This is a genomic window from Cohnella phaseoli (assembly GCF_003386235.1).
Taxonomy (GTDB): Bacteria; Bacillota; Bacilli; order Paenibacillales; family Paenibacillaceae; genus Cohnella; species Cohnella phaseoli.
In genome coordinates, this window is sequence record NZ_QRDZ01000015.1 from 57,672 (window position 1) to 113,080 (window position 55,409).

General features: G+C 54.6%; 61 protein-coding genes and 1 riboswitch (1 of these 62 only partly in view). Of the genes, 48 read left to right on the plus strand and 13 right to left on the minus strand.

The window, feature by feature from the left end; translation table 11 throughout:
* Window positions 1-237: 237 nt before the first annotated feature.
* Window positions 238-1,236, plus strand: a complete 999-nt coding sequence (trpS, locus tag DFP98_RS18950; protein WP_116062172.1) for a tryptophan--tRNA ligase — start codon at window positions 238-240, stop codon at window positions 1,234-1,236.
* Here trpS and DFP98_RS39160 read toward each other — a convergent pair.
* Entirely contained in the window at window positions 1,233-1,406 is a 174-nt protein-coding gene (locus DFP98_RS39160) for a DUF5325 family protein (protein ID WP_181917790.1), read from the minus strand. The genes trpS and DFP98_RS39160 overlap by 4 nt on opposite strands.
* Before the next feature lie 90 nt (window positions 1,407-1,496).
* Here DFP98_RS39160 and DFP98_RS18955 point away from each other — a divergent pair, with 90 nt between their 5' ends.
* Window positions 1,497-1,700 carry an alpha/beta-type small acid-soluble spore protein gene (locus DFP98_RS18955; RefSeq protein ID WP_116062173.1) on the plus strand — a complete coding sequence of 68 codons (204 nt, stop codon included), beginning with the start codon at window positions 1,497-1,499 and terminating at the stop codon, window positions 1,698-1,700.
* A gap of 133 nt (window positions 1,701-1,833) precedes the next feature.
* Here DFP98_RS18955 and DFP98_RS18960 read toward each other — a convergent pair whose 3' ends face one another.
* On the minus strand, window positions 1,834-2,817 hold the full coding sequence (locus tag DFP98_RS18960; protein ID WP_116062174.1) for a metal-dependent hydrolase: 984 nt from the start codon (window positions 2,815-2,817) through the stop codon (window positions 1,834-1,836).
* Window positions 2,818-2,885: 68 nt separating this feature from the next.
* On the opposite strand from DFP98_RS18960, the gene DFP98_RS18965 reads away from it, so the two are divergent.
* Window positions 2,886-3,179 (plus strand): hypothetical protein, encoded by a 294-nt coding sequence (locus DFP98_RS18965; RefSeq protein ID WP_116062175.1) that lies wholly within the window; start codon window positions 2,886-2,888, stop codon window positions 3,177-3,179.
* Here DFP98_RS18965 and gerQ read toward each other — a convergent pair.
* Complete coding sequence (gene gerQ / locus DFP98_RS18970) at window positions 3,149-3,622, minus strand: spore coat protein GerQ (protein ID WP_391574740.1); 474 nt, start codon at window positions 3,620-3,622, stop codon at window positions 3,149-3,151. The two genes, DFP98_RS18965 and gerQ, sit on opposite strands and share 31 nt — an antisense overlap.
* A 311-nt stretch (window positions 3,623-3,933) precedes the next feature.
* Between gerQ and cyoE the strand changes: the two genes are divergently transcribed.
* On the plus strand, window positions 3,934-4,791 hold the full coding sequence (cyoE, locus tag DFP98_RS18975) for a heme o synthase (protein ID WP_116062176.1): 858 nt from the start codon (window positions 3,934-3,936) through the stop codon (window positions 4,789-4,791).
* 4 nt (window positions 4,792-4,795) lie between these two features.
* Window positions 4,796-5,515, plus strand: coding sequence for an SCO family protein (locus tag DFP98_RS18980; protein WP_116062177.1), 720 nt, complete (start codon window positions 4,796-4,798; stop codon window positions 5,513-5,515).
* Between the two features lie 573 nt (window positions 5,516-6,088).
* Here the strand turns inward: DFP98_RS18980 and DFP98_RS18985 are convergent.
* Together DFP98_RS18985 and DFP98_RS18990 are read right to left on the minus strand one after the other, a co-directional pair.
* Window positions 6,089-6,442, minus strand: coding sequence for a DNA primase (locus tag DFP98_RS18985; RefSeq protein WP_116062178.1), 354 nt, complete (start codon window positions 6,440-6,442; stop codon window positions 6,089-6,091).
* A 146-nt stretch (window positions 6,443-6,588) separates the two neighbouring features.
* Window positions 6,589-7,782: an MFS transporter gene (locus DFP98_RS18990; RefSeq protein WP_116062179.1), complete on the minus strand. Its 1,194-nt coding sequence runs from the start codon at window positions 7,780-7,782 to the stop codon at window positions 6,589-6,591.
* A gap of 181 nt (window positions 7,783-7,963) precedes the next feature.
* Here DFP98_RS18990 and DFP98_RS18995 point away from each other — a divergent pair, with 181 nt between their 5' ends.
* From DFP98_RS18995 to DFP98_RS19065, 15 genes are all read left to right on the plus strand, one after another.
* Window positions 7,964-8,398: a hypothetical protein gene (locus DFP98_RS18995; RefSeq protein ID WP_116062180.1), complete on the plus strand. Its 435-nt coding sequence runs from the start codon at window positions 7,964-7,966 to the stop codon at window positions 8,396-8,398.
* 5 nt (window positions 8,399-8,403) lie between these two features.
* Window positions 8,404-9,552: a transglutaminase domain-containing protein gene (locus DFP98_RS19000; RefSeq protein ID WP_116062181.1), complete on the plus strand. Its 1,149-nt coding sequence runs from the start codon at window positions 8,404-8,406 to the stop codon at window positions 9,550-9,552.
* Complete coding sequence (locus tag DFP98_RS19005; protein ID WP_116062182.1) at window positions 9,549-11,648, plus strand: peptidoglycan D,D-transpeptidase FtsI family protein; 2,100 nt, start codon at window positions 9,549-9,551, stop codon at window positions 11,646-11,648. Before DFP98_RS19000 ends, DFP98_RS19005 begins: the two co-directional genes overlap by 4 nt.
* A 399-nt stretch (window positions 11,649-12,047) precedes the next feature.
* Entirely contained in the window at window positions 12,048-12,998 is a 951-nt protein-coding gene (locus tag DFP98_RS19010; RefSeq protein ID WP_116062183.1) for a metal ABC transporter solute-binding protein, Zn/Mn family, read from the plus strand.
* A gap of 16 nt (window positions 12,999-13,014) precedes the next feature.
* A complete protein-coding gene (locus tag DFP98_RS19015) occupies window positions 13,015-13,803 on the plus strand; it encodes a metal ABC transporter ATP-binding protein (protein ID WP_116062184.1) in 789 nt (262 codons plus the stop codon).
* A 6-nt stretch (window positions 13,804-13,809) separates the two neighbouring features.
* Window positions 13,810-14,757, plus strand: coding sequence for a metal ABC transporter permease (locus DFP98_RS19020; RefSeq protein ID WP_116062185.1), 948 nt, complete (start codon window positions 13,810-13,812; stop codon window positions 14,755-14,757).
* Window positions 14,754-15,638 (plus strand): metal ABC transporter permease, encoded by an 885-nt coding sequence (locus tag DFP98_RS19025; protein ID WP_116062186.1) that lies wholly within the window; start codon window positions 14,754-14,756, stop codon window positions 15,636-15,638. The genes DFP98_RS19020 and DFP98_RS19025 overlap by 4 nt, the downstream gene beginning before the upstream one ends.
* 137 nt (window positions 15,639-15,775) lie before the next feature.
* Window positions 15,776-16,531, plus strand: a complete 756-nt coding sequence (locus DFP98_RS19030) for a Cof-type HAD-IIB family hydrolase (protein WP_342772499.1) — start codon at window positions 15,776-15,778, stop codon at window positions 16,529-16,531.
* A 4-nt stretch (window positions 16,532-16,535) separates the two neighbouring features.
* Complete coding sequence (locus DFP98_RS19035; RefSeq protein WP_116062187.1) at window positions 16,536-17,021, plus strand: DUF456 domain-containing protein; 486 nt, start codon at window positions 16,536-16,538, stop codon at window positions 17,019-17,021.
* A 27-nt stretch (window positions 17,022-17,048) separates the two neighbouring features.
* Complete coding sequence (locus tag DFP98_RS19040; RefSeq protein WP_181917791.1) at window positions 17,049-18,671, plus strand: putative polysaccharide biosynthesis protein; 1,623 nt, start codon at window positions 17,049-17,051, stop codon at window positions 18,669-18,671.
* A gap of 71 nt (window positions 18,672-18,742) precedes the next feature.
* Window positions 18,743-20,293 (plus strand): stalk domain-containing protein, encoded by a 1,551-nt coding sequence (locus tag DFP98_RS19045; protein ID WP_116062189.1) that lies wholly within the window; start codon window positions 18,743-18,745, stop codon window positions 20,291-20,293.
* Between the two features lie 34 nt (window positions 20,294-20,327).
* A complete protein-coding gene (locus DFP98_RS19050; RefSeq protein ID WP_116062190.1) occupies window positions 20,328-20,672 on the plus strand; it encodes a thioredoxin family protein in 345 nt (114 codons plus the stop codon).
* Window positions 20,673-21,016: 344 nt separating this feature from the next.
* Window positions 21,017-21,967, plus strand: coding sequence for a COX15/CtaA family protein (locus DFP98_RS19055; RefSeq protein WP_116062191.1), 951 nt, complete (start codon window positions 21,017-21,019; stop codon window positions 21,965-21,967).
* A 267-nt stretch (window positions 21,968-22,234) separates the two neighbouring features.
* Window positions 22,235-22,945, plus strand: coding sequence for a Cthe_2314 family HEPN domain-containing protein (locus DFP98_RS19060; RefSeq protein WP_181917792.1), 711 nt, complete (start codon window positions 22,235-22,237; stop codon window positions 22,943-22,945).
* Window positions 22,946-22,978: 33 nt separating this feature from the next.
* Complete coding sequence (locus tag DFP98_RS19065; protein ID WP_116062299.1) at window positions 22,979-23,749, plus strand: SDR family oxidoreductase; 771 nt, start codon at window positions 22,979-22,981, stop codon at window positions 23,747-23,749.
* A gap of 58 nt (window positions 23,750-23,807) precedes the next feature.
* Here the strand turns inward: DFP98_RS19065 and DFP98_RS19070 are convergent, their stop codons facing one another.
* Entirely contained in the window at window positions 23,808-24,050 is a 243-nt protein-coding gene (locus tag DFP98_RS19070; RefSeq protein WP_116062192.1) for a NifU family protein, read from the minus strand.
* A 99-nt stretch (window positions 24,051-24,149) separates the two neighbouring features.
* Between DFP98_RS19070 and DFP98_RS19075 the strand changes: the two genes are divergently transcribed.
* Window positions 24,150-24,416 (plus strand): YuzB family protein, encoded by a 267-nt coding sequence (locus DFP98_RS19075; protein WP_116062193.1) that lies wholly within the window; start codon window positions 24,150-24,152, stop codon window positions 24,414-24,416.
* An 18-nt stretch (window positions 24,417-24,434) separates the two neighbouring features.
* Here the strand turns inward: DFP98_RS19075 and DFP98_RS19080 are convergent, their stop codons facing one another.
* Both DFP98_RS19080 and mqnE read right to left on the minus strand, forming a co-directional pair.
* A complete protein-coding gene (locus tag DFP98_RS19080; protein ID WP_116062194.1) occupies window positions 24,435-25,493 on the minus strand; it encodes an NAD(P)/FAD-dependent oxidoreductase in 1,059 nt (352 codons plus the stop codon).
* A 77-nt stretch (window positions 25,494-25,570) separates the two neighbouring features.
* Window positions 25,571-26,674 (minus strand): aminofutalosine synthase MqnE, encoded by a 1,104-nt coding sequence (gene mqnE / locus DFP98_RS19085; protein ID WP_116062195.1) that lies wholly within the window; start codon window positions 26,672-26,674, stop codon window positions 25,571-25,573.
* Window positions 26,675-26,865: 191 nt separating this feature from the next.
* Between mqnE and DFP98_RS19090 the strand changes: the two genes are divergently transcribed.
* The 5 genes from DFP98_RS19090 to sda all read left to right on the plus strand — a co-directional run bounded on the left by DFP98_RS19090 (window position 26,866) and on the right by sda (window position 29,570).
* Window positions 26,866-27,378 (plus strand): hypothetical protein, encoded by a 513-nt coding sequence (locus tag DFP98_RS19090; RefSeq protein WP_116062196.1) that lies wholly within the window; start codon window positions 26,866-26,868, stop codon window positions 27,376-27,378.
* A gap of 57 nt (window positions 27,379-27,435) precedes the next feature.
* On the plus strand, window positions 27,436-27,795 hold the full coding sequence (gene erpA / locus DFP98_RS19095; protein ID WP_116062197.1) for an iron-sulfur cluster insertion protein ErpA: 360 nt from the start codon (window positions 27,436-27,438) through the stop codon (window positions 27,793-27,795).
* A gap of 279 nt (window positions 27,796-28,074) precedes the next feature.
* Window positions 28,075-28,323: an aspartyl-phosphate phosphatase Spo0E family protein gene (locus DFP98_RS19100; RefSeq protein WP_181917793.1), complete on the plus strand. Its 249-nt coding sequence runs from the start codon at window positions 28,075-28,077 to the stop codon at window positions 28,321-28,323.
* Between the two features lie 170 nt (window positions 28,324-28,493).
* Window positions 28,494-29,165, plus strand: coding sequence for a YheC/YheD family protein (locus tag DFP98_RS19105; RefSeq protein WP_116062199.1), 672 nt, complete (start codon window positions 28,494-28,496; stop codon window positions 29,163-29,165).
* A gap of 261 nt (window positions 29,166-29,426) precedes the next feature.
* Entirely contained in the window at window positions 29,427-29,570 is a 144-nt protein-coding gene (sda, locus tag DFP98_RS19110; RefSeq protein ID WP_116062200.1) for a sporulation histidine kinase inhibitor Sda, read from the plus strand.
* Here the strand turns inward: sda and DFP98_RS19115 are convergent.
* Window positions 29,567-29,806 carry a hypothetical protein gene (locus DFP98_RS19115; protein WP_116062201.1) on the minus strand — a complete coding sequence of 80 codons (240 nt, stop codon included), beginning with the start codon at window positions 29,804-29,806 and terminating at the stop codon, window positions 29,567-29,569. The genes sda and DFP98_RS19115 overlap by 4 nt on opposite strands.
* Window positions 29,807-29,924: 118 nt before the next feature.
* Window positions 29,925-30,920 (minus strand): NAD(P)/FAD-dependent oxidoreductase, encoded by a 996-nt coding sequence (locus DFP98_RS19120; protein ID WP_116062202.1) that lies wholly within the window; start codon window positions 30,918-30,920, stop codon window positions 29,925-29,927.
* A 247-nt stretch (window positions 30,921-31,167) separates the two neighbouring features.
* Between DFP98_RS19120 and DFP98_RS19125 the strand changes: the two genes are divergently transcribed.
* The 4 genes from DFP98_RS19125 to DFP98_RS19140 all read left to right on the plus strand — a co-directional run bounded on the left by DFP98_RS19125 (window position 31,168) and on the right by DFP98_RS19140 (window position 34,852).
* The gene (locus DFP98_RS19125) at window positions 31,168-32,364 is read left to right on the plus strand and encodes an NAD(P)/FAD-dependent oxidoreductase (RefSeq protein ID WP_116062203.1); all 1,197 of its coding nucleotides are present in this window, start codon (window positions 31,168-31,170) and stop codon (window positions 32,362-32,364) included.
* Window positions 32,364-32,639 (plus strand): hypothetical protein, encoded by a 276-nt coding sequence (locus DFP98_RS19130; RefSeq protein WP_116062204.1) that lies wholly within the window; start codon window positions 32,364-32,366, stop codon window positions 32,637-32,639. The genes DFP98_RS19125 and DFP98_RS19130 overlap by 1 nt, the downstream gene beginning before the upstream one ends.
* Before the next feature lie 192 nt (window positions 32,640-32,831).
* Window positions 32,832-34,250, plus strand: a complete 1,419-nt coding sequence (gene aspA, locus DFP98_RS19135; RefSeq protein ID WP_116062205.1) for an aspartate ammonia-lyase — start codon at window positions 32,832-32,834, stop codon at window positions 34,248-34,250.
* Between the two features lie 161 nt (window positions 34,251-34,411).
* A complete protein-coding gene (locus tag DFP98_RS19140) occupies window positions 34,412-34,852 on the plus strand; it encodes a hypothetical protein (protein ID WP_116062206.1) in 441 nt (146 codons plus the stop codon).
* 45 nt (window positions 34,853-34,897) lie between these two features.
* Here DFP98_RS19140 and hemQ read toward each other — a convergent pair whose 3' ends face one another.
* Complete coding sequence (hemQ, locus tag DFP98_RS19145; RefSeq protein ID WP_116062207.1) at window positions 34,898-35,656, minus strand: hydrogen peroxide-dependent heme synthase; 759 nt, start codon at window positions 35,654-35,656, stop codon at window positions 34,898-34,900.
* Between the two features lie 199 nt (window positions 35,657-35,855).
* On the opposite strand from hemQ, the gene DFP98_RS19150 reads away from it, so the two are divergent.
* From DFP98_RS19150 to DFP98_RS19195, 9 genes are all read left to right on the plus strand, one after another.
* Window positions 35,856-36,167, plus strand: a complete 312-nt coding sequence (locus tag DFP98_RS19150) for a YuiB family protein (protein WP_116062208.1) — start codon at window positions 35,856-35,858, stop codon at window positions 36,165-36,167.
* A gap of 43 nt (window positions 36,168-36,210) precedes the next feature.
* Complete coding sequence (locus DFP98_RS19155) at window positions 36,211-36,630, plus strand: GtrA family protein (protein ID WP_116062209.1); 420 nt, start codon at window positions 36,211-36,213, stop codon at window positions 36,628-36,630.
* Window positions 36,631-36,686: 56 nt separating this feature from the next.
* The gene (locus tag DFP98_RS19160) at window positions 36,687-38,168 is read left to right on the plus strand and encodes a DnaD domain protein (RefSeq protein ID WP_116062210.1); all 1,482 of its coding nucleotides are present in this window, start codon (window positions 36,687-36,689) and stop codon (window positions 38,166-38,168) included.
* Between the two features lie 34 nt (window positions 38,169-38,202).
* On the plus strand, window positions 38,203-39,159 hold the full coding sequence (locus DFP98_RS19165) for an ATP-binding protein (RefSeq protein WP_116062211.1): 957 nt from the start codon (window positions 38,203-38,205) through the stop codon (window positions 39,157-39,159).
* Between the two features lie 409 nt (window positions 39,160-39,568).
* Window positions 39,569-40,684, plus strand: coding sequence for a sulfate ABC transporter substrate-binding protein (locus DFP98_RS19170; RefSeq protein WP_116062212.1), 1,116 nt, complete (start codon window positions 39,569-39,571; stop codon window positions 40,682-40,684).
* A gap of 31 nt (window positions 40,685-40,715) precedes the next feature.
* On the plus strand, window positions 40,716-41,561 hold the full coding sequence (cysT, locus tag DFP98_RS19175) for a sulfate ABC transporter permease subunit CysT (RefSeq protein ID WP_116062213.1): 846 nt from the start codon (window positions 40,716-40,718) through the stop codon (window positions 41,559-41,561).
* Window positions 41,562-41,565: 4 nt separating this feature from the next.
* Entirely contained in the window at window positions 41,566-42,429 is an 864-nt protein-coding gene (gene cysW, locus DFP98_RS19180) for a sulfate ABC transporter permease subunit CysW (protein WP_116062214.1), read from the plus strand.
* A 72-nt stretch (window positions 42,430-42,501) separates the two neighbouring features.
* Window positions 42,502-42,702, plus strand: a complete 201-nt coding sequence (locus DFP98_RS19185) for a YezD family protein (RefSeq protein ID WP_116062215.1) — start codon at window positions 42,502-42,504, stop codon at window positions 42,700-42,702.
* A 469-nt stretch (window positions 42,703-43,171) separates the two neighbouring features.
* On the plus strand, window positions 43,172-43,768 hold the full coding sequence (locus DFP98_RS19195; protein WP_116062217.1) for a GNAT family N-acetyltransferase: 597 nt from the start codon (window positions 43,172-43,174) through the stop codon (window positions 43,766-43,768).
* A gap of 70 nt (window positions 43,769-43,838) precedes the next feature.
* On the opposite strand, the gene DFP98_RS19200 is transcribed toward DFP98_RS19195, so the two are convergent.
* A complete protein-coding gene (locus DFP98_RS19200; protein ID WP_116062218.1) occupies window positions 43,839-43,991 on the minus strand; it encodes a YqzM family protein in 153 nt (50 codons plus the stop codon).
* A gap of 229 nt (window positions 43,992-44,220) precedes the next feature.
* Between DFP98_RS19200 and uvrC the strand changes: the two genes are divergently transcribed.
* The 6 genes from uvrC (at window position 44,221) to DFP98_RS19230 (ending at window position 50,532) form a co-directional block, all read left to right on the plus strand.
* A complete protein-coding gene (gene uvrC / locus DFP98_RS19205; protein ID WP_246016601.1) occupies window positions 44,221-46,212 on the plus strand; it encodes an excinuclease ABC subunit UvrC in 1,992 nt (663 codons plus the stop codon).
* 469 nt (window positions 46,213-46,681) lie between these two features.
* The gene (locus DFP98_RS19210) at window positions 46,682-47,416 is read left to right on the plus strand and encodes a YkoP family protein (protein ID WP_220377133.1); all 735 of its coding nucleotides are present in this window, start codon (window positions 46,682-46,684) and stop codon (window positions 47,414-47,416) included.
* 36 nt (window positions 47,417-47,452) lie between these two features.
* Window positions 47,453-48,139, plus strand: a complete 687-nt coding sequence (locus DFP98_RS19215; RefSeq protein ID WP_116062221.1) for a phosphatase PAP2 family protein — start codon at window positions 47,453-47,455, stop codon at window positions 48,137-48,139.
* Complete coding sequence (locus tag DFP98_RS19220) at window positions 48,136-48,750, plus strand: class I SAM-dependent methyltransferase (protein ID WP_425455543.1); 615 nt, start codon at window positions 48,136-48,138, stop codon at window positions 48,748-48,750. The genes DFP98_RS19215 and DFP98_RS19220 overlap by 4 nt, the downstream gene beginning before the upstream one ends.
* 38 nt (window positions 48,751-48,788) lie before the next feature.
* Window positions 48,789-49,481: a response regulator transcription factor gene (locus DFP98_RS19225; protein WP_116062222.1), complete on the plus strand. Its 693-nt coding sequence runs from the start codon at window positions 48,789-48,791 to the stop codon at window positions 49,479-49,481.
* Window positions 49,471-50,532: a sensor histidine kinase gene (locus tag DFP98_RS19230; protein WP_116062223.1), complete on the plus strand. Its 1,062-nt coding sequence runs from the start codon at window positions 49,471-49,473 to the stop codon at window positions 50,530-50,532. Before DFP98_RS19225 ends, DFP98_RS19230 begins: the two co-directional genes overlap by 11 nt.
* Here DFP98_RS19230 and DFP98_RS19235 read toward each other — a convergent pair.
* Window positions 50,492-52,192 carry a CPBP family intramembrane glutamic endopeptidase gene (locus DFP98_RS19235; RefSeq protein ID WP_116062224.1) on the minus strand — a complete coding sequence of 567 codons (1,701 nt, stop codon included), beginning with the start codon at window positions 52,190-52,192 and terminating at the stop codon, window positions 50,492-50,494. The two genes, DFP98_RS19230 and DFP98_RS19235, sit on opposite strands and share 41 nt — an antisense overlap.
* Window positions 52,193-52,442: 250 nt before the next feature.
* A riboswitch (cyclic di-AMP (ydaO/yuaA leader) is annotated at window positions 52,443-52,622 on the plus strand.
* Between the two features lie 67 nt (window positions 52,623-52,689).
* On the opposite strand from DFP98_RS19235, the gene DFP98_RS19240 reads away from it, so the two are divergent.
* The 3 genes in view from DFP98_RS19240 to DFP98_RS19250 are tightly spaced (at most 58 nt apart) and all read left to right on the plus strand, a layout consistent with a single transcriptional unit that may run on beyond the window.
* The gene (locus DFP98_RS19240) at window positions 52,690-54,039 is read left to right on the plus strand and encodes a TrkH family potassium uptake protein (RefSeq protein ID WP_116062225.1); all 1,350 of its coding nucleotides are present in this window, start codon (window positions 52,690-52,692) and stop codon (window positions 54,037-54,039) included.
* Between the two features lie 13 nt (window positions 54,040-54,052).
* Complete coding sequence (locus tag DFP98_RS19245; protein WP_116062226.1) at window positions 54,053-54,721, plus strand: potassium channel family protein; 669 nt, start codon at window positions 54,053-54,055, stop codon at window positions 54,719-54,721.
* Window positions 54,722-54,779: 58 nt separating this feature from the next.
* A protein-coding gene (locus DFP98_RS19250; RefSeq protein ID WP_116062227.1) for a polysaccharide deacetylase family protein crosses the window boundary here: on the plus strand, window positions 54,780-55,409 show its 5' portion. It continues 147 nt past the right edge of the window; 630 of the gene's 777 nt are visible here — the first part of the coding sequence; its start codon is at window positions 54,780-54,782; the stop codon falls past the right edge of the window.

Genomic DNA, 55,409 nt, shown 5'->3' on the forward strand with positions numbered 1-55,409 from the left:
TGCGGAATGGATCTTGGAGCTGGAAGAGGAACGATGGAGATAAACCGCGCACGAGCACATCATGCGGCGCAGACCTCCGTCCGATGCTTTCCCGACTGTTCCCCGTTACAGGAACGCTAAGGTATCGCGCTAAGCCGGAAGGCGTCGCGATACGAATAAGGGTGGTACCACGGCTTTCCTCGTCCCTTGCGGAGGAAGGCTTTTTTTATTTTCTCGAAAAAAAGGAGCGAATTGACTATGTCCAAGCAGCAACGCGTACTATCCGGCATTCAATCCAGCGGCAAGCTGACGATCGGCAACTACATCGGCGCGATGAAAAATTTCGTGGCCCTGCAGCATGAGCACGACTGTTACTTCATGATCGCGGACCTGCACGCAATCACGGTTCCCCAGGAGCCGGCGGCGCTGCGCGAGCAGACAGAGTCCGTAGCCGCGCTGTACGTGGCCGCAGGGCTTGATCCGTCGCAGGCGGCAATTTTCATACAGTCGCACGTACCCGCGCACGCCGAGCTGGGCTGGTTGTTGACGACGATGTCGTACATGGGCGAACTGGAACGGATGACGCAATTCAAGGACAAATCCGAGGGCAAGGAAGCGGTAGGAGCGGGGTTGTTCGTCTACCCGGCGTTGATGGCGTCCGATATTTTGCTTTATAACCCGACGCTTGTTCCCGTAGGCGACGACCAAAAACAGCATTTGGAGCTGACGCGCGATTTGGCCGGAAGGTTTAATCACCGCTACGGCGACACATTCGTTATCCCGGACCCGTTCATTCCAAAGCAAGGAGCGCGCATTATGTCCTTGGAGGAAGGCACGAAGAAAATGAGCAAGAGCAGCCCGAGCGCGGGAAGCTACATCTCGATGCTCGACACGCCGGACGAAATCCGCAAAAAAATATCCCGAGCCAAGACGGACATGGGCCGGGAGGTCGTGTACGATGTGCAGAACAAGCCGGAGGTCAGCAACTTGATGACGATCTACGGCCAATGCTCGGGCAAGACGGTCGAGGAAGTTCAGGCCGCTTACGAAGGCCAAGGCTACGGCGCGTTCAAAAAAGATTTAGCCGAAGTCGTCGTCGCGGCGCTGGAGCCGATGCAGCGCATCTATTCGGATGTGCGCTCCTCCGGCGAAATTCACCGCATTTTGCGCGATGGGGCCGAGCGTGCGAACGCCGTGGCCGAGCAGACGCTGGCCAAGGCGAAGGAAGCGATGGGTTTTCTGCCGCTCAAACGCTAAACGGATTTTTTTCTTAGCTTCGCCTTGACGATGAATCCGAGGCCCGTAACAAACAGGGTTACGACGCCGAGAAGCAGCGCCAGCCAGCCGTTGTAGCTGATCGAGAAAGCCGTGGCCAGCATGCCGATCACGGACAAAATGGCGAACAAGAGTGACAAAGTTTTACTCATCAATTTCACCTCGCATATTTTTCTTCGTATCTAGCATACTAAGTTGGCAAGCTTGCAAACCAATCATTAAGGCGAAGGGAGACTTCAATCATGGCATCAAGCAACCAACTTGTTGTACCGCAAGCCAAAGCGGCATTGCAAAGCATGAAAATGGAAGCTGCACAATCTCTGGGGGTACAAATCCCAGCGGACGGATATTACGGTAACGTAACATCCCGCGATGCAGGTTCCCTCGGCGGTTATATCACCAAGAAGCTTGTTCAAATGGCCGAGCAACAACTTTCCGGTCGCTAAGAACTTCGGTTCGGACCGAAAGCCCGAGGAAACCCCTCGGGCTTTTCATATTGTGCCCCTCCGGCAAACAAACGTCAAGAGGCCGCCCCCGATCCGACGGATTCGGGAGCGGCCTCTCAATAAACCCTGGGTCTCAATAAGAGTTCATTCGCAGTCGTTTTTCCAGCCTGTCGTCGCTCAGCCAGCCGACATACGATTGAAGCGGAGCGAGGTTCAAGTCCATCAATACGACGGCTACGAACGGGTATTGCTTGCGGTAGCGGTAACGGACATCCACCCAGCGCACCTCATATCCCCACGTATGCGTCTTTACCAATCCGCAGGGGAAGGGCGTCACGCTTAGAAAAGCTTGAACGTCCTGATGCTGCTTGGAGGCGTCGATGGCCGGGTGTTCATCGCATTTGAGCACGTCCACCCATTTCATTTTCCCGTTGTTCCATTCCCCGATGCCGTAAGTGCAATCCTCCGACACCCGGACGACGTTCCAGCGATACAGCGAGATGGTCGGCAGCAGCGTATAACGATCGCGGGGCTGTCCTTCGGGATCGTGGCCGGCGATCTTGCCGGACAGTCTGCGATGCGCGAGCGTTCGCCATCCGTAATAAATGCCGAGCAGCACGTACAGCACGGGAAAAATGACCTGCGGAACGGCGATTCCGGATATCCAGAGCAAGATCGCAAACAGATGGGCGAAAAAAATAAATGGATCGAAGATGTGGATGATGTTCCACGCGACCCATTGCTTGCTCAGCGGACGATAAGCCTGAGTTCCGTAGGAGTTGAACAGATCGCTTAGCACATGGACGACGACGGCCAGCAAAACCCAGAAGGCGATATGCCACCAGGGAATGCCGCGGAACGAAACTGCGATAACGGTGGTAATCAGCGCGGTCCAACCGACGATTGCCGGAAAAGAGTGAGACAAGCCGCGATGGTTTTTGATATAATCGGCATTGCTTTTGAAGCGGAGCAGACCGTCCAGGTCGGGCGCGTTCGAGCCTGCGACGGTGCCGATCAGAATGGCGATCGGACCGTAGGCGTGCGAAGCGATGACGGGATCTGTCATGGCCAGTCCTCCCAAGCCCAGGCCAAACACGAAATGCGTACCGGTGTCCATTACTTTAGCCCCCTTATCTGCTCAGTATGGACGTAACGGCTATAAAATATGAAGGGAGATGAAGCGCCTTGATTTTGTTTTGCGAGTATGTCATTCCGGAGGAGACGCGCGAAAGGTTTCTCGAATGGGCCGACGCTCGTCCGGAGCTGTGGAGGGACGCCGAGTTCGCCGAGAATACGGCGCAGCCGGGCGTGTTTGTGGAAATTCGCAGAGCGGAGACGGAGGTCGAGGCGGCGAAAATGGAACAGGAACGCCGCGACGGGCGTTCCTGGAGGGAAATGGAGCAATGGGTGAAGGGAGGCCGCAGCGGATTGAGAATATGGATCTTCCGTCAGCGGTTGCTGCCGAAGGGCAGCGTGTAGTTCAGCGGCTCGTCGAACGTAATGTAGTCCAGATTCAGCATAAGTAGCAGGTAGCGCTTGCCCGTTACCGGATCGCTAATAATAATGTGGTCTCGGCCGGCCGCTTCCAATATGCCCTTGAAAATTTTTGCGTTCCACTCGGAATTGTTCTCGTAGGTCATGTACAGCGTTGCAACTTTGCCCAAGTTCATGCGCAAAATATTTTCAACGTAGGATTCCTCCTGCTGGCCCGGCATCACGGGCAGAGCGGCTCCGGTCGGGCCGATCGGCGAGCCGGCAGGGATCATCGGCGGAGTCATCGCGCCCTGCACCATCGTGTTCGTCGGCATCATGCCCTGCATGCCGGCTCCGGCGGCGTTCACGGGCATCGGGACGGCGGCGTTCATCGGCATCGCGGCTTGAGGCTGGGCGTAACCGCCCCAGGGCATTTTGTTATTTAACATTCGTATATCCTCCTTATAATGTTAATACAGGTTTGGACAATCGGCGCTTGCCAATCATATGCCACCCTCTTTTAATCAAGTCGCCCATGTCGGTCGCTGAGGCGCTGGGCGATTGTCGCAATACAGTGTATTGAAAAAGCCCGGATTATGTGACTGGGCGAACCGATTTATCGCGCCGGCTTGCCCGGCTCGCTCCGATGTAGTGGCGATTTGATGAACTCGGATAGGCGAACATTGTCAATGCTTGAAGATTTGCGGTATCATTGAACAGACATCAGGAATGCCGCTTGCTTGCATAAAGGAGGAGCTCCGTGCTTAAAGATCTAGTGGCCTTAACCAAGCCGCGAATTATACGCTTGAACCTGATCGCCGCTTTCGGCGGTTATTGGGTTGCTTCCAAGTGGGAACCGGATATATGGATTCTAATTTGGATGCTGGTCGGATCGACCTTAACGATGGCTTCGTCCTGCGTCATCAACAACTACTGGGACCGGGATCTCGACTTGAAAATGGAACGTACGCGCGACCGGGCGCTTCCGCAGCAGAGAGTGTCTCCCGGCTTCGTGCTCGGATATGGAATCGCGCTTGGTCTCGCCGGTCTCGCCGTGCTATTCCTGCTTGTTAATCCGCTTACGGGCTGGTTGGGCTTGCTCGGCATGTTCGTCTACATAGTTATCTATACGATGTGGCTGAAACGCAGCTCGACCTGGAGCACGTCCGTCGGGGGAATCTCCGGCGCGATGCCGCCGGTGATCGGCTATTGCGCGGTGACGAACGATGTCGACGCGGGGGCCTGGATCTTGTTCGCGCTTCTGTTCCTGTGGCAGCCGGCCCATTTCTGGTCGCTGGCGATTCGTCGCAAGGAGGAATACAGAGCGGCCGGATTTCCTTTGCTGCCGGTCGTCAAAGGCGTCACGAGAACGAAATGGCAGATGCTTCCGTACATCTTGCTGCTCATCCCCGCATCCATACTGATGTACTATTACGACTACGTAGGCATTTATTTTCTGATCTTATCCGTCGGAATCGCCGCTCTTTGGTTTGTTCATGCGGCTGGCGGGTTGCGGGCCAAGGATGACGAGAAGTGGGCGAAAAGAGATTTTATCATTTCGATCAACTACTTGATGATTATGTTTTTTACGATGGTGCTAAATACGACGGGGGTGTAACACAATGGATTTGTCCAAGGAAGAGAACAAACAGCCCGAGCAGCCGACATCTGCCGGGGAAGACGTCGTTATGGAGCCCGTCAAGCAGAACGGGCCTCAGAAACCATGGCTTCAGCGTTACGGCTTCTCGCTTGTCGTGCTGGCGCTGTGCGTCATCATGGGATATTTCATTCTGCAGCAGCAGAACAAGAAGGACGAGCTTCCCGTGCAAGGGCAGGGAACCGAGTTTTCCTACTCCGATATCAACGGCGAGACCGTATCGCTGAGCGGCACGAACGGCAAAGTGCGGCTGCTCTACTTCTTCTTCGCGAATTGCCCGGACGTCTGTCCGCCGACGACGTTCGTCATGTCCGAAGTGCAGGACGAGCTCAAGGAAGAAGGCTTGTTCGGCAAAGACGTGCAGTTCCTCTCCGTGACGATCGATCCGGACCGCGATACGCCGGAGCTGCTTAAGAACTACGCCGAGCGGTTCGACGCCGATCAGGAAGGCTGGAAGTTCCTGCGGGGAGACGAGCTGGAAACGGCAGAGCTGGCCAAGAAATACTCCATTCTCGTACAGAAGGACAACGAAGGCAATTTCGGTCATATGAATCTGATCGTGCTGCTGGATGAGAAGGGGCAAATCCGCGACTGGATTTCGGCCAACGACTTTATCGATCTTGAAGGAACCGGGGAGAAGCTCAGCCCGAGCGAGCTGACCAAGAAAATCAAAAGCCTCCTCTAAACGCAACAGTTAAAAAACCGTTCCTAAAGCAAATGGAAGCGAGAGCCTCCTTTGCGATAGGAACGGTTTTTTGTTTTGGCAGGAGGCGGTAGGAGAGCTTATCATGACCCACAACACCTCCAGATAATTCCATAAGATATTCGTATAATCATTGCAGACGCTTTAGTGACATATAATTTCTGATCCTAGTTGATTTATACGGTTTTTCCTACAAACGTTCGTCGTTTGAGTCTGATCCGAGTTGCTTTGTGCGGTTTTTCCTACAAAAGTCCGCCATTTAAGCCTGGTTCGAGCTGCGTTGTACGAATTTCCGACTAACTTCCCTGCGTAAGCTCATGTGTGCAAATAGATCCGTCGTAAAGGTTTAATATCCAATAAATTGTAAACGTTGTGGGTCATGATTAGGTAGGAGAGAGGGAAACACGGTTTAAATGGCTCGAAATGGGTGCAACGGCATACGTAAAGCGGATTTTCTTTTTTATTTTCCGCGGAGCGGATCTAAGTTCAGCCACATTACGCGTCTCGTGCTGATAAACCCGCCCGTTTTTGCTTTGGCACATTGCTGGCAGCCCGTTACGCAAAAGGGTTGTCCGGCTCCGGATAAACAATGTACTCCTCCAGCCCCGCCTTCTCAAGCTGCTGGATCAAATATTCCTCGGGCGTTCCTTCGACGCCCATATAGCCTCTGCGCGTGTAGATATGATCGGCATCGGGAAATACGTCGCGCAGAATGCCCCGAATGCGCCGCCCGGAAGCGTCGTGGTCGGTGAACAGATACACGTGGCTGTCTCCGACTTCCTTGCGAAGCGTTTCGATGCGATCCGTATTCAACGTTCCGAACGTGCAGTAGATCGGCACTTCCGGAACGAGGACGCGGGAGAGACGGCTTTTGTCGTTTTTTCCTTCGACGATGATGGCGATGTCCAAGTCGAATTCCTCCGGTCGCTACTTATTCGACGTCAAATTTTAATTTAGCCGGCTCTTTATCCAACTTTTTGCTGCTGATAATCGTATTTTTTGTACACGCACTTTTATTGTACCATTTTCTCCAATGCCGCCGCTTAACGATCGCCTCAATGGGCATGCGGAGGGATCGCCGAATTGGGATTCCAGTTCATTTTGAAGGCGGCGCGCGGGAACAGGAAGGTCAGGGCCAGCATCAGCGCGAGAAAGGACAAAAAATAGGGCGAGAAATGATCTCTCACCGCCCCGGCAGCCACCGGGCCGAGAAAGGAGCCGATCGACAGCGAAATGGACAGCATCGAGAACGTCCGTCCGTAACGGGACGGGCCGCTGAGCTGGAGCAGGAATGAGGTCATCGCCGGGAAGATGACGCCTTTGGCCATGCCGATCACGAACAGGAGCGTCAGCAAGGATACGGACCACTCGGAGGCCAGTCCGTAGTAGCAGAGCGCCAGCAGCATCACTCCGCCGACTGTGCGGAAATACGGCAAGTAACGGTTCAGAAATAGCATGCCGAGCGTGACGAGAGAGCCAAGGCTGATGATGGAAAATAAAATGCCGGTGCTCATAATCGTTGCGGCGTCCGTGCCCCGCAGAGGTAGCTCGAAGGCAAGTATGCCCTGCGCGCACGCCATGCCGATCGGCAGGAAAAATACGGCCCAGGGGAAACCCATGCCGGTCGGAGCCTGCTCCATCTTGTCCGCCTGCTTCGGATCGGCCGCGAGCTCGACAACGCTTGGCGACGGGACGTCGGCGACAGGAGGCTCTTTGACAAACCACAGCGACAGAATGCCTGTGACGAGCAGCACCCAGCCGAGCAGCGCGAAAGCTGGGCCGAAGCCGAGCTTGGCGGCTAGAATCGCTCCCGCGGCGGGGGAGATGACGGAGGCGAGCGTGTGCACGAGACCGTTGCCGGCCATCAGCTTGCCCTGCTGAATATGGGTCTTCGCCAATCTGGCGAGCAGGGACATGCACGCCGGCGACAGGAAGGCCAGCACAAAGCCGCTGGCTGAGCGAATGTACAGCAGCTGCCACGGGTCGGTTACGCGAGCCTGGAAGAGCAGCAGAATGCCCGCGCCAATCAGGCTCATGGAGATGAACAGACGACTGCCGCGGCGATCGACCGCGATGCCGGCAATCAGGTTGCCGGGCAGATGAGTCAAGGAGTACATGCCCATCACCAGGCCGATAAACGACGGAGCGGCTCCGAGAGAGACGGCGAACGGAGTAAGCATCGGGTACTGGGCATGCAGATCAAAAAACGCAACGAACAAAAATAAATAAAGCCAAACGGCGGTTTTCATGTTTTCCGCGACCTCCTAATCGATGCGGGGACAAATCCCCCCTCTTGTCCGCAATCGCGGCTTATCCTACTTTTACGTCCGATCTCCCGCGGATATGCCCGTCGTTTACTGGGGGCGAACGGTTACGGTATAATAGGAGCTATGTGAATTCGAGAGATGAACTTTGAAGGAGGGGGTTGGGATGAATTTGAATACGGACGCTTGGCTCACATTTCTGCAAGATAATTGGATCGTCATCGCGATTGCGATCATTGTGATCCTGATCGTGCTCAAAGTGGTCAAAACAGTGCTCAAGTGGGTGCTTGTCGCCGCGATTGTAATCGGTATCGTCACCTACGGTGGATATTCGATCGAAGACATCAAGGAGGTCGGCTCCAAGGTGTCGGAGGAAGCCAAGGACCAGGCGATCAAGGCGATGGCCGGCGATGCGAGCAAGGCGGTTTACAAGACGAACGCGGACGGCTCCTATACGATCACGACGGATACGCTTGAGCTGACCGGGGTGCCGAATTCCGGAGAGGTTACCGTCAAGCTGAAGGGTATTTCGTTGGGCACGTGGAAAATGGAGGGCGAAGTGCGCGAATTTGTCAAAAATGCGCGCGCAGCGTCCAAGTAACGGGAATGAAGGGCTGGGGCACGGTAGTTGACGCCAATTTCGTCACCTGGGCACTGCTCGCGATCATCGCTCTGTCTTTGTATCAGGGCGTCCGTAGAGGCGCGTCGGGTTCCGTTAAGCGGCTGGCGTTCTTTCTCGGAGAAGCTGCGCTGACTGTGCTTGCGGTCGCGCTTGCGGCTGTGGCCGCTTCGGAGCTTTCGCCGATCTTGCAGAGCTGGCTTGGAGAACGCAGCCTGTCGCGTCCGAGTCCGGATTCTTCCGGATGGTCGCAGTTCTTCTACACGGCGACGACCGGCTTGCGAGATTTGCCTCTGTTGCGCTTTGCGGCCCTGTTTCTGATCGTCTACGCGCTCGTTCGTCTGATTGTCGGTTGGGCCGCCCGGGCGCTGCTGCCGAAGATGCGGGAGCCTGCTTCCTATGGCTCGCCTTCGGGCGGACTAGTGAGCCGTACGGCCGGAGGCGCGTTAGGAGCCGCTCTTGGAGCCGGCAGGGCGCTGCTGGTTACGGCTGCACTGTTCGCTTACTGTGCGCTGTTTTCTCAAGGCCCGCTAACGGATTATATTCAGCAGTCGGGACTTTACCGGGAGGTTGCGGCGCAGATTATCCGCCCCGCCGCGGGCAGCGTGCTGGAGGAACGGCTTCCGGTATTCGCCCAGGCGATGTCCGGAGAGCTGGACCAGCTATGGCAGAAGCGATATGACGTCATCGACGCCGAGCTCCCCGACGACATCGTGCAGGCGGCGCTGGCCGTGACGAAGGAACGGGACGATGACAGGGCCAAGGCGCGGGCGCTGTACGATTGGGTCGGGACGCGCATTGCTTACGATCACGATAAGGTGCGAGCTTACGAGGATTTGGGCGAATGGCGGGAGCAAAATCCCGAGACGACGTTCGCCACGCGCAAAGGCGTGTGCATTGATTACGCACGTCTTTATGCTTCCATGGCCAGAGCAGCGGGCTTGGACGTTCGCGTCGTGACCGGGCTTGGCTACGACGGTCGCGGCGGATACGGGCCGCACGCCTGGAACGAGGTTTATTTGAACGAAGAGCAGAACTGGATTCCGCTTGATTCGACATGGGCAAATGCCGGGGATTGGTTTAATCCTCCGGGATTCGCCGATACTCATATACGGCAAGGAGGGGCAACCGGGTGAGCAATGGCTTGACAGAAGAAGCGCAGAAGCGGGAAGTCCGCAACAGAAGACATTTCAGCTTCCGTCTGAACGTATTTTTTTTCATTACATTTGCCGTCTTTTCCGTATTGATCGTAAGATTGGCCTATTTGCAGTTTGTGGAAGGCGACAACCTGAAGGCTAAGGAGCACCAAATCGGCTCCCGAACCGTTCCGGTCCCTCCGATCCGAGGCAACATTTACGATTCGGCAGGGAAAGAGATCGCCTATTCGGTCTCTACGCAATCGTTGTATTTTACGATGGATATGAAGATCAAGAAGGACGAAGCGATGGAGCTTGCCGCTCGCCTTGTCGAAGTGTTCGACCGTCTGGGCGACAAGAATGCTGCTCCCCTTACCGTTCAGGATGTTTATGAAGACATGGACTTGGAGGGCAAGGTGCACAAGCTGCACATGCAGCGGCGAATCAAGACGGGGCTGACAAAGGAAGAAATCGCTTATTTCTCCGAGCATCGTCAAGAATTCAAGGGCATCGACGTCATCGAGGAGAGCATTCGCCAATACAGCGACGACCGTGTCGCCGTGCAGCTTATCGGTTATATGAAGAGGCTGAGCGGGGCTCAGGATCTTCCCAAATATAAAGATATCGACAAGAATCAGACCGACAGCGGGGTTAAATACATTAGTACCGAGGAAGTCGGATTCGACGGGCTTGAGCTGATGTATCAAGACGAGCTGCGAGGCAACAACGGCTACAAGGAATATCCGGTCAACAATCGAGGCGAGATTATTGGAGCGGCGAAGTTGACCAAGCCGATCAAGGGCGAGAATCTGTACCTGACGATCAACCGCAGCGTTCAGCTAAAGGCTCAAAAGGCGATTATGGAGCATATCGACTTTGTGCGACATGCCAAGGGCAAGCAGTACGAAAGCGCGCATCCGACAACCGGTTACGCCGTCGCCATGGAAGTGGATACGGGTAAAGTCGTCGCGATGGCCAGCATGCCGGACTACGATCCGAGCGTATGGCAGGGCGGCATCAGCCAGAAGGATCTGGATGCGATCCAATTTTTCCAGTACAACGGCACGATCCGGGAGGTTCAGCCTCCGTACGAGGAGTACGATGAGCGTAAAAACCATCCATCCTCGTTGGTGTACCTCGGTTCCACTCAGAAGCCGCTGTCCGTGCTGATCGGTTTGAACGAGAAGCTGTTTACGCCAAACACAATTTTTCCAGATCCGGGCTATTTTGAGTTTGGACGCAAAGGCCATGAAGTTCGTATCTGGAACGCCAGTAACAAGGCTAACGGAAATATTACGGCATGGCAGGCAATCGCGAAATCGTCCAATGCTTTCATGTCCGCGATGATCGGCAATAAGCTTTTTCAGTATGATGGAGATTCCGGTTTGATTTTGTGGGACGAATACATGAAGAAGTTCGGTTTGGGCGTCACGACCGGCAGCGGGCTTCAGGGCGAATCCGCAGGCGTCGCCGATTACTTTAAGAGTGCGAAGACGGAAGGGCTTCAGTCTGCATTGATTCGGTCCGCCTGGGGCCAACAGGCGAAGTATACGGCGATGCAGTTGGCGCAGTATGCGGCAACGCTGGCGAGCCACGGCAAACGGATGAAGCCGCAGTTCGTGCAGGAAATTCGCGACGTCGACGGCAATGTCACCGTAGGCTACCAACCAGAAATGCTGAATTCGATCGAAATCCACGAACAATATTGGAAAGAGATCGAGAGGGGGATGTCCCAAGTTTCTGTCCAAGGCTTCGATGATGTCCCGTACACATTCATGCGGAAAACGGGAACGTCGCAGCAGGACGTCGGCAGTCGACGCAGGGTGGAAAACGCGGTGTTTATCGCTTATGCGCCGGCCGACAAGCCTAAGCTGGCAGTTGCGGTCGTCGTACCCGACGGCGGCTACGGCGGCTGGGGTGCGGCTCCGATCGCGCGGCAAATTTTCGATGCGTACGACGCAGAGGTGGGCCTATATGGCAAACCGCGGCCTCAGCTGTACGGTGGCGTTCAATCGGCGTCCGGAACTCCCGAGGGAGAAGCTGCGGGAGCCGATAACGCTGCGGCTAACGCCGGCGAGTCGGTCGCTCAGCCTTAATTTGTGAAGTTGCACGCTGGCAGGAAGGAAGTTCATTGAGTGAGGCAAACCGATGTTAATTCGTCGGTTTGTCTTTTTTTGGCCAATCGCCATGGTTACGCCTGATCAAAACTGATCGAACTTGTTCGCATAAACGGTCTGGGAGACCATAAAGATTGGTCCAGTTAAATCAACGTTTACCGGTACTGGAGCTAATCGAATGGCCCGGCGTAATGCACCTTCTCCGTTAGATGGGGTGATGCATGGAAACAGGCATTATCAGTTTTTTTTATTTTAAATGTTGCATTAGGTAAACTTAGTTGTATAATATAAACAAAGAGTCTTTGAGGAAAGTATTCGTCGTACTAGCAAAACAGTTGTTTAAAGGCAAAGAGAGATTTGCCGGGAGGAGAGAGCAGAATGAAGAGACGCTTGCCGTCATCAATTAAACGATTTATTATGACTTTATTATTTTTGGTTGTTCCCGTCGCTGCGGTCGTTAGCGGCTGCGGAGCAGGCTCGGGAGCGTTCAAGGACGAGGGGAAGCTGCATATCACGACCACGATCGGAATGATTAGCGACGTCGCCAAGGAGGTTGGAGGCGACCGCGTCGAGGTAATCGGGCTAATGGGACCGGGAGTCGATCCGCACTTATACAAAGCGTCGCAAGGAGATATCGCCAAGCTGGAGGACGCGAAGATCATTTTATACGGCGGGCTGCATCTGGAAGGAAAGATGACGGAAATTTTCGAGAAGATGGGCAAGAAGAAACCGGTCGTCCCGGTGACCAAAAATATTCCGGAATCGTCGCTGCGAGAGACGGGCGACGGGACGCACGATCCTCACGTTTGGTTTAATGTACGGCTGTGGATGAGCGCGACGGAGACGATCCGCGACACGTTGATCGAGAACGATCCGGCGCACGAGGCAGGCTACCGCGAACGGGCCGAGGCCTATCTCGCCAAGCTGGAGGAATTGGACCGTTACGCCAGAGAACAGATCGCTTTGATTCCCGAGCAGGGACGGGTGATGGTGACCGCGCACGACGCCTTCGGGTACTTCGGAGACGCGTACGATATTCAGGTCGTCGGCCTGCAGGGCATTAGCACGGCGGCCGAATATGGCTCCAAGGATGTGACCGCGCTGCGCGATATGCTGGTGGAACGCAAGATCAAAGCGGTATTCGTGGAGTCGAGCGTGCCGAAGAAATCGATCGAAGCGGTTATCGAGGGAGCCAAAAAGCTCGGCCACGAGGTCAAGATCGGGGGAGAGCTGTTCTCGGACGCGATGGGCCAGGACGGAACCCCCGAAGGAACATACATCGGAATGGTGCGGCATAACGTGGATACGATTGTCAAAGCGTTGAGCTAGGAAGGGGAGAGAGAACATGGCAGCGAATAATTCCGGCATTGCGCCGTTAACGGTAACGAATATAACGGTTGCCTATCAGAAGAAGCCGGTCGTGAGGAACGTTTCGTTCGAAGCGACTGAAGGCGAGCTGATCGGCATTATCGGGCCTAACGGAGCGGGCAAATCGACGCTGATCAAAGCGATTCTGGGCTTACAGCCATCGCTGAGCGGCGAGACGCTCGTCTACGGACAGCCTTACAAATTGCAAAGAAAACTCGTCGGCTACGTTCCCCAGAGGGAGTCGGTCGATTGGGATTTTCCCACGAACGCATTGGATGTCGTAATGATGGGGAGATACGGTAGGCTTGGCCTGTTCCGGAGGCCCGGCGCGAAGGAAAAGGCGATCGGAATGGAATGCTTGGAGAAGGTCGGAATGGCCGACTTTGCGAGCAGACAGATCAGCCAACTGTCCGGCGGTCAACAGCAAAGGGTGTTTCTCGCTCGGGCGCTGGCGCAAGACGCGACTCTCTACTTCATGGATGAGCCGTTCGCGGGGGTGGACGCCGCAACGGAGAAGGCGATTATCCAACTTCTGAACGAGCTGAAGCGGCAGGGTAAGACGGTGCTGGTCGTACACCACGACCTTGCGACTGTGGAGCAATATTTCGATTCGGTCATGCTGCTAAACGGTGAACTCATCGCATACGGGCCCACGGCTTCGACTTTTACGGAGGAGAACCTCCAGAAGGCTTACGGAGGAAGACTGACCTTCATCCAAAGCCGCGGCAGCGTCGATGAGCCTGCCTTGATCGCAGGAAGGGGATGACGGGCCATGCTTAATCTGTTTACGGATCCGAATTTGCAATGGATATTGTTGGGGAGCATCCTGCTTGGGATCAGCACGGGCGTCATCGGTACGTTCGCCTATCTGCGCAAGCAAAGCCTGATCGGAGATACGCTGGCGCATGCGGCTCTTCCCGGCATCTGTATCGCCTTCATGCTGACGGAAGTCAAGTCGGTCGGGCTGTTCATGATCGGAGCGATCGTCGCCGGCATGATCGCCACGGTTGGCATCAGCTGGATCACCCGATTTTCCCGCATTAAACAGGATGCGGCGATGGGCATCGTGCTGTCCGTATTTTTCGGACTCGGCATCGTGCTGTTGACGCAAATTCAACACAGCTCTTACGGCAACCAGAGCGGGCTCGACAAGTTTCTGTTCGGGCAGGCGGCTTCGATGACGTCCAAGGACGTCTATACGATGACGAGCGTCGCGATTGTGCTGATCGTCGTCTGCGCGTTGCTGTTCAAGGAATTCAAGCTGATTAGCTTCGATCCCGGCTATGCCCGGGGACTGGGCTTCTCGGTCGCGACGCTGGAGCAGCTGCTGCTCTGGCTCGTAACGATCGCCGTCGTCGTCGGCATTCAGGCGGTTGGCGTCGTGCTCGTCGCGGCGCTGCTGATTACGCCGGCGGTGTCGGCCAGATACTGGACGGATCGGCTTGGTGTCATGACCGTGCTGTCCGGATTGTTCGGCGCGCTAAGCGGCGCGATCGGCACCTGGGTCAGCGCCGGCACGGCGCAGCTTCCGACCGGACCGCTAAGCGTGCTGACCGCGACGGCCGTATTCGTCGGCTCGGTGCTGTTCGGACCGCGCCGCGGCGTAATCGCCAAGCTTCTCCGTCGTTCTTCCGCCAAGCGGGAATGGGCGGCGGAGAACGCCAAGCAAGCGGGAGCGCGAGTTAACGCATCCGCGAAAGAACGGGGGGTGTCGGCATGAGCGGATTTTGGATTATGCTGACAGGCTCCTTGGTTGCCGCTTGCTGCGGCATTCTGGGCTGCTTCCTCATTTTGCGTCGGATGGCGCTCGTAGGCGACGCAATCAGCCATTCCGTATTGCCGGGAATCGTCATCGCTTTTCTGGTCAGCGGCTCGAGAGATTCGTTTTTCATGCTGTTCGGAGCGGCGATCATCGGCTTCCTGACCGTGTTTCTCATTCAAATGTTCCAGCAGAGCGGCGTGCAGAGCGACGCTTCGATCGGAGTCGTCTTTACCTCGCTGTTCGCAGCGGGCGTGCTGCTGGTCAGCCTTAACGCTCAGCATGTCGATCTGGATCTGGATTGCGTGCTGTACGGGGAAATCGCCTACGTGCAGTGGAACTCGCTTACGATCGGCGGAGTCGACTTGGGACCGAAAGCGGTATGGCTGCTAGGAATCACGCTGTTTATTATCGTGGCGTTGATCTCATTGTTTTACAAGCAATTTAAGCTGTGTGCGTTCGATCCGGCGCTGGCGGCGGCAATCGGCATTCCGGTTGCATTGTTCCACTACGTGCTGATGGGGCTCGTGTCGATGGCGACGGTCAGCTCTTTCGAGAGCGTCGGGGCGATCCTTGTCGTCGGCCTGCTAATCGTACCCCCGGCAACCGCCTATTTGCTGACGGATCGTCTTGGCACGATGATCGGCCTGAGTCTGGTCATCGGCGTGATCAGCTCGGTTGCCGGTTATTATGTCGCCGCTGCGCTGGACGCATCGATTGCAGGCTGTATGGTGTGCGTGGCAGGCGTATTGTTCGTGCTCGCCTTCCTGTTTTCTCCATCGCACGGGTTTGTCGTACGAAAACTGCGACAACGCGTCTCCACGGCTCGCGAAGCTTACTGAATTAGATGAACGAGAGCTGCCTATCCGTCTGAGGACGGATCCGGGCGGCTCTTATTTTAATTCGTTTTGGAGGGCCGAATTATGATAAAATGATCGTTATATGGAAGAAAGAAAGCGTTAGGGAGCGGATAGAAGAAGTGGCATACGAGATGAGACAGTATCGGTTGTTGGCGTTGGATTTGGACGGCACGCTGTTGAACGAGCACGGCGAGGTAAGCGAGATGAATGCGATTTGGATTAAGCATGCGATCGATGCAGGCGTAACGGTGTGCGCCTCCACGGGCAGAGGCTTCCAGGGCGCGATTCCGATCGTCGAGCGGCTGGGTCTGGATTCGCCGATGATAACGGTGAACGGCGGAGAGGTGTGGAGCAAGCCTCATAGCCTGCATAAGCGAACGACGCTTGATTCGGATAAAGTAATCCGTCTGCACGAGGTGGCTTTGAAGCACCCGGACGTCTGGTTTTGGGCGTATTCGACCGAAGGTCTCTTTAACAAGGACGGCTGGACCGACGATCCGGCCTCCAAGGTATGGCTGAAATTCGGCTACTATTCGGAGGAACTTTCGCTGCTGGAGGAAATTTTGAAGGAGATCGGCGTTTGGGACGGACTGGAAATTACCAATTCCTCGCCCAACAACATCGAGGTTAATCCGCAGGGCGTTTCTAAGGCGTCGGGGTTGATGGAGCTGTGCCGGCTCAAGGGTCTGGACATGTCCGAAATCGTATCGGTAGGCGACAGCTTAAACGACATCGCCGCGATTCGCGCTTCGGGTCTTGGCGTGGCGATGGGCAACGCGCAGGACGAGGTGAAAATGGTAGCCGACGTCATCACGGGGACGAACGAAGAAGACGGCGTCGCTCAAGTCATTCAACAATACGTTTTGAGGACGTGACGCGATGGATATTTTGGGCTGGGTTCTGATCGTAGCTTTATTTGCCGTCGGTATGGCCGGGGCGATCTACCCGATTTTGCCGGGAGCTTTGGCGATTTACGCGGCGTTTTTCGTCTATGGCTGGTTTTTCTCGTTCGAGCCGTTCGGCTGGTGGTTCTGGATTATCCAGACGCTGATCGTGGTCGTGCTGTTCGTGGCGGATTATATGGTGAACGCGTGGGGAGTTAAGAAGTTCGGCGGCTCTCGTGCCTCGGTCATCGGCAGCACGATCGGCATTCTGGTCGGTCCGTTCGTCATTCCGGCCTTCGGGCTGATTATCGGTCCGCTGGCGGGCGCCATACTCGGAGAGCTGATCCATGGCTCGGAGTTCAACCGCGCGCTGAAGGTCGGCTGGGGCTCGCTCGTCGGGCTGTTCACGAGCACTGTCGTCAAGGTGCTGCTGCAAGGCGCAATGATCGTTTTGTTTATCGTCTGGCTGATTTTCAACTAATTTAATCGAATGGCGAAGAGGGTTACCTTGAAAAAAGACACTTTACTCAAAAGCACGCTTATTCTAGCGGCCGCTGCGCTTGTGGCGCGGGCGCTTGGCATTTTCCAGCGGGTTCCGCTCGATTATTTGATGGACGATCTTGGAAATATTTACTACAACAATGCAAACTCGATTTATTTGCTGCTGCTGATCGTGGCTACCGCGGGCATTCCGAGCGCCGTCAGCAAGATGGTCTCCGGGCGTTATGCCGTCGGGCGCGTCCGCGAAGCGCAGCAGGTGTATCGGGCGGCGATGCTGTTCGGGGCAATCGCCGGCGTCGTCATTACGATCGGTCTCTGGTTGATCGCTCCGGTGATCGCTTCGTCTATTCTGAAGGAGCCGGAAGCCGCGACCGCAATCCGGGCGATCGCTCCGTCTTTGCTGCTGTTTCCGATGATCGCGATGATGCGGGGATATTTTCAAGGCCGGCAGTTCGTGACTGCAGGGGGCATCTCGCAGATCATCGAGCAGATTTTGCGCGTCGTCGCGGCCGTCGTGATCGCTTACGCATTCTACGCGATCGATCCGACCAACGAGGAAGGCATTGCCGCCGGCGGCGCTTTCGGCAGCGTATTCGGCAGTATCGGCGCTTTTATCGTGATGCTGTATTATTCCCGCAAGCTGAAATCTAGCGACCGACTAGAGCCGCGCATACAGGCGGATCCGTCGCGTCAACTGCGGCTTCGCTCCATTTACAAGGAGCTGTTTAACCTGTCCATCCCTGTCGTCATGACCGGGATTACGGTGCAGCTGCTGTATACGATGGACAATTTTATGATTAAGTCGCTTACGGTGGGACATTTCGACCAGGAAACGATCAACCATTGGGCTGCCGTGTACGGAATGAACGCCCAATCGATCGCAGGCATCCCGATCATTCTGGCGGTTGCGCTTAGCCAGTCGATCATACCGCATATTTCGTCCGCTCATGCGCTGAAGGACGCCGACAAGGTCGGCCAGCAGGCTTCCTTGGCGGTTCGGATCGCGCTGTTCAGCGGAATGCCCGTCGTGCTTCTGCTCGGCGTCGGTGCGTTCAGCGTGAACGGACTGCTGTTCGAGAAGCCGATCGGCAGCCAGGTGGTGGCGATGCTGACGCTAGGTACGATTTTCCAGATTGGAATGATGGTAACAAACTCGATTCTGCTGGGCATCTCCGAGCCCAAAAAGGCGACAATGCACGCGCTCACCGGCGTCCTGATCAAAGTCGTCCTCAGCTTCGCGCTCGCTCCGTTCTTCGGGGTTTACGGCATTATCGCGGCTACGACGGCGTGCTTCATCTGGGCGCTTATTTTTAACGTGCTCAGCTTGAGGAAACGTTCGCGCTTCAAGTTTCTCGGCAAGCGCTGGCTCCCGTTCCTGCTCACGGTCGTCATCGTGGCGGCTGCGATCGGATTCGCGGAGTGGGGCGTTCTGGCGATCTGCGGCGGACTTCCGGATAAACTGGCGTTTTTCCTTGCTTTCGGCGTAATGGGAGGCTTGCTTGCCGTGCTGTATCCGGCGCTGCTCGTCTATCTCGGAGTCGTCACAGCGGCGGAGATTTCGACCTACCCGAAAGCGGTACGGCGTCTTCTTGCGCCATTTATGAAACTGCGGGCAGGATTAAGAGGCTGATCGTCGAAATAAAATGAGGTTGGGCGCTTGCTCGCAAGCGTCCTCAGCTATTTTATGGGAGGGACTCATTCGTGAACATTCGGACGTTAAAAAGATGGGGATGGACGTTATGCGTGCTGCTGCTGACCGTTATTGTCGGCTGTCAATCGGTCGGGGGGCTTAACCTGAACGATATGCTGGTCAAGCAGCTCAGCATTGAGAAGCAGGAGCAATCGCTCGTTCTTGAGCTGGAAGTGGACGTCAACGAGGCTCTGCTCGCTTCGGAGGACGAGAAGGCGAAGAAGGCGGTCGAGCTGCTGCGCAAGCTGAAGCTGGAATTGGTTCACTCGAAAGCGGATGCATTGGGCAATCAATGGGTAACCGGAAATTTGGTTACGAGCAAGGGCAGCATTCCGTTCACGCTTCATGCAGACGAGAAGGCCGTTAGAATCGACATTGACGGAGCGAAGAGACCTTTCGTGCTCGAGCTGTCCGCCCTGCAGGACGAGTTGGGAACGATGGTGCTGCCGAGCGGAGAAGACCGGCAGGCGATGATGGAATCGGTGCGCAAGCTGGCCCAGAATATCGGCTCGTACCTGATTAAGGGGCTGCCAAATCCTCCGGTGATTACCGTCGATCAGGTGAACGAGACGATTCACGGCGAGTCGACCAAATTGACCAAGGTGCACGCGGAGCTGAACGGCGAGCAATTGGGGCAGCTGCTTCCCCTGTACCTCGAAAATCTGATCAAGGACAAAGAAGGCTTCCGCGCGACCGTCGTTCAAGTATTCGAGTGGCTCTACGAGATGGAGGAGGATTTGGATCTCGGACTGAGGGACTCGGAGAGCCTCAACGCTGAGGCTATGGCGAATTTTGCCGTAGAGACCTTGCTGCCTGAGCTGGAGGATGCGCTGGAAGATCTGAAGAAGGCGCAGCAGGAAGAGGAATGGAAGCAAATTTTCGATAAGGGCATTACGCTGAAAACCGACCTGTACGTGGACGAATCGCTGCATATCCGCAAGTCGAATCTGGAGGCGGTTATTGCCCCGGCCGCTTTTGCGGAAGAAGACAGCCCGATTCGCAGCATTAAAGTGCGGGCAAGCAGCGAAATGTGGAACGTAAACGGCGAAGTGGAAATTCCAGCCGTCGAAACGCCGGTTAACGCGCTTAAGCTTGAAGAGTTGGACAACTACGACGCTTACCGGTTCGTCAGAATGTTCGACAGCGATTCCGTGGTGTACGATCTGTTGAAAAACGATTTTGCGATCGACGATCAAAGCTTTACGCTCAGCAGCGAATGGGGCATTCCGTTCTTCGTGGACGAGGAAGGCACAGCTTTCGTACCGCTGCGCGAGACGCTTGGCGAGTTCGGCATTCGTCCGAATTTGGAGGTTCCGGCGAACGGACCCATGGAGATTCGCTTCTATGACCGGCCGACGGCCAAGTCGATTATTTTGCGCAAAGATTCCGACCAAGCGACGGTAAACGGAGAAACCGTCAAGCTGGCTCATCCGCTCATGAACGATGCGAATATGACGTACATCTCGGCAGACGATCTGTTCGGCTTGCTTGGAGCCGAGTACGAGGTAGTCGAGTGGGAAGACTACGACGAGCAGATGATGGAAGTCACGCGCGATTTATAAGAAAATAGCAATGGAGAAAGGGAGGGGTTGGACCATGCTGAAAATAACGAACGAGCAAGCTTTTCGCGAGCAGATTGCCGAAGATCGGTTAACGGTGGCGGTGTTTAAGACGACCTGGTGCAAGGATTGCCATTTTATCAATCCGTTTATCGATGACGTGGAAGCGGCGTATGCGGATCGACTGACGCTTGTCGAGATCGACCGCGACGATCTGCCGGATCTATGCGGCGAATTGAACATACTGGGCATTCCGAGCTTTATCGCTTTCCGCCAAGGCCGCGAGTTGGTCCGATTCGTCAGCAAGCTGCGCAAGACGCGCGAGGAGATCGAACAGTTTCTCGATCGGGCAGTCGAAGTATCCGGCGCTATTGCTCAGTAGTTCTGTAGCCGGTCCCTTCCAGGGCTGACAGCGGGGCTGTCTCATAAGTAGGGTCGTACAAGATGATCGATCAAGAAAAAGTGCATGTATCTTCTGGAGACTGCCTCATACGGTCCTGAAATCACCTCTTAACGGGTTTACCCATTCAAATTTCAGGATCGTATAGCATCGTAAGGAGATCCATGCACGACAACTTTCTCATCGATCATTCTTTCGTACGACTCTTTTTACTTAGGAGACAGCCCCTTAATGTTCACATTATGAACATGGTTTTAACATGTGAGGTTCGGTATAATGGGAAACAGGCCTATTGCGCCAACTTTCACATGAAATCGGGGATATGCATGACCTTTCAAAGATATCGTTTGCTTGCTCTGTTGACCTGCATCGGCATGTTTCTCGTTTTGATCGCGGGAGTTCTCGTGACAAATACCGATTCCGGCCGCGGCTGCGGTACGGATTGGCCGCTGTGTAACGGCAAATTCGTACCAGCTTATACGGTGGAGTCGATGGTTGAATATAGTCATCGTATGATTAGCGGCATCGTTGGGCTGCTCGTCGGAGCGACCTATTTGGTAACGCATTTCTGGAAGCCCGCGCGTCATCGTGAAAACTTGCTTTATGCAGGCGGGGCGCTGTTGTTTACAGTTATGCAGGCGATTCTCGGCGCGATGGCGGTCAAATGGGAGCAGTCTTCGATCGTTATGGCGCTCCATTTCGGCATTTCGCTATTCGCCTTCACCTGCACCTGGCTGCTGTACAAGCTCGTCAAGCGTCAAGCCGCGGAGCAAAGCGGTCAAGCCGTTCCCTCCTCGCAGCATCGTCGGCCATCAGCTGCCGCGTCAATCTCGACAGGGCTGTACAAGGGCGTAGTCGCGGTTATCGTGTATTGCTACGGCGTCGTTTACCTCGGCGCGTTTATCCGCCATACGAGCTCCGGAGGGGCGTGCGAGGGATGGCCGCTATGTAACGGCGAGATCGTGCCCGAGCTATCCGGGTCGGTTGCAGTCGCGTTCGCGCACCGGATTGCCGCGCTGCTGCTGCTCGTGTTTATTGCTATTGTCGTGTTCTACGTTCGCAAAGCTGCCGGAGCCGGCTCGGAGCTGGCCTCCATCGGCAACAAGGCGCTTATTCTCGTCGTTCTGCAAATTTTTAGCGGGGGACTGCTCTCCTTCACTTTATCGAACGAAGACGCCTACGTATTTACCGGGCTGCTGCATACGGTTATTATTTCGGCGCTGTTCAGCGTACTGGTGTTGTTAGCCATTCGAATGCGGCAGACAATGAAACGATAGCTTGTTCGTACGAGGGACGGCGCAAAACCGGCGATTCGGTTGAGCGAGCCGTCTCTTTTGCGTTACAATGAGACAGGAAGGCTAGCCGATGCTAGGGCGTGTCAGAAAACCCGCTCAGGGGCATCTTTCACTGCCTTTTCACTCCCTGCTTCTCACTTTTGCTTGACGTACCTCCGGTACGCCTTCACAAAAGTTCCTTGCATGGAACGGAATTTCGGCAAAATCTGCTGCCTTCGAAGTATCAGACACGCCCTAGGGGGAGAGCCATTGCTAAGAGTTTTGTTCGGAGAATGGCCGCGCGAATGGTCGGGGAAGTCGCTAGAGACGGTCCGATCCATTGAAGCGTTCGCCCGGCGCTGCTCCGAGCTTGCGCGCGGTCGGCCGGAGGAAGCAAAGAAATACCGCACCTTCGCGATTTGGGCGGAAGGTTTGCTGCGCTCGATGGACGAGCTTGAGCAAAGCTGCTACGCAGCCAAAAAATACGCGCAGCAAATTAGCCATAGGCGGCTCGACGAGTTCACGGCCGAAGAGAAAATGAACTACGAGCGCCACGTTTATTTCGACAAAAACGCTTATATCCGTTACTTTTCCTTGCTGGACAAGTTGGGCACGCTGTTGAATCAACTGCTGGCGCTGCGAACCGAGCGGATTAAAGCCCGTTATTCGTATTTTACGATGCTGCGCAATATGAGACAAAACGGACTTCATTGGGAGCTGGTGAAGCCGTTGAATGAAATCAAGGAACGGCACCAAGGCGCGATGAGCCGTCTGCGCAGCCGCAGAAACATCGAGATCCATCAGATGAACGAGGAGCTGCGCGACGATCTCGCCCAGAGCCTTGCGAACAACGGAGCAGGCAGAACGCTCGAAAATTTGGGAGCCAACATGGAGGATCTGGATCAAGGCTGGGCCATGGTTCAAGGCTCGCTGCATGTCGCTTTTCGCTATGCGTGCGCGTATTTGCGCCGCATGGATTAAGCCTACAACGGGACGGAGGGGAACCGCGTGAAGCTGCTGGGCAAAACCGCGCTGATCACGGGCAGCGCCAAAGGTTTGGGACGACGCACCGCTCTGGAGCTGGCAGCCCATGGATGCGATGTAGCGATCAATTACGTGAACAGCCGGGACGAAGCCGAACGGTTAGTTGAAGAAATCGGGGCTTTGGGACGCAAGGCGTACGCGATTCAAGCGAACATCGCGATCGCCAACGATTCGGAGCGCCTTGTGTCGGAGACGGAGAGAAGGCTCGGCGAGGTCGATATTCTCGTTAACAACGCCGGTCCGTTTATTCGGGAGCGACGTCTGTTCGCGGACTATTCAAAGGACGACATTCACGACCTGATGAACGGTAATCTCGTCGGCACAATGCTAATGGATCATCGGGTTCTGCCAGGGATGCGGGCCAGGCAGTGGGGGCGAATTATTCATTTCGGCTTCGGCCATGCTTCGGAGGCGAGATCCTGGCCGCATCGAGCCGTCTATGCGGCGGCCAAGGTCGGGCTCGTGTCGTTTACGAAGACGCTTGCAGTGGAAGAAGCCGCTAGCGGAATTACGGTGAACATGATCTGTCCCGGAGATATCCGCGGCGAGAATAAGGAGAAAAGCATTGCCGACGTAGCCGGGTTGATGGACGAGGAATCGCCCCGAGGCAGGCCGGGAAGCGGCGAGGATGTCGCGCGGATGATCGCATTCCTGTGCATGCCGGAATCGGATTTCATCACGGGCAATACGATTGACGTGTCCGGCGGACTGGACCCGATTCGCACGATGCTGAAGCGATGACAAAAGGTCCTGCCGATGGCAGGACCTTTCTAAACCTTCTGGCTTCGATGAAGGAAAATCAGAACACTTGAACGACTTCCTGAATGCCTTCGACTTCTTCCAGCAATGCGCGCTCGATTCCGGCTTTGAGCGTGATCGTGGAGCTTGGGCAGCTGCCGCAAGCGCCCATCAGACGCAGCTTAACGATGCCGTCTTCGATGTCGACGAGTTCGACGTCTCCTCCGTCGCGTTGCAAGAACGGACGCAGCTTGTCAAGAACGTCGCTCACTTCGTCATAAATGCTTGGAGCATTCGTACTCATGATCATCCACTCCTTTCATAGTCTATTATAGTACAAAAAGGGTTAATTTCAAACCGGCCATGTTTCGCATTTTTTGTCGAAGAGAGGAAGCGAATACAGATGAATATCGTGGAGTTTTGCGTCAGCAACGCTCATCACGGAACGGACGAGGTACTGAAAAAGCTGGAACAGCTCCCCGATGTCGAAGTGATCGAATACGGATGTCTCGGCAATTGCGGCGAATGCTACCTGTCCCCGTACGCCTTGGTGAACGGAGAGAGCGTCGTAGCCGAGTCGGCCGAGCAGTTGTACGACCTGGTGCTTGAGGCGCTTCGCCAGCAGGAGGAAGAGCGAAGCGCTCTAGACAAGCTGCTGGGCGATCTCTGATCGGACTTGTCCCGCAGATTAACCGAAATGGCGCTTGCTCTTCCACAGCACTCCGCTCTTGAGCATCCGCGGAATGCGACCGAGCAGCGGCGTCGCGCCCATTAAGCCGAAGCCGGCCTTCTTGCCGAGCGAGCCAAGCACGCCTTTGAGCTTGATTCCGCCCAGTCTCGGCTCTTTGCCGTGCCAACGGGCCCGGATGACCTCGGCGACCTGTTTGCCCTGCGCTCCCGCCAGTTGGGCGCTTGGAGAGAAGGGCTGGCTGGAACAATCGCCGATCACGAAAACATGGGCATAGTCGGGCAGCTCATGGTACTCGTTTACGACTAGACGCCCCTGAGGATCTTTCGGCAGCGAGATCCGCTGGACGAGGTCGACCGGCTGAATGCCGGCGGTCCACACGGTAACATCCGTCAAAATCGGCTCGGAACCGTTATGGATGACGCCTTGTTCCAGCGAGGTGATGCCGATATGTGAACGCATCTCCACATGGTGCTGGTCGAACCAGGAAGCGACGTATTCCTGCAGCTTGCCGGGGAAAGCGGACAGGACGCTATTGCCCCGATCAAGGATGCGAATATTGATATCCGAGCGGCTTTCGCGCAGCTCGGCAGCAATCTCGACGCCGCTCAAGCCTCCGCCCACGATTGTCAGCTGGCCGTACGGGCGGATGTCGTTAATCTGCTGGAAGGTGCGGCGTGCTGCCGACAAAGACTGGACGCTGCACGTATAATCGACAGCACCCGGGATACCGTGATAATTATCCGTGCAGCCGAGCGCGATGACGAGAGAGTCGTAAGCGATCGGCTCCTGATTGGACACGTGCACGATTTGGCGATCCAGATCGACGTCGGTAATATTTCCGTAAATCATTTGCAGTTGCGGATGAACGGGATAGTTGACGCGCAGCTCCAGATCGGACACCGTTCCGGCCGCAAGAGCGTAATACTCCGTTTTCAACCCCTGATAGGGCATCCGTTCGACAAGAACAAGCTGCCGATCGGCGGGAATATGCTCCAACAGCTCCTGCACGACCATCATTCCTCCGTACCCGCCGCCTAAAATAACGACCTTGCTCATAAACGCTCTCCTTTGATGTCGGTTCGCTTTAGTATGACACAGAAGAGCCCCCGTCTTACTCGACGGGGAACTCCCAATTACTCGTATACTTTGACTTCGTTGTAGAACGTATCGCGTTCCACCGGAATTCGGCCTGCGCCTTTAATGAGCCATACCAGGTCTTCGCGCGTAATGCCGTCCGGAGTTAATGCGCCAGCCGCATGGCTGATCTTCTCCCGGACGATCGTGCCGTGCGCATCGGAGGCACCCATCGTGAGCGCGACTTGCGTAAGCTGAGTGCCGATGTTGATGAAGTAGGCTTTAATATGTTGGATGTTATCCAGCATCAGACGGCTGATCGCGATCGCTTTAAGATCGTCGTAAGCGGAATTCCTGCGCCGGATGCTCGCTTTCGGGCTGATCGGCTGCATCGACAGCGGGATGAACACCTGGAAGCCGTTCGTCTCGTCCTGCAGGTCGCGAACGTGGATCATATGCTGCACCCGCTCCTCTAACGACTCTACGGAGCCGTACAGCATCGTCGTATGCGTGCGCAAGCCGAGATTGTGCGCCGTGCGATGTACGTCCAAATACTGCTCGATATTCGCCTTGGTTACGCGCATCTTTTTCCGATACTGATCGGACAAAATTTCCGCGCCGCCTCCCGTCAACGTCTCCAGGCCGGCTTCGATAAGCCGCTCCAGCACTTGACGGTATGTCAGTCCGGAAATGCGGGAGAAGAAATCGATTTCAGCTGCCGTATAGGCCTTCATTGTTACGTCGGGATATTTTTCCTTCAGCGCGCGAATCGATTCTACATAATAGTCGAACGGTACATGAGGATTGTGGCCGCCGACGATATGGAATTCCCGGACGCCGGGATGGATGTGCTGCTCGACGTAATCGATCATTTCCTGAGGCGATAGCGTATAGGAGCCCTCTTGTCCCTCGTCTTTGCGGAAATTGCAAAAAGCGCAGCGCGCTTCGCATACGTTCGTGAAGTAAAGACTCATGTTTTCGATGAAGTAGACCTTCTTGCCGTTCTTCCTTAGATTCACCTCGTTGGCCAATTGCCCAATCGTCAACAGGTCGTCGGAGCGATAGAGGAAAAGTCCGTCCTCAAGAGACAGACGTTGACCGTTCCGGACTTTATCGGCGATTTCCGCCATTTGGCGGTCAGGGTGTGTCGTAACGAGAGTCATGGCATGCGCCTCCAGCCGTAATGAAATAAAAGTAGTGCGACAGGGATGTCGACTGTTTGTGAAAAAAATAACTTTCCAGAAAAACATATAAACCCAAATGTGAACAACCTGTAAATATTATAAACCTGAACCCCCCTTACGGCAACTGGAAATAGAAAAGGGTATAAACTAACGCAAAAAGGGGAATCAACTTGAATAATAAGAAAATTATGGTTATTGTAAAAATAAAATATCGAATAAGGCGGTGTGTTAATCTGAAACCGGATATTTTACCCCTTCACGAACTGGAAAAGCTAGAGGAAGCCGAGAAAATCGAAACGCTGAGGCAGTACAGGGCGGCGTATACGATCAAGGATCTTAGCCAGGCCTGGAATTTGAACAACCCGATTCAATACTACATGTGGCTTAAAAAGCAGCACATTTACGAGCAGATTGTGCGCAAAGCGGATAAATTCGAGCCGTCCAAGGAATGGAAGAGGATGCAAGCGTCCGGAAGGCTGGACAGCGGCAGGAAGGACGTTCGCAGTCTTTCCGCCGATCAATTCCGCTATACGCTGGACACGGAATCGGTTGGACAGGATTTGGCGCACGTTTTTAATCGATTGGCCGATTTTCTGCTCAACGAGAAAGGGCAATTCCGCTGTCGCATCGAATTGAAGGGGATCGCACACCAGCCTACGGGCGATGCATCTCTTGAGGCTTAGAGCTCTCTGGAGTATACTGAGGAAGAGAACAGTATCGTCTAGGGAGGGAAACCGACAATGATGAACATCAGCGAATTGGCTACAGAGAAAATACAGGAAATGCTTGCCGCGGAAGAAATTCCGAATTTGTTTCTGCGCATTGGAGTACAGGAAGGCGGATGCAGCGGCTTCTCATACGGCATGGGCTTCGACGATGAAATCAAAGAGGGCGACAGCGAAATGGAAGTTCGCGGCGTCAAAGTGGTCGTCGATAGCGACAGCATGAAATACTTGCGCGGCTTGGAAATTGACTGGAAGGAATCCGCCATGGGCGGCGGTTTCACCATTCACAATCCGAACGCAACCGTCACTTGCGGCTGCGGCTCCTCGTTCCGCACAGCGAAGGAAGCGGGCAACCCTGCGGCTGAGCCTTGCTAATCGGGTAATTCCAGGCGTTAGATTACGGCCTCCACGACGATGTTAGTCTATGACTAATTCGCCTTGGAGGCCGTTTTTGCGCTGGATTACTGTGAGCATAAACGGACTTCCATTTCAACTACATTTCACGAGATTAAAAAGGGCTTGTTTGTTTTGGTTGAAAAAGCTAATATTTGCTTAATATTCCCTAAGGAACTTTCCAAAAACTTTCGGTTTATGATAAGTTATAACAGGGCAAAGTTGGAGTTGAGAAACCCCAATGAGAAAGGCGGAACCAAAATGGAATTTCGGGAGAAGAGGTTAACGGCGCTGAAGCGCAATATCGAAAATCTGCGGAATGAAATGGTGCTTGCTTACGTAAAAAATGGGGATATGCGTCATGCGCAAGTATTGGAAATTTCCCAACTGCTGGACGAGGAACTGAACCGTTACGCGAAATGTCAGCAGCGTGCCAGAGCGGCGGCCAAAGCCGGACATAGATTCGTCTACCATTCTAGACGCAGCGAGAGCGTTACAGCCCGCAGATAAGCGCTATACTCCAACTTCGTTATTATTTAGATTAGATGCCTGCCGATAATTGACATCGGCTTTTTTGGCGTTCCTTCGCAAATTGGGGCGAATTTCCGGCGTCATCCATCCAAGAACCTGTCCTTCGCGATGAGTATGTATAATCATACCCTCAGGGAAGGAGCCGTTATATGGAAGTCACGATTAGCAGGCAGTTAGCCAACAAGTGGGTGAAGACGAACGCTTTGCGCTCCAATTCCTATATCGCCAGGCATATTCCGCCTTCGAGGCTGCTGAATGCGGCGAACTTGCGCAGGATGATCGCTGTTCACGGCATGGTTGTCATCAAACCGGTTCGCGGCGGCGGAGGAATCGGCGTCATGAAAATCGAGAAGCTCGGCTCGTCCTACAGACTTACGAATAAATCCAATAAAAGAACGTTTTCCTCATTCGAGAGATTGATGAAGGCTGTGAACTCCGCGCGTCTGAAGCGGACTTATTTGATTCAAAAAGGGATCCGGCTGGCGACAATCGGAGGCCGGCCGATCGATTACCGCGTGAAATATGTCAAAGAAAACGGAATATGGACGTATCGGTCGATGGTCGGGAGATTGGCGAGACGGGGCCTGTTCGTAACAAATCTGTGCCGGGGAGGCACTCAGATGACGGCAGCGCAAGGGATTCGCCGCTCGCTGTCGGCGAAGCTTGTCGGAAAGAAGAAGCGCGAAATGCGAAATTTGACGAAGGCGTCAACGGCGCTGCTTGAGAGTCGTTACCCGGGAATCGGACAGCTGGGTTACGATTACGCGATCGACCGAAAAGGACATATTTGGATGCTTGAAGTCAATACTCGACCGCAGTAAACGAAAATTATCGACAAAATTTTCTATAGAAGACGGTAATTAAATATTTTGCGGTTATGAAAGTTTTTTATTGGAAAATCGCCCAAAAACCTGTGTATAACTTCATCCACAATATACACACCGATATATCAAGGTTTTGAGGCAGATTTCAACAAAATACACACAACTTACTCACATTGCCTTGTGGATAATTGTCGGCTTGTCCCCCCTGCTCCAGGCATGCTATGATGCCTTCACAAACCTAAGGAGAGGGTGTGGGTCATGTTGCCGTTGTTAACCGATGAACTGTTGTTGGATGCTTATCGGAGCGCGCTGCGCATGCAACTGGACAGGGAATTCGTACGATTGCTACGAACGGAAATCCGGCGTAGGAAGCTGACGGTTCCCGAAGAAAGGGTTGTCTAGATATGCCATGCGGCAATTTCCACCGGAAATGCATATTGGCAGCCGACACAGCGAACGATGTGCCGGCAAGTCGTCCTTTCGGCAGTGGAAGGCTCCTCGAAGGAGACGAGCTCGGGCTCGTAGGGAGAATAGGGTCCGCTCCAATCGCTCGAACGACCTTCGTCTTCGGCGGCGGAACCGCAATTCGGACAAAAAATCTCTAGGGGGCTTAAAGCGTTGCAGATCGGACATATCAAACAGGGCATCCTCCTTAGGCCGGCAACAACCGGTTTTCCTAAGCTAGGATGCCCTTATTATAATTGTTTAAAAAGCGATGCCTAAGCGAACTTTATGATCCTTCAATGAAAGGTTTGCTTAAAATTTCATGTTGCTGCTGTGACCCGGAGACAGCTTGGCGTCCGGATCGATGTAGACTTTGGCATTGTTAATGGCCGTAGGCGCTTCGCCGAAACCGACGGCAATCAGCTTAAGCTTGCCGGGATAGGTCGTAATGTCGCCGGCGGCAAAGATGCCCGGAATGCTCGTCTCCATGCGGGAATCGACGACGATCGATCCGCCCTCTATGTCAAAGCCCCATTCCGCGATCGGGCCAAGCGAGCTCACAAAGCCGAAGTTAATGATTACCGCGTCGACCTCATGCTCGGTCGTTTCCCCGGATTTGACGTCGGTAAGCGTAACGCGGGAAATCGCGCCCTCTCCGTGCAGGCCGGTGATTTCCGTCGGCGTGACAACTTTAACGCTGGAGCGCTGAAGCAGCTCGACGCTGTGCTCGTGAGCGCGGAACTTGTCCCGACGATGAACGAGGGTCACCTGTTCGGCGATCGGCTCAAGCATGAGCGCCCAATCCAGCGCAGAATCGCCCCCTCCGCTAATCAGCACTTTCTGCCCGCGGAACTTTTCCAGATCGCTGACGAAATAGTGCAGGTTCGCTTTCTCGAAAGCGGCTGCCTCAGGCAGCTCCAGCTTGCGCGGCTCGAACGCTCCAACGCCCGCGGCAATAATGACGGCGCGTGCATGGTGAACCCCTTTATCGGTAACAATTTCAAAGAGGCGTTCCTCAAGCTTGGTCAGTTGGGCTACTTTTTCTTCCAAACAAACGTTGGGTTTGAAAAGCTCCAACTGGGCCTTCAAGTTATCGACGAGTCCTTGGGCGGTCACCTTCGGAAATCCCGCGACATCATATATATATTTCTCGGGATACAGTGCGGCAAGCTGGCCTCCGAGCTGAGGCATGCTCTCGATCAGACTGACGGACATCCGTCTCATACCGCCGTAGAAAGCTGCAAACAGGCCTGCAGGTCCTCCGCCGATAATCGCGACGTCCACGATTGACGTATTACTGGAATTCAAAATGCGACACCTCCGTGTTTTGATGCCGATAGTAGCAGCTTGCTACTAAACGCTTCAATTATAAACTTGTCGACTAAGAGAAGAAAGCTTTTTGTACAAATGTCCAAATATATTCATGAAAAAGAACCTTGAAAATTGTTGGAAAAGCCGATATGATCAACTATAGAATTTCGTTAAGTGGATTAACGAAAGAGATTGTGTAATTTTTCACAAACTAACCACACAAAAGGATTGGATGGGATCATCAATGAGCAGTATACCTAAGATCGTCATTCTGGGCGCAGGCTACGGCGGTGTTTTGACTTCGCTTCGTCTGCAGAAGGAATTGAATTATAATGAAGCGGATGTCACTCTGGTCAACAAGCATGATTATCATTACATTACGACGCACCTGCACATGCCTGCCGCAGGAACGGACAATCCGGAGAATGCCCGCGTCAACATCTCCAAGCTGATCGACGAGTTCAAGATCGACTTCGTCAAATCGACGGTTGTACAAATCCGTCCTCAGGATCGCAAGGTCATTCTGGAAGACGGAACGCTTTCTTACGATTATTTGATTATCGGTCTTGGCGGCGAGCCGGAAACGTTCGGCATTCCGGGAATGATCGAGCATGCGTTCAACATTCGCAGCATCAACTCCGTTCGCCTCATTCGCGAGCATATCGAATATCAATTCGCGCGCTTTAAGCGCGAGCCTCACCGCACGGACTATTTGACGTTTGTCGTCGGCGGCGCGGGCTTTACGGGCATCGAGTTCCTCGGCGAGCTGGCCGACCGCATTCCCGAGCTGTGCAAGCAGTTCGACGTCGATCAATCGCTCGTTAAGATCGTTAACGTCGAAGCGGCTCCGACTGCGCTTCCGGGCTTCGATCCGGAGCTGGTCGAGTATGCGATGCAAGTGCTGCAGAAGAAAGGCGTTACGTTCCGCATCGGCACGGCTGTCAAAGAGTGCACGGCGGACGGCGTTATCGTCGGCGAAGGCGAAGAGATCAAGTCGCAGACGGTCATTTGGACGGGTGGCGTTCGCGGTAACCGTCTGATCGAAGAAGCCGGCATCGAGACGATGAGAGGCCGCGTTAAGGTCGACGAATTCCTGCGCGCTCCGGGCCACGAGAACATCTTCGTACTGGGCGACAACTCGCTGGTATTCAACCCGGAAAACGAGCGTCCGTACCCGCCGACAGCGCAAATCGCGATGCAGCAGGGCGTCAACTGCGCGCACAACCTGGTCGCATCGATTCGCAATCAGCCGCTCAAGTCCTTCGCGTTCTCGAACAAAGGCGCGGTAGCATCGCTCGGCAAAGGCGAGGCGATCGGTCTTGCGTTCGGCAAGAAGTACAAAGGCCGTACGGCGTCGTGGCTGAAGAAGCTGATCGACATTCGATATCTGTTCATCATCGGCGGTATTCCGCTTGTGCTGCGCAAAGGTAAATTCCTGTAATGAGACACTGCAGCGTGCAAGTGCGGGGCCTGTTGACGCGAGACGAACTGGACCGTTACAACGCGCTGATGGAAGTCGGCTCTTATCTGGAGACGCAGAAGCGCTACGATCTCGTCGCCATCGTGCAAGCCGAAGTGGATCTGCTCATTCAGCCGGGCATTGAACGGTTGAAGGAGAAAGGACGCGCGAGAGACCGGATGACGCAGGAGTATTTGGAAGAGAAGCGTCGCGCCGAGTGGGAAGCCCAGATGAGCGCACTGGAAGAAGACGATTAATCGAACGGCCGGATCGGGCCGCTCTCCGCGGAAGCGGGAGCGGTCGCGATCCGGTTTTTGCATTTTGGCGGCTATGCTTGTCTTTGTTTCAGTGTACAATAAGAAGGAGAAGTAATTTATAGGGTGAACCAAAGGCTTCGATGAGATGTCCCCAGCGGAATGGAGAAAGGGAATTACAAGGGAGGAACAGAAATGCCTGGAAGAACGGAGAAAGACTCGATCGGAAGCAAGGAAGTGCCGGAAGAGGTGTATTACGGAATTCAGACTTTGCGCGCGGTGGAAAACTTTCCGATTACAGGAGTGCCGGTTCATCCCGAGCTGGTCGTTGCGCTCGCCCATGTGAAGAAAGCGGCCGCTCAAGCGAACATGCAGCTCAAAAGATTGCCGGCGCAGATCGGACAAGCGATCGTGCAGGCGGCGGAGGAAGTTGCGCGAGGCGATCTGTCCGACCAATTTATCGTCGACTCGATTCAAGGCGGCGCGGGAACCTCCATTAACATGAATATGAACGAAGTGCTGGCCAATCGGGCGCTTGAACTGATGGGGCGAGCGAAAGGCGACTATTTTCACTGCAGTCCGAATAACCATGTCAACATGTCGCAATCGACAAACGATGCGATTCCGACTGCGCTTCGCATCGCGGCTCACCGCTTGACCGATCAGCTCTTGGATACGATGGAAGAGGTGCGCCAAGGATTCGTTCGCAAGGAAGCGGAATTTGACGATGTGATCAAAATGGGCAGAACCCATTTGCAGGATGCGGTTCCGATTCGCATGGGCCAGGAGTTTGGCGCATATTCGAAGGTGCTGCAGCGGGACATGGGACGCATCCGCCGGGCTTCCGAGGGTTTGCTTTCGGTGAATATGGGCGCGACGGCGGTGGGCACCGGACTGAACGCAACGCCGGAATATATTCGGCTTGTCGTGGACAACATGGCGGACGAGCTGGATATCCCGATCCGTTCCGCTCCCGATCTCGTCGACGCGACCCAGAACACGGACGCCTATACGGAGCTGTCCGCCGCGCTTAAAGTATGTGCCGTCAATTTGTCGAAAATCTGCAACGATATTCGCATGATGGCGTCCGGCCCGCATGTCGGCTTAAATGAAATTTTGCTGCCGCCGAGACAGCCGGGTTCTTCAATTATGCCGGGCAAAGTGAATCCGGTTATGGCCGAGGTCGTGAACCAGGTGGCTTTCCAGGTGATGGGCAACGATCATACGATCTGTATGGCTTCCGAGGCGGGGCAATTTGAGCTGAACGTCATGGGACCGGTCATCGCCTTTAATTTGTTGCAATCGCTACAAGTGCTGCAGCGATCGCTCGACGTCTTTAACCGCTACGCGCTGGAGGGGATGGAGGCGAATCGGGCCAAATGCAAGGCGTACGTGGACAGAAGCTTCGGCATCGTCACGGCGCTGAACCCGCATCTCGGTTACGATGTGGCGGCTCAGTTGGTCAAGGAAGCGACGAAGACGGGCATGACGATCAAGGAGCTGATCCTGGAGAAGGGCTTGCTGACGCAGGAGGAAATGGACGAAATTCTCGATCCGATCCAGATGACGACGCCGGGGATCGCCGGAGAGCATCTGCTGAAGGAGCAGCTTTAAGAAAGTTCGCGCTATCCCGAAAAAGGGGAGATGGCGCGAACTTTTTTTAGCCTCAAATAGACAAAGAGGGGCGAATTTTGTATGAAATTTCATCTAATGTTGATGCGTGACAATAAGATGTTGTATGGTAGAAGTTGGTTGAATGGGGAGGAGGTTCTTGCTTGGTGAAAAAGATAAGTATACTCTTCATCTGCTGCTTCTTTTTCTATAGTTGTGGTCATAAAGCTGCTCACAATACGGAAGAAGCAAGCGATTTTCACTTCATGGTGGGGGTAAATAAAAGGGTGCTACAGGAAGGGGAGGAAGCGATATTCCAGGGTTCGCTCGAATATCGAGGAAAAAGAGAAATCCAATTTGATCTAGTGCCTTCTATGTGGATCGTAGTTACAAAGCAAGGGGACGCACCGACGGCTAAATATAAAACCTTTGAATTTGATCCTGCAAATGAATCAATGAATCCAGGCGATGTGTATAGCAATGAAGTTAAGGAGCTTCACCTGGAGAAGGGGAAATACAGTGTGTCGGCTAACTTATCGATTTTTTCCGCTAGAAACTCGCAGTACGCTTTAAACGCAGGTCCAATCGACTTTGAAGTAAAATAGGAAGCCCGACTGCAACGTCGGACTTCCTAATTAATCTGCTGAGAATCAGTTCCCCGAGTTTCTAGGCAACAAGCTCGCGAACGCTTCTTCCGTCAACAGATTGCCGACGAAGAACGAGCCGAACTCGCCGTAACGCGCGCTGACTTCGTCGAATCTCATCTCGTAGACGAGCTTCTTGAACTGCAAAGCGTCGTCGGAGAACAGGGTGACGCCCCATTCCCAATCGTCGAAGCCGACCGAGCCGGAGATGATTTGCTTGACCTTGCCGGCATAGCCGCGGCCGATCATGCCATGGCTTCTCATCAGCGTCTTGCGCTCCTCCATCGGCAGCATGTACCAGTTGTCCTCCAGGTTGCGCTTCTTGTTCATCGGGTAGAAGCAAATATGCTTGCTCTTAGGCAGGATCGGCTTCAAGCGCGCGACAATTTCTGGCACCTGCATCGGATCCACGCCTGGAGTTCCCATATAGTTGCTCAACTCTACGACGCTGACGTAGGAGTAAGCTTTCACGGTATAACGGGCAAAGCTCGAGCGGTTGAACGCATTCTCGATCTCGTTCAGCTCCTCCAGCGTCTCCCGCAGATGCATCAGAATGAAGTCGGCCTTCTGTCCGACGATCGAATAGAAGGCGTAGCTGCCTTCCTTGCGCTCTTCCGTCGCCGTCCATTCGGCGCGCAGCTTCGCAAGTTCGTCCAGCGCGGTTTTTTGTTCCTCAGAGGTCGCGGCGTTCCAGGCTTGCCAGTCGATCGTGCGCAGGTCGTGCAGCACATACCATCCATCCAATGTTTGAGCGGCTTCGCTCATCGGTCATCTCTCCTTGTCCAAGCTGTTTATTCCATTGTAGCCCAAGCGGAGAGCGAGGGGCAAACGCCGAAGACGCGTAAATCGAAGGAAAACGTTGTTTTCGGCTTTTTGTTCACAGCTCATTCACACGCACCGCGTTGACTGCGGACCGAGCAGCTTGTAAACTGGAAAAGAGTCTGATTTTGTGGAGGTTTGCGTAATGATCGGTGGAGTCCTTGGCGGCGTCTTGTTCGGAATTATCGGCTCGCTGCTCTGTCTGGTGCTCTTCTTCGGCATTGGCTTTATTTTGAACATGCTGATCAAGACGACCTGGTTTCCGTTGTGGCTGTTTGTGATCGTTGTCATTCCGCTCGGCATTTGGCAGCTGTGGCAAGAGGATTTGACCGTCACCGAAAATATACAATCGCTGCTTGTGTCCGATACGATTCTGATCGTGGCCGGCGCCGTCGGTGCGTACTTAAGCGGTTGGGCGATTCGCGCGCTGCGGCGCGGCGGATACAAAATGTTCTAGACCGCGGCTTAAAGCCAAGTCGCGCGAAGGCGGGGGGAGTCGCATGCTCCGATTATCGGAAATGTTGAAAATGGCGAAGTACGCGCTCGTGGGCGGGTTGAACACGGGTGTGGATTTCGCCGTTTTTTGTGCTTTGATTTACGGGTTGGGAATGCCGACTGCGGGAGCGCAGGTCCTATCTTATCTAGCGGGGACTGCGAACAGTTATTTGCTGAACCGCTACTGGACGTTCGGGGTGCGAGGACAGAAAAACGCGGCGGAGTTGGTTCGCTTCGTTGCGGTTAACGTCGTGTCGTTCGCCGCGGCTACGGCGGCGCTGCTAGGGCTCGAATACGCAGGACTGGAAGCGGCGCTAGCCAAGGCGATCTCCGTCTTCGTTTCACTTGCGGTGAACTATGCGGGATATCGACTATGGGTATTCGGCGGCAAGGAACGCCAGCGAATCGGCGAGCCCGAAGCTTGATTTATATGTTACAATAGTAGGATCATCACTTTGAAGAAAAGAGTGTCGATCCCGCAATGCGCGTGTCGAATTTAATGGAATTTACGGAAAATCATCGCTTTATCGTCCGCAGAGATTTTGCGCTCAGCGGCCTGGATCGGAAGGCGCTCGTCGGCTTTTATCAGCCGATGGCGGGGGCCGTTTCGGCCGCTTTCTACCAGCTGCTCTATCACCAAATCGCCGAAGACGCATCCGGAATATCGACTCCCGAGTCCCAGCGCAAGCTGTTTCTGGGGCTGGGAATCGAGCTGAACGCAGGCGGCCGCCAGGCGGTCGTCGAAGCGGCCTCGCGGCTGGAAGCGATCGGCTTGCTGCAGGTTTACCGCCATCATAATCCGCTGTCCGAGGAGACGTTGTACGAGTATGCGCTGATTGCGCCGCTCAGTCCGGCCGAGTTTTTCGCGAGCGAGCATCTAACGCTGCTGCTGTGCGACAAAATCGGCAAAAGCGCGCTGCTGGAGCTGCGCGACGGGTTTGCTTCCGAACCGCCGCCCGAGCTGGCGCGCTTCGTTAACCGCGAGGAGGCGACGGTGCACTTCTCGGAAATATTTCGCATCAGCCCCGGCCTTGTCGATCCGGAGCTGGAAGCGGGCTGGTCCGAGAGCGCCGTCGCGAAGGAGCAGAAAGCTTCCCAGCCTGCGGAGCGAATACGCCATAGCGAAATGCTGCTGCGTTTTCCGCGCGGATCGGCGAACCGGGTGTTCGTCGAGCGGCTGAATCGGGCGCCGCAGGCCATGGCGCAGATCAATTATTTGGCTTACAAATACGATTTGGAAGTGCCGGAGATTTGTCGTTTGCTCGACGAGGACGGCATGTTCCGTCACGACGGCACACTGCAATGGGACGACCTGCAGCATCGGGCCAATCTGATGTACAGGCAGGATCGCAAGCGCGCGGAAGAGCGGGAGCGGTTTCTCGCCCGAGGCGATGAGCGAACGGGTAGCCCTACAGGGGACGAGCCTGTCGCAATTCCGCCTTCCCTGCTGCTCGACATTCCCGAGCGGTTTCAGGAGAGTATTGCGGTGGAGCGATATAATGAATTGCTGCGCCGTGAGCCGTACACCCGAATGCTGGCGCGGTTCTTTCCGGGGGAAGTGCCGGACAACTTCGTGCGCGTATTCGAGCGCATTGATTTGAGCTACAAGCTGCCCGAGCCGGTCATCAACGTGCTGATCCATTATGTTTTCTCTCTGGGACGTGCGCAGCGGCTGACGAAATCGTTCGTCGACGCGATCGCGTCGAACATGCTGGCCAAAGGCATCGATACGATCGAGAAGGCGATCCTGTATATTCGCGAGCAGGAGAAGCTGAACGAAGCGCTAGACCGCAAAAATCGCGGAGACGATTCTGCCCGCGCGGCAGTATCGGGCGGACGCGGCGGCGGAAGGCGGAAGCCTGCGATGTCGGTCGTTAAAGATTCGGGGACGGCGGACGAGGTGACTCCCGAGGAGCTGGAGCGGATGCTTGCTCGCGCGAGGGAGCGGAAGAGCAAAAAATGACGCCGGTTAAGCGGCAGATGAGGAGGCGCGGACAATGGAATCATTGAAGGACGCTTTGCGCCGGCTGCCGTTCGGTCCGCAGTCGGGGCAAGGACGGGACATCGCCGAGCAGGTGCTTGCCGACCCTCTGGTGGTCGATCTGCGCAGCCGCTACCCTGAGCTTGACGACCAGGTGCTGCGGCTTAACTTGAACCGGCTATACCAGATGACTAAGGAAGCGCGCAATTGCCGGGCTTGCCCCGGACTCGAGGCTTGTCCGAACGACATGCAGGGGCACTCCACCGGCATATCGTGCGAAAGCTTAAACGGCCGCTGGCAAATCAACGATTACAAAACGCCTTGCTCCAAATGGATCGCATTCGAGGGCCAGGAACGCATTCGCCGCAGAGTGACGAGCCTGTATTTGGACAATTCCGAGCTGGGGCAGTATTACGACGAAGAAGAGATGATGCGCTTAGACCCGAATCGCGCTGTGGCCGTAGATCAGCTTCAGGAGTATGCCGACGGCGCGGAGGAATCGGGATTGCCGAAGCGCGGCTTATATCTTCAGGGCGATTTCGGCACCGGAAAAACGTATCTCGCCGGCTATCTGCTGCATCGCTTGGCCAAAAAAGGCTTCTCCGGCGTCATCGTCTACATGCCCGACTTCGTCGAAGACGCTAAGGCGCTGATGTTCGAGCCGCAGAAGCTAAAAGAGACGGTGACGCTGATGAAAGAGGCGGATTTGCTCGTCTTCGACGACATCGGCGCGGAAAATTTGACGCCATGGGTTCGCGACCACGTGTTGGGTGCGATACTCAACCATCGGATGAACCGCAAGCCGACCTTTTACACGTCCAATCACGCCCTTGAGGATCTTGAGAAGCATTTCAGCTTCACGCACAAGGAAGGCGAAGAGATGCACAAGGGACAACGATTGATGGACCGCATTCGTCCGTTCGTCGACATCATCCATGTTCGGGGACGCAATCATCGCGGCTCCGGGAAATGAAAAAGAAGCTCGCGGACGGTGCTTCGGTATCGTTGGGCACCGAGCTGCCGGTGGATTTGCAGCCTTGGGAATATCGGATTTATACGACTTCTATTCGTCAATAAGGTGAAAAGTGGCCTTTCTTTCGACGTTAAAATACGTCGGAGAGAGGCTACTTTTTTTCATTATGGATTTATTAGTTTTTTTTATAGACACTTATTGACAATCGACTTGTCGCCCTGTTAAGATTTCTCCAATACCAAGTAAATATATATGAATTACTTGGTATATGCGGATTATTAGGTAAAGGACGACTCGCAAACAGCACAAAGTTGGCGGATCTCTGGATGCCGAGATCGTTCCCGAGCGGCCGGAATGGCCATCCGGCGCGACGGGAGCGCAAAAATGACATTGGTTGGGGTGGATAAACATGAAAACATTGAAAAATCTCCAATTCGTACTTATTGCGGCATTGATCGTAACCGTATTGACTGCATGCGGCGCCAAAAACAATAGCGGCGAGCCGTCCAAAGCGGCATCGCCAAGTACGCCGGCCGCAAGCGGCTCGCCGAGCGCTTCGGTTCCCGCCGAGCCGTCGAAGGAAGCTCCGAAGGACATCGAGCTGCTTAACGTATCCTACGATCCGACTCGCGAGCTATATGAAGAATTCAACAAGAGCTTCGCTGAATATTGGAAGCAGAAGACCGGGGGCAACATTACGATCAAGCAATCCCATGGCGGCTCGGGCAAGCAGGCCCGCTCGGTCATCGACGGATTGGAGGCCGACGTCGTTACGCTCGCGCTCGGCTTCGACATCGATGCGCTTGTGGAGCCGGGCTTGATCAAGTCCGATTGGCAGAAGACTTTCGAACAGAACAGCACGCCGTACACATCGACCATCGTTTTCCTCGTGCGCAAAGGCAATCCGAAAGGGATCAAGGACTGGGACGATCTGATCAAGGACGGCATTCAAGTCATTACCCCGAATCCGAAAACGTCGGGCGGAGCGCGCTGGAACTACTTGGCCGCATGGGGCTACGCGACGAAGACGCTTGGCTACGACGAAACGCAGACGCTCGATTTTCTGAAAAAACTGTTCAAAAACGTGCCGGTGCTGGACACGGGAGCCCGCGGATCGACGACGACATTCGTGGAGAAAGGGATTGGCGACGTGCTGCTGGCGTGGGAAAACGAGGCGTACTTGGCTCTGAAGGAATTCGGAGACGACTACGAGATCGTGACGCCGTCGCTGAGCATTCTGGCGGAGCCTCCGGTAGCGATCGTCGACAAGAACGTCGATAAGAGAGGCACGCGCGAAGCGGCTACGGAATATCTCCAATACTTGTACACCGAGCAGGGCCAAGAGATCGCGGCGAAAAATTTCTATCGCCCTCGCCTGCAATCGGTGGCCGACAAATACAAAGACCAGTTCGGCCAGCTTAATTTGCTGACGATCGACCAGGATTTCGGCGGCTGGAACGAAGCGCAAACGAAGCATTTCTCCGACGGAGGCACGTTCGACCAAATTTATACGCCGGGTTCCTAACCAAGGGCCGGCAGGAGGTTAGCGCTTCAACATGATCCGATTAAGAAAAAACGAGCGGATATTGCCCGGATTTTCCCTTACGTTGGGCTTTACGATTCTTTATCTCAGCTTGATCGTACTGCTCCCGTTGGCGGCATTGGCGATCAAATCCGCGGATCTGTCGCTGGCGCAATGGTGGAATACCGTCTCCGATCCGCGCGTCGTCGCCTCCTACAGGTTAAGCTTAACGACCGCGTTCATCGCAGCGCTCGTCAACCTCGTGTTCGGTTTGCTGCTGGCCTGGGTACTCGTGCGCTACGAGTTCCCCGGCAAGCGCATCATAGACGGGCTGATCGATTTGCCGTTCGCGCTGCCGACGGCGGTCGCGGGCATCGCGCTTACGACCATCTATGCGCCCAAAGGCTGGATCGGCTCCTTGCTGGAGCCTCTGAGCGTCAAGGTCGCGTATACGCCAATCGGCATTACGATCGCGCTGATTTTTATCGGCATTCCCTTCGTCGTGCGAACGGTTCAGCCCGTGCTACAGGATTTGGAGGCCGATATGGAGGAAGCGGCGGTTATGCTGGGCTCGTACCGTTTCCGCATTTTCCGCAAAGTGATTTTGCCGGATTTGCTTCCTCCGCTGCTGACGGGCTTCGCTCTGGCGTTCGCGCGCGGCATCGGAGAGTACGGCTCGGTCGTGTTCATCTCCGGCAACATGCCGATGAAGACGGAGATCGCTCCGCTTCTAATCATTACGAAGCTGGAGCAATACCAGTACGCGCAAGCGGCGGCGATTGCCGTCGTGCTGCTGCTGATCTCCTTTGCTCTGCTGCTGGTCATTAATATTTTGCAAAGGTGGAGCAATCGCCGCCTTCGCGCCGTGAAGGGGGGCTGAGCGGATGGCGGGTATCGTTACGAATCCGCGGGCTGCGAAAAAACAGGCGGCTAAGCCGCATCTGTCGGAGCCGAAAGCCGTGAAGTACGCGCTAATCGGCGTTGCGCTGCTGTTCCTCGCCCTGATCGTGCTGCTGCCGATGGCGGCGGTATTGGCCGAGGCGTTCCGCAAAGGCTGGGCTGCTTATTTAAGCGCTTTGACCGACCCGGACGCGATGTCGGCTTTACGCCTAACCGTGATTACCGCGCTGATCGCCGTGCCGCTGAATACGATATTCGGGCTGGCGGCGGCATGGGCGATTACGAAGTTCAAGTTTCGCGGCAAAAATTTGCTCGTTACGCTGATCGACCTTCCGTTCGCCGTGTCGCCGATCGTGAGCGGTCTGATCTATGTGCTGCTGTTCGGCGCGCAGGGGTTGCTCGGGCCTTGGCTCAGCGAGCATGATATCCATATTATTTTCGCCACGCCGGGGATTGTGATCGCCACGATGTTCGTTACGTTCCCGTTCGTCGCCCGCGAGCTGATCCCGCTTATGGAGACGCAGGGAGTAACGGACGAAGAAGCGGCTGTCAGCCTCGGAGCGAAGGGCTGGCGGGTATTTTTCAAGGTAACGTTGCCGAATATCAAGTGGGGTTTGCTGTACGGTATGATCCTGTGCAATGCGAGAGCGATGGGCGAGTTCGGCGCGGTGTCGGTCGTCTCCGGACATATTCGGGGCGAGACGAATACGCTGCCGCTGCACATCGAAATTTTGTACAACGAATATCAGTTCAGCGCCGCCTTCGCCGTCGCCTCTCTGCTCATGGTGCTGGCTGTCGTCACGCTTATCGTCAAATCCATTCTGGAAAGCCGCATGAGCTCAGAATAGCCCGCTAATGGCATCGCTCCATTTGGTTCAACTTATATTGAGCAATAGACCTAACGAAACGGAGGAACGAAAATGGCTAAACCGCTGGAGGTAGACGAACGCTGGCTGGGGCGGATCGCCGAGCAGGTGAACGGATTGGAATACGGCGAGGTGAACATCGTTGTTCATGACGGAAGAATCGTGCAGATTGAGCGCAAGGAACGCAAGCGTTATGACGACCCCTCGCGCAGCGTGCCGAAGCAGGTGCAGAGGGAACCATACAAACAAGCTTAGCGAATTGTATAACAGTTTATAGAATGGCGGCGCCAAAGAATTCGTCCTGGCGTCGTCTTTTTGCGTTATAGTAAAGTAAATCCAATTCGTCGATTGGGAGGGAGTTTACAGCTGAGATTACGATTATTTTGCTTGTGTATTCTGTTCCTTTCTATGCTGATAGGCTGCTCTAAGCAGCCGGAGCCGGTCGCCAATGACTATGACAGCAGCCTTTTTCCGGTGCAAGTCCAATTTAACGGCACGGTTTACCGGACGACATCCGAAACGGCGGCATGTACAGAGGAAATCGGAAAGGGATACGCATTATCGGAGGAAGGCAAGGTTTTAGAACGGATCTATTGGCGAGTGTTTCAAGAAGCCGATGGGAGAATTGCGGTAAAATCGGCAAGTACCTGTTACATTTTTACGGAATAGCGCATGAAGGAATTCATCCAAGGGAACAAGGAACTTTCTTGAAAGGAGGTCACACATGGAAAATCATAATACGCCAACTTTAGAAACAGAACGATTGATATTAAGAAAATTCACTGAAAATGACATAGAAGCCCTATTTGATATCTATAAAGATGAAGAAGTGAATACCTTTTTGCCATGGTTTCCTTTGAAATCGTTGGAAGAAGCCGAAAAGTTTTTCAAAGACAAATATATCGAAGCCTACAAGCAATCAAAAGGATATAAATATGCATTTTGCTTAAAAGCAGATAATATCCCAATAGGTTATGTAAATGTGAGCATTGAGGAGAACCACGATTTAGGGTACGGGTTGAGAAAAGAATTTTGGCATAAAGGGATGGTAACAGAAGCATGCAGAGCTGTTGTTAAACAGGTAAAAAAAGATGGATTTCTGTATATCACGGCTACCCACGATATTAATAATCCTCGCAGTGGCGAAGTAATGAAGCAGTTAGGCATGAGCTATAAATATACCTTTGAAGAACAATGGCAGCCTAAAGACATACGGGTTACATTCCGAATGTATCAATTAAACTTTGACGGGCAAAACGTTCGGGTGTATAAAGAATACTGGAATAAATATGCTGTTCATTTTATAGAAAGTGACATATAAGAGGATTGATAAGAATCTCAATACAAAGGGGCCGCCCGTTGGGCAGCCCCTTGCTCGTTGTTTTCGCAAATTAAGAAATGATGAATTTAACGACAACCGCGACCGTGAACACGATGAACATGAAGCCGAACATCACTCCAAAGCCCGTCGCTACGTCGAACAGATCGTCGCGCGGCTCTTCGTTGATATGCTGGCGCGGATCGGTAACATTTGCATTTGCCATTGATAAGCCTCCTGACACGCATTCGATAGTTACAGTATACCCAACATCGCTTTTTGTTGTAAAGTGTTCCCCCGAACGAACGGTGACAAGTTTGCGACAACGGAAAAACGGATAAGGCGATACGGCGTGCGAATGTGCTACAATGGGAGGAACGGGTGTTCTATCCGGACATCAGAAGGAGGTACGTTTGTTGGACATCCTGGACGCTGCCGCAAGTCGGGACAAGGCGATGGAAAACATTCGCAACAAGCTGGCGCTGCTTCCCGATCAGCCCGGCTGCTATTTGATGAAAAACGAAGAAGGCAAAATTATATACGTAGGCAAGGCGAAGGTGCTGAAAAACCGCGTTCGCTCCTATTTTAACGGCAGTCATGACGGCAAGACGCAGAAGCTCGTCTCGGAAATCCGCGACTTCGAATATATCGTAACGGCCAGCAATACGGAGTCGCTGATTTTGGAATGCAACCTGATCAAGGAGCATTTTCCCCGTTATAATGTGCTGCTGAAGGACGATAAATCGTTTCCTTACTTGAAAATCACGAACGAGAAGCATCCGAAGCTGGAAGTCACGAGACGGGTGATCAAGGATAAAGCGAAATACTTCGGACCTTATCCGAACGCCTTCGCCGCACAAGAGACGAAAAAGCTCCTCGATAGGATGTACCCGCTGCGCAAATGCAATACGCTTCCGGACAAAGTATGCTTGTACTATCATATGGGCCAATGTGTCGCTCCTTGCGAGTACACGATTGAGCAGAAGGTTTACGACGGCATGGTCGGGGAGATTTCCCGGTTTTTGAATGGCGGGCATACGGAAATTAAGCGCGAGCTGAAGCGCAAAATGGAGTCGGCGGCAGAGGAACTGCAATTCGAGCGGGCGAAGGAATACCGCGATCAGATTGTGGCGATCGAAGCGCTGATGGAGAAGCAGACGATCAATATGGCGGATGCGATGGACCGGGACGTGTTCGGTTATTCGGTCGACAAAGGCTGGATGTGTGTGCAAATTCTTTATATGCGCCAAGGCAAAATGAATCAGCGCCACATGTCCGTTTTTCCGTTTTACGGGGAGGCCTACGACGACTTTCTGAGCTATGTAACCCAGTATTATAGCGACAATCCGGCGCTGCCGCGCGAGGTGCTGCTGCCTCCTCCTCCGGTCGAGGGCGAACCGACGGAAAAAGCGACCCCGATCGAGGGAGCTGCCGAAGTCAAACAAGCCTCTGTAGAAACGACAGAGGGACATGAGACAAAGGCTGGCGAATCCGCGAAGGTTGGAGAGATGAAGGCAAGCTACGGCGAGGCGGAAAAGGGAGAAGCCGCGGGGGTTGAAGAAGCGGCGGAGGCGTACGAAGCGGAAGAGGAAGGCGAAGCTGCGGAGGTCGGAGAGACGCTGCGCCGCTGGCTGAAGATCAAGGCGGCGTTCCCGCGCCGCGGCTCGAAGCGGCAGCTCGTTGCAATGGCTTGCGACAATTCCCGCGTGGCGCTGGAGGAGAAATTCCGTCTGATCGAGCGGGACGAATCGCGGACGGCCAAAGCTTCGGAAGGGCTGGCGAACTGGCTCGGCATTCCGAGCGCATCGCGCATCGAGGCGTTCGACAACTCGAACATTCAGGGCGCTTCGGCGGTGTCGGCAATGGTTGTGTTCACGGACGGCAAGCCGGATAAAAAGGAGTATCGCAAGTACAACGTCAAGACGGTGCAGGGACCGGACGATTACGAGTCGATGCGGGAAGTTGTGCGCCGCCGTTACGAGCGCGTGCTGAAGGAAGGCTTGGCGCTGCCCGACCTGATCGTTGTCGACGGCGGCAAAGGGCACATCGCCGCGGCGCTGGACGTGCTTGTCAACGAGCTGGGGCTGGACGTTCCCGTCTGCGGTCTGGCGAAGGACGCCAAGCACCGCACCTCGCAACTGCTGGTCGGCGATCCGCCCGAGGTTGTTCCTCTGCCGCGCGACAGCCAGGAATTTTATCTGCTGCAGCGCATCCAGGACGAGGTGCACCGCTTCGCGATTACGTTTCACCGCGAGAAGCGGGCCAAATCGATGGTCGCTTCGCGGCTTGACGCGATTCCGGGTATCGGGGAGAAGCGCAGGAAGCAGCTGCTGAGCCACTTCGGCTCTCTGAAGGCGATCAAGGAAGCTTCCGTCGACGATTTCAAGGCCGTATCGATTGGCGAGGCGCTGGCGCAGCGCATTCTTGACACGCTTAATGCAGAGTGAGACTCTGGCTGGTTGGACTTTATTAATCAAATATACAAGCGGAAGGCCGTTCCTCGGGAAAACTGGGGAACGGTTTTTTTACGGGCATCGGTTGAACAAACAGGCGGAACAATTTAGAACGGAAAAACCGCGCTGATTTTGTCGAAATGGTAGGATGGGCATTTTTAAAGCGGAAAAACCGTTTTAATTCCTCTGGAATAGGGGAATTGGAAAATTAAAGGGGATAACCCGCCTTAAATGGTTCCAAAATGACGCATCGGCGCAAATAGAGCGGCGTTCCCGCTTTAAATTCACAAGTTAAACCGACGAGGCAAAACGAGGTCGACCAAGACCTCGGTCTAGAGAAGACTGGACGAAAGACGGCGCGCAAACCCGACGCTAAACGATGGGATAAGGTTCCGAGGGAGGATAAAATGAAAACGAAACAAGAGATTACGGCGCAAATCAAGCGAAAGCGGGTTGAAAGCAAATGGCGCATTCCATAGCAAAAACGGACAACGCCCCATGTGTGGGCTCTATCGGAACAGGAACGTTATCGGGTTATCAAGCTTCAGGAAAGCTGCGGCAAAAAGTATGGATGCTCTGGGAGAGGGCGATGGCCCGTCTGATGGCGATGACGAGCGACTATACGCTCGAAGCCGGCATGTGCAAGCTGTTGGTTAAAAAGCATAAAGGAGCGGCGTTCGTCTGCGAGGACGGCACGCGAATCGAGAAAGGAGACCGGGTCGGCGAGCTCCATCTGAACAATCGGCTCGTATTGGAGCTGACCGGGGAGCATGGGGCGGACCGGGCCGCGCTTCGGACGGCTCGACTTGTCCGGTCATCGCTCAGGGAGCTTGGCGAAGCGCTTGAGCGCAGGCCGGAGCTGGGCAACGTCAAGGCGCTGGTCGGCGTGACGCTGCTGCACCGAGGTTTGACGCACGGTCTTGGCTTCGAACAGAGACCGCTTCCTTCGAAGCTGTTCGAGCGAGCGACTGCTGCGTACTTAAAGCTGCTGCTGCGCTTCCTTCACCCGGAGGGCCTGAATCGGAGCGGGCGAAGCAGGGAGAAGCTGACACCGGTTATGCTTGTCTGCACGCGCGCTAACCTGCTCGCTAAATTCCCGAAACGGGAAGAGGCGCACGAGTTGCAGGGGACGTCAGACCGATTCTTTATAAAATCTTCAGATTGTTCTCCGGCCGATCCTTATATTTCTGCTTTATGATCGGAGCATTCCATCTTTTGAAGGAGGAAATGTCCGATGACCCCGAATTATTCCGATTCGGCCGACACGACGGCCGAACGCGGAAAGAAGGCTTGGAAGCCGCTACTCGCTCTACTGGCCATTCCCGCAATCAATGTTTTGTATGTGCTGCAAAATCGTCCGAACGATAGCGCGCAGTCGCTCGTAACCGAAGTCGACCGAATGACGCCGCTTATTCCGGCGTTTGCACTGCCCTATGTGCTATGGTATCCGTTTTTGCTGCTTGTCTTTGTGTTGATTTTGCGAAAAGACAAGCAGGAATATTACCGCACGCTGCTGGCGATGTGTCTCGGGCTGCTGCTGTCCAATCTCGTATTTCTATTCTTCCAGACGACCGTACCGCGTCCCGATGTGGCGGCGGACGGGGTGTTCAATCGCTTGATTCAGTTCGTATACGCGAACGATCAGCCGTATAACTGTTTTCCAAGCGTACATGTGATGACCAGTGCGCTGATGATTTACGGATCTCGGGTGTTGGGCTGGGGGACGAAAATTCCGCTCGCGATTTTCGGAGCCTCCATCATTGCTTCAACGCTGTTTATCAAGCAGCATGTTCTGGCGGATGTCCTGGGAGGACTTCTGGCCGCCAAGCTTGTGTTCTGGCTTGCGGGCGAGCTGATGCCAATGCTGCTGAAAACAGCCCGCGAGAAGCTCTCCAACGAAAGGAGCGTTTCTCGAACATGATGAGCGAAGAAGCGCGATTGTTTTTGCGCAAGTTTATGAGTCGGCCGAAGCAAATCGGCAGCATCGTGCCAAGCTCGGTATTTCTCGCCCAATGTATGGTCGAAGCCGTGCCGTGGACTTCCGTTGGTGCGGTTGCAGAGCTTGGTTCGGGCACAGGCGCCGTAACGAGAGAGATTGCGAAACGGGTGCGACCGGATACGCAGGTATATTTGTTCGAGATGGATTCGCGAATGCGAAGTCGGCTGGCCGACAAATATCCGCGCTTCACGCGGGCCGCCAATGCGGCAAATCTGCTGCGCGTAATGGAGCGCAACGGCACGCAGCAGCTCGACTGTATTGTCAGCTGTTTGCCCTTCTTCAATTTTCCCGCAAGCTTACGAGACGAGTTGATGCGTCAGGTGATTGAGGCGCTCAAGCCGGGCGGCCTGTTTATCGCTTTCCAGTACTCCCTTCAGATGAAGAAGCGATTATCTCACTACTTCAAACTTGAAACGATCAAATTTGTTCCCTGGAACATGCCGCCGGCCTTCGTGTACGTTTGCAGGAAAGAGGAAGCTTCGAGATTCGACGATTTGCCGCTTTCCACTGCTGCCGTTTCCGTTTTACAATAAAAGGAGAAAACAGTCGGTACGAAGGAGAACAGCGGAAGATGCCACCGAAAACCGTATTGGTCGTCGATGACGAAGCGGAAATTCGCGATGTTATTCATGTGTTTTTACGCAATGAAGGATTTAGGGTGTTGGAGGCCAAGCACGGGCTTGAAGCTCTGGAAAGGCTGGAGAGCGAGAAGGTCGATCTGGTGGTGCTTGATGTAATGATGCCGGAGCTCGACGGTATTCGGACTTGCATGAAAATTCGCGAAATCTCCGGCATACCGATCATTATGCTGTCGGCCAAACAGGAGGAGATCGACAAAATTACCGGTCTGTCTATCGGCGCCGACGATTACGTCGCCAAGCCGTTCAGTCCGCTGGAGCTGCTCGCAAGAGTGAAAGCGCAGCTTCGCCGTTCCGGAATGGCTGTGCCGAAGGAGGATACCTCCGATGCGATCTATGTGAACGATTTGGTCGTCGACATCGCGCACCACCGCGTTACCGTCAAAGGCAGGGAGGTCTCGCTGACCCCGCTTGAATTTGCCATTTTGGAGCTATTGGCGAGCCATAAGGGCCAGGTGTTCCATGCAGATAAAATTTACGAGAAGGTGTGGAAGGAGCCGACCGGATATTCGGACAACACCGTGATGGTTCATATCCGCAACCTGCGAGAGAAGATCGAGGACAATCCGCGCGAGCCCCGCTATGTCAAAACGGTGTGGGGGGTCGGCTACAAAGTTGAAAAATAACTGGCTATCCGTCCTATCCGGCCGCAGAAGCATCCGTTTTCGAATGCTCTGGACGTTCGTCGCCAGCCTGAGTGCCGGGATGGGCGCTTCCATCGCGATTCCGACCGGAATGATTTTCGGAGTTCCCGCCTCCGTGCTTGCTTTTTTCGTTTCCTTCGCCGCCGTTTTTTTCTGGCTCACCCGGTCGACGATTGCACATCTGCGCATGCTGTCCGAAGGGCTTGGCCGCATCGCCGGGGGAAATCTGGCCTATCGCATCCCGGCAGGCAGACAGGATGAGCTGGGAGTCGTCGCCGAGCATATCAACGTCATGGCCGGGCAGCTGGAGCAGTTGATCGAGAAGGAACGACAGGCGGAGAAGGCGAAAATGGAGCTCATCACAGGAGTATCCCACGATCTGAGAACGCCTCTGACAAGCTTGATCGGATACCTGGAGCTGCTAAAGGGGAAGGCGTTCCGGGATGAAGGAGAGTACGATCGATTTGTCGGCAATACGCATAGCAAAGCTTTGCAGCTGAAAGATCTGATCGATGAGCTGTTCGAGTACGCGCGGCTGGTTCAGGGTCCGGGGGCGGAAATGCGGATCGTCGATTTGCGGAAAATGCTGAACCAGCTGCTTGTCGAAATCGAACCGCTTGCCCGCAGCAGCGGGCTTTCCGTCATTGCGGAGCTTCCGGAAGCTCCGCTGTTTGTTCGACTTGATCCGGAGCAAGTTCGCAGAGCGGTTGATAATTTGCTGACGAATGCGCTGAAATTTTCGTTACAGCCGGGGACCATCGCCGTTTCGTTGACGCAAACGGCAGGGAGAGCCGTCATCTCCGTCGAGAACGAGGGAGAGCCGATTACGAAGGAGCAGGAGGCGCGGTTGTTCGAACGATTTTACAAAACGGACGAATCAAGAACGAACCGCAGCGGCATTCCGGGCGGCGCCGGATTGGGGCTGGCGATCGTGCGCGGCATCGCCGAGCTTCACGGCGGCCGCGCGACGGTCGTGCACGAGAACGGACGCTTCAGGTTTTCGGTCGAATTGCCCCATGAAGCCGCCAAATAACGATGCCGACGAGGCCGGGAAAGATTAAGCTGAACACGCCTCCGGCGAAATCGCCCGGCAAGCCGTCGAACATCATCTGCATCCCCATTAAGATCGCATCAAGCGTCACATGGGCGAAAATGACGGTCATCAAGCCAAAGCGAAGCATAAACCAGCCGAACAGGAAGGAAAGCAGCACAAGCTCGATAACGCGCGTGTAAACCGGATAAACCGCATAGCCGACATGACCCAGCGCCCAGAACAATCCCGGCGGCACGATGGCGAGCGTCGTCAGAACGACTACCGTTCTTTTCGAAGGCTCGCCGCCCTTCAGCTTACGCGCGAGACCGACGAACCAGCTGCGAAAAACGCCGATCCCGAACAGCCGGCTCTGCAGTTCCTCCGAGATGCCCGCGCACCAAGCCATCAGCGGCAGCAGCAGAGGAATGGTCATATTGTACATCGATTGCGTCGCATCGCTCGAAGCGAAAGCTCCCAAGCTTTTTTCCAACAGAAGCAGAATGACGGATTGGGCGCCCAGTAAAATAAAGGCGAGGAAATAGCCTTCTTTCATGCTCTTCAGCACGGCTTCCCCGTATCCGGATTCTCGCCATCTCGGCCAGAGCGACCGGCCCATTGATTTCCACAGGCCATCGCCGCCCACAGCCGAGAAATAAGTAAGCAGAGCCATTGCCGCATAGGTAACGAGACTGACCGTCACACTGACGGTATCCCCCCCGCGGATTCCCGCCTCCCACGTTCCCGCTCTCAGGCCCGGAATCATATTATAAGTCAGTCCAGCATACAGCGCGAAAAAGACGAGCGCCAGAAAAATGCCTCGGCGGTAGGAAGAGTGTCCTCCGTGGGTACCCGTATAGATAATCGCCAGAATGAACAGCAGCACTTGGGGCAAAATGAAGCCGAATACGGACAGCATTGAGGCCCATTTTTCCTGATTGTCCATATAATCGATAAACGATTTCGGCAGCTCGACCCGGTAAGCGACGGTGCCGCCCTGCCAGCTTGCGGAGGAGGTCGAACCGACGGTAGAAGGAGAGTCGACTTGAAGCAGCAGCTTCGCTTCTCCAATGTTGTCTTGCCGGGAAGCGTACTCGAAGCCGCCGCTGGCGAGACGAACGCCAGTCCATTCCCAATCGCCTGAACGAATGCCGAATGAGGAGGCGTATTGAAGCGCGTTGGCCGCTTGATCGGCCGTCGCCTTCTCCTCCGATGCCGGTCCGTCTCCATCGCGGCCGGAGGACTCTTCGACATGGCGCCAAGCGACCAGATCGCCCGATTCCATATGGAGCGAGACGGCCAAAGAGCCCGACGTGCCGTTCACGTAAAGCTCCACGACGTAGACGTCGGTCGGAGTCGCTGCGGCCCATAGCTTATCGTATTCGCCCGTCAACGCTTGCTTGGACAAGTAGCCGTTCGTCCGGCTATCGGTCATATGCGTTACCGTCGTTTTGTTAATATCCGAGGCTGCCACGCCGAATTTGTCGGCGGCCCAAACGATCGCCCGCTGCTCCGCTTCGGCTCTTGTCAGCACGGTGGAAGTATTCATGGAGAACAATTGCCCCGATATGGGGAACACTTGTATCAGTAAAAAAAACGCTAGCCCGATCGCGGCCGTCCAAACCCAACGTTTGTCCAGCGGAAGCGGTCGATTTTCGATCATACGGCTTCTCTCCTCGCCTGCAAAAATTTCAAGTAAACGGATACAGTGGCTTCGCGCTTCGCTTCACCGTTTTTTTCATTAAGTATCTCGCATTTTCAGCGAAAATGAAAGCAAACGAAGCGATAATGACTGTCCGATGCCAAATCCCCCGGAGAATTATGCATACAACCGCTTAAACGAGCCGGATTGCCCCCTTTTTGACGTTGTTCCTCCGCGGGGTAAGGACTATAATTCGATGGTACGTCTTTTTACGATAGAACGGCCGAGTTTCTGCTTGCAGAAAACGGGGGAACCAACGGATGGCGTGTACAACCACTATTGTATTCGAACATCCCGGGGTGAATTCCATCGCGATCGACGCGGAAGGATAGGGCAGCCTGTTCGAGCCCGAACCCGACAGCTAACCTCGTAGGCGTTATACGAACAGGAATCGCGTGCAGTGTAGGCACTGGGGTTCCAGTGCTTTTTTTGTTTGCGTAAAAAAGCAGTCGAGGTGGATGAATTTGTTCAAAAAAGCAGCGAGATGGCTATATGCCTCTCCTCCGAGAACTTTGCTGCTCGGATTTTCTTTCATTATATTGACGGGAGCCGTACTGCTAATGCTACCGATCGCATCGGTGAGCCGGGAACCGACTTCCTTCGTGGACGCCTTGTTCACCGCAACCTCGGCTACCTGCGTGACCGGCCTTGTGCTGTTTGATACGGGCTCCTATTTTTCGACGTTCGGCCATTGGGTCATCCTGCTGCTGATTCAGATCGGCGGTATCGGCTTTATGACGATGGCCACGTTGTTTGCGCTCATGTTGCGCCGGCGGATTTCCCTTAAGGAAAGGCTGATATTGCAGGAATCGCTGAACCAAGGCAGCATAGAGGGACTTGTCCGGCTCGTACGCAAAGTCATCTTTTACGCTTTGGCGCTGGAGCTGGCCGGAGCGGTACTGTATACGATCCGCTTCGCGATCGATATGCCTCTAGGGAAGGCGATCTACCACGGCGTATTTCATGCGATCTCAATTTTCAACAATGCGGGCTTCGATCTGACCGGAACCGGAAGCAGCTTTATCGGATACGCCGAGGACTTCTACCTCAACGCCGTCTCGATGGCGCTAATCGTCCTTGGAGGGTTCGGCTTTATCGTGCTGGCCGACTTGTTCGACTTCCGGAAAAAGCGTAAATTTTCGTTGCATACAAAAGTGGTGCTGAGCGTCTCCGCAGCTCTGATTGTCGTCGGGGCGCTGGTCATTTTCATTTTCGAATTTACCAACTCGCGCACGATTGGTGACGAGCATTTCGCGCACAAGGCGCTGTCCGCCTTTTTCCAGTCGGTCACGACTCGCTCGGGCGGCGTAGCCACCGTCGACGTGGCGGAGCTTCGCCAAGCGACGCAATTTTTTATGATTATTCTGATGTTTATAGGCGCTTCTCCAGGCTCGACGGGCGGAGGCATCAAAACGACGACGTTCGCCGTGCTGGTCGGAGCGGTGCTGGCGATGATGCGGGGCAAGGAGGATGTCGTGCTGTTTCGGCTGCGGCTTGCTCAAGAGAGGGTGTACAAAGCGATTACCGTCACGCTCTTCTGTATCGGAATCGTGCTCGCGGGAACGATGGTGCTGGCTACGACCGAGGATGCCAGTTTCCTGAAAATATTGTTCGAAGCGACTTCCGCTTTCGGCACGGTCGGGTTGTCTATGGGCTTGACCGGACATTTGAGCTTGGCGGGCAAGCTGACGATTATTGTTCTGATGTTTATCGGCCGCTTGGGGCCGCTCACGCTGACCTACGCATTGGGGCCTAAGCAGGGACGGGCGCTTTACCGTTACGCGGAAGGTAAAATTATCATCGGGTAGAGGACGGAAAAGGATGAAATTAAATCAGTTCGTCATTATCGGTCTAGGACGATTCGGCTCCAATCTCGGCCGGGAATTGGTCAGATTGGGCTATGAGGTTCTCGGCGTCGATCGGGACGAGGAAAAGGTGCAGGAGCTGTCCAACGTTCTGACGCATACGATCGTAGCCGATGCGACGGAGGAGGAGGTTCTGCGCTCGGTGGGCGCCCGCAATTTCGATTGCGGGGTCGTAGCGATCGGCGACGATATCCAGGCCAGCATTTTGGCGACGATTCTGCTTAAGGAACTGGGCGTAAAGAAGGTTGTGGCCAAGGCGGTATCCGACCTGCACGGCCGAGTGCTGGAAAGAATGGGCGTCGATCGGATCATCTACCCGGAGCGGGATATGGGCGTTCGCGTTGCGCATCAGCTCGTCTCCCCCAACCTGCTCGATTATATCGAGTTGTCCAAAAAATATACGATCGCGGAGTTGGCCGTGCCGCAATGCTGGTCGGGCAAATCGCTGGAGGACGTCGACCTGCGCGGCAAATTCGGCTGCAGCATCGTGGCCATCAACAAGCCGCAAGGCATGATTATCGCTCCGGCGGCCAAGGACGTATTGTCGACGGAGGATGTTATGGTGGTGATCGGCACGAACGATCAAATCGAGCAATGTCAGGAGTCGTTCGATTCCGGTGAATGAAAACCATCCCGTTCGCTCAGGCTATTGGTATGACGAGCGGGATGGGGAGGTAGGGGCGATGAGGAAGGCGCGCCTTGGAAAAGCGGTGATGGCGTTAGTGTGCGCCGTCGCCTTTTTAACGTTGTGGGACGGATATATGCCGGCTCGCGCCGAGCAAACGAAACCGAGCGGCGCCCATTGGACCGAATGGGAACGGAAATACGAGGGCGTATTTGTGCTGTCCGCTTCGCGCGAATCCCGCAAGGTCGCGCTGACGTTCGACGATGTGCCCGGCGATCGTTATACTTCGCAGGTGCTGGATGTTTTGAAGCGCAAACGCGTACGCGCCAGCTTCTTTGTCGTAGGCACCCGCGCGCGCAAATTTCCCGAGCTGGTCAGACGGATTCACCGGGAAGGCCACGATATCGGCAATCACTCTTACAATCACCCCGATTTCTCGAAGCTGCCGCTTAGAAAGGTGCAGGAGCAAGTGTTAAGAGCGGAAGCGGCGATCGCCGACGCCGTCGGCTTCAAGCCGCGGCTCGTTCGTCCGCCGTATGGGGAAATCGTGCCGAAACAGCTGGAATGGGCCAAGAGGCGCGGCTATACGGTCGTTAATTGGGACGTCGATTCGTCGGACTGGCGGCAGCTCAGCGCGAACCAGGTGTTTCGGAACGTGACCCGCTCGGTCAGGCCCGGCTCCGTCGTG

Excerpts from the sequence above, each read along its gene's own strand:
- mqnE (WP_116062195.1), bottom strand. The coding sequence starts at position 26,674 with ATGACTCTCGTTACGACACACCCTGACCGCCAAATGGCGGAAATCGCC.
- gerQ (WP_391574740.1), bottom strand. The coding sequence starts at position 3,622 with ATGTTAAATAACAAAATGCCCTGGGGCGGTTACGCCCAGCCTCAAGCC.
- DFP98_RS39160 (WP_181917790.1), bottom strand. The coding sequence starts at position 1,406 with ATGAGTAAAACTTTGTCACTCTTGTTCGCCATTTTGTCCGTGATCGGC.
- DFP98_RS19075 (WP_116062193.1), top strand. The coding sequence starts at position 24,150 with ATGAATATCGTGGAGTTTTGCGTCAGCAACGCTCATCACGGAACGGAC.
- trpS (WP_116062172.1), top strand. The coding sequence starts at position 238 with ATGTCCAAGCAGCAACGCGTACTATCCGGCATTCAATCCAGCGGCAAG.
- DFP98_RS19160 (WP_116062210.1), top strand. The coding sequence starts at position 36,687 with ATGCGCGTGTCGAATTTAATGGAATTTACGGAAAATCATCGCTTTATC.
- DFP98_RS19225 (WP_116062222.1), top strand. The coding sequence starts at position 48,789 with ATGCCACCGAAAACCGTATTGGTCGTCGATGACGAAGCGGAAATTCGC.
- DFP98_RS19055 (WP_116062191.1), top strand. The coding sequence starts at position 21,017 with ATGACCTTTCAAAGATATCGTTTGCTTGCTCTGTTGACCTGCATCGGC.
- DFP98_RS18980 (WP_116062177.1), top strand. The coding sequence starts at position 4,796 with ATGGATTTGTCCAAGGAAGAGAACAAACAGCCCGAGCAGCCGACATCT.
- cysT (WP_116062213.1), top strand. The coding sequence starts at position 40,716 with ATGATCCGATTAAGAAAAAACGAGCGGATATTGCCCGGATTTTCCCTT.
- DFP98_RS19245 (WP_116062226.1), top strand. The coding sequence starts at position 54,053 with ATGAAATTAAATCAGTTCGTCATTATCGGTCTAGGACGATTCGGCTCC.
- DFP98_RS19215 (WP_116062221.1), top strand. The coding sequence starts at position 47,453 with ATGACCCCGAATTATTCCGATTCGGCCGACACGACGGCCGAACGCGGA.
- DFP98_RS19035 (WP_116062187.1), top strand. The coding sequence starts at position 16,536 with ATGGATATTTTGGGCTGGGTTCTGATCGTAGCTTTATTTGCCGTCGGT.
- DFP98_RS19165 (WP_116062211.1), top strand. The coding sequence starts at position 38,203 with ATGGAATCATTGAAGGACGCTTTGCGCCGGCTGCCGTTCGGTCCGCAG.
- DFP98_RS19025 (WP_116062186.1), top strand. The coding sequence starts at position 14,754 with ATGAGCGGATTTTGGATTATGCTGACAGGCTCCTTGGTTGCCGCTTGC.
- DFP98_RS19010 (WP_116062183.1), top strand. The coding sequence starts at position 12,048 with ATGAAGAGACGCTTGCCGTCATCAATTAAACGATTTATTATGACTTTA.
- uvrC (WP_246016601.1), top strand. The coding sequence starts at position 44,221 with ATGGAAAACATTCGCAACAAGCTGGCGCTGCTTCCCGATCAGCCCGGC.
- DFP98_RS19155 (WP_116062209.1), top strand. The coding sequence starts at position 36,211 with ATGCTCCGATTATCGGAAATGTTGAAAATGGCGAAGTACGCGCTCGTG.
- DFP98_RS19185 (WP_116062215.1), top strand. The coding sequence starts at position 42,502 with ATGGCTAAACCGCTGGAGGTAGACGAACGCTGGCTGGGGCGGATCGCC.
- DFP98_RS19195 (WP_116062217.1), top strand. The coding sequence starts at position 43,172 with ATGGAAAATCATAATACGCCAACTTTAGAAACAGAACGATTGATATTA.
- DFP98_RS19015 (WP_116062184.1), top strand. The coding sequence starts at position 13,015 with ATGGCAGCGAATAATTCCGGCATTGCGCCGTTAACGGTAACGAATATA.
- DFP98_RS19080 (WP_116062194.1), bottom strand. The coding sequence starts at position 25,493 with ATGAGCAAGGTCGTTATTTTAGGCGGCGGGTACGGAGGAATGATGGTC.
- DFP98_RS19020 (WP_116062185.1), top strand. The coding sequence starts at position 13,810 with ATGCTTAATCTGTTTACGGATCCGAATTTGCAATGGATATTGTTGGGG.
- DFP98_RS19130 (WP_116062204.1), top strand. The coding sequence starts at position 32,364 with ATGAGACACTGCAGCGTGCAAGTGCGGGGCCTGTTGACGCGAGACGAA.
- DFP98_RS19240 (WP_116062225.1), top strand. The coding sequence starts at position 52,690 with ATGAATTTGTTCAAAAAAGCAGCGAGATGGCTATATGCCTCTCCTCCG.
- DFP98_RS19105 (WP_116062199.1), top strand. The coding sequence starts at position 28,494 with ATGGAAGTCACGATTAGCAGGCAGTTAGCCAACAAGTGGGTGAAGACG.
- DFP98_RS19125 (WP_116062203.1), top strand. The coding sequence starts at position 31,168 with ATGAGCAGTATACCTAAGATCGTCATTCTGGGCGCAGGCTACGGCGGT.
- erpA (WP_116062197.1), top strand. The coding sequence starts at position 27,436 with ATGATGAACATCAGCGAATTGGCTACAGAGAAAATACAGGAAATGCTT.
- DFP98_RS19235 (WP_116062224.1), bottom strand. The coding sequence starts at position 52,192 with ATGATCGAAAATCGACCGCTTCCGCTGGACAAACGTTGGGTTTGGACG.
- sda (WP_116062200.1), top strand. The coding sequence starts at position 29,427 with ATGTTGCCGTTGTTAACCGATGAACTGTTGTTGGATGCTTATCGGAGC.
- DFP98_RS18960 (WP_116062174.1), bottom strand. The coding sequence starts at position 2,817 with ATGGACACCGGTACGCATTTCGTGTTTGGCCTGGGCTTGGGAGGACTG.
- DFP98_RS18955 (WP_116062173.1), top strand. The coding sequence starts at position 1,497 with ATGGCATCAAGCAACCAACTTGTTGTACCGCAAGCCAAAGCGGCATTG.
- DFP98_RS19170 (WP_116062212.1), top strand. The coding sequence starts at position 39,569 with ATGAAAACATTGAAAAATCTCCAATTCGTACTTATTGCGGCATTGATC.
- DFP98_RS19220 (WP_425455543.1), top strand. The coding sequence starts at position 48,136 with ATGATGAGCGAAGAAGCGCGATTGTTTTTGCGCAAGTTTATGAGTCGG.
- hemQ (WP_116062207.1), bottom strand. The coding sequence starts at position 35,656 with ATGAGCGAAGCCGCTCAAACATTGGATGGATGGTATGTGCTGCACGAC.
- DFP98_RS19100 (WP_181917793.1), top strand. The coding sequence starts at position 28,075 with ATGGAATTTCGGGAGAAGAGGTTAACGGCGCTGAAGCGCAATATCGAA.
- cysW (WP_116062214.1), top strand. The coding sequence starts at position 41,566 with ATGGCGGGTATCGTTACGAATCCGCGGGCTGCGAAAAAACAGGCGGCT.
- DFP98_RS18990 (WP_116062179.1), bottom strand. The coding sequence starts at position 7,782 with ATGAAAACCGCCGTTTGGCTTTATTTATTTTTGTTCGTTGCGTTTTTT.
- DFP98_RS19050 (WP_116062190.1), top strand. The coding sequence starts at position 20,328 with ATGCTGAAAATAACGAACGAGCAAGCTTTTCGCGAGCAGATTGCCGAA.
- aspA (WP_116062205.1), top strand. The coding sequence starts at position 32,832 with ATGCCTGGAAGAACGGAGAAAGACTCGATCGGAAGCAAGGAAGTGCCG.
- DFP98_RS19210 (WP_220377133.1), top strand. The coding sequence starts at position 46,682 with ATGGCGCATTCCATAGCAAAAACGGACAACGCCCCATGTGTGGGCTCT.
- DFP98_RS19200 (WP_116062218.1), bottom strand. The coding sequence starts at position 43,991 with ATGGCAAATGCAAATGTTACCGATCCGCGCCAGCATATCAACGAAGAG.
- DFP98_RS18995 (WP_116062180.1), top strand. The coding sequence starts at position 7,964 with ATGAATTTGAATACGGACGCTTGGCTCACATTTCTGCAAGATAATTGG.
- DFP98_RS19070 (WP_116062192.1), bottom strand. The coding sequence starts at position 24,050 with ATGAGTACGAATGCTCCAAGCATTTATGACGAAGTGAGCGACGTTCTT.
- DFP98_RS19000 (WP_116062181.1), top strand. The coding sequence starts at position 8,404 with ATGAAGGGCTGGGGCACGGTAGTTGACGCCAATTTCGTCACCTGGGCA.
- DFP98_RS19150 (WP_116062208.1), top strand. The coding sequence starts at position 35,856 with ATGATCGGTGGAGTCCTTGGCGGCGTCTTGTTCGGAATTATCGGCTCG.